Origin of the sequence: Herminiimonas sp. Marseille-P9896, assembly GCF_903993245.1 — a bacterium.
Classification (GTDB): domain Bacteria; phylum Pseudomonadota; class Gammaproteobacteria; order Burkholderiales; family Burkholderiaceae_D; genus Oxalicibacterium; species Oxalicibacterium contaminans.
On sequence record NZ_CAJEVT010000003.1, the window covers coordinates 344454 to 401976 of the forward strand.

Consider the following 57523-nt stretch of genomic DNA (forward strand, 5'->3'; position numbering starts at 1 on the left):
GCGGGTGGCGAACGCGCCCTTGATGCCGGTCAGTTTTTCATAGACGTCGTCAGCTACTTTGTGTGCCGAGACGCGCAGGAATTGTGGTTGCGAGGCCAGCGCCAGTGATGACAGCTGTGTACCTTTGACGGTGTCGAACAGACGATAACGCACTTCAAAGCGACCATCGGCCAGGCGCGATACGCTGCCGACTACGATCGCATCCGCGCCACGGGATTTCCAGTCGGCAAGGTTGAGCTGCGAGTTTTCGGTCAGGACGCCACCGGTATCGATGATTTTGAAGAAGCCGCTGCGTTGCAGGTCAGCCTTGATGATGGCGCTGATTTGCTGCGGAGCAAGCGTTTCGTCACCGAAGGCTGCAATCGCGACCGGAATCTGGTTGGCGCCGACACCTGCAATTTCCACCCGTAATTGTGCATGGGCGAGGGTGGTAATGAAGAGGGCAATTACCGCGAATGAGCGTAAGAAAGTCGTCTTTATCATGGCTTACTGATCTTTCGGTTTGTGAACGACGATAAAGCGGCTCGGAACGGTGCCGGATTTATCGGGTGGGAAAGGTTGCGAACGTTCGATCGCGCGTTTGACGGCTTCATCGAAACCGCCGACGCCGGATGACTTGCGCAGACGCGGTTCACCGCGCAGCGAGCCGTCAGGCAGCAGTTCGACATCGAATTCGACAGCAGGATTCCCGCTTAAGTTGTCAGGTACGATAAATGTCGTGTTTTGACGGATCTTGGCACGAATTTTATCGGCATAGCCACTATCCGCACGGCCGCTGCCTTGCGATTTGGCTGCTTCGCCGGTACCGCCACTGCCGACGGCGCCAGTCAGGCGACGCATTTCGTCGGCACGTATCTTGTCGCGCACGGCGGCATCGGCTGCTTCCTGTTTGCGTTTTTTCTCAAGGTCAGCTTTTTGCTGTTGCTCGGCGGCTTTTTTATCGGCGGCCTGCTTATCCAGCTTTTGCTGTTTGTCCTGTTCAGCCTGTTGCTTGAGCTTTTTCTCTTTTTCTTCCTGCGCCAGTTTGTCCTTGCGCTCCTGCTCTTTGCGTTTCTTTTCGCGTTCGAGCGCGATGTCTACTTTCGGTGCAGGCGGTTCTATCGGCTCCGCTTTAGGCGTTTCCTTGATGATGGGCTTGGGTTCAGGTTTGGGTTGTGGCGTAGGCTCCGGTTCCGGCGGCAACGGTGCCGCTTCCTTTGCTTGCATGTCCCAGATCTCGGCTTGTACTGCGACCGGGGTTTCGCTTTGCCAGTCTATCCCTATCCAGAAAAACACCAGCAGCGCAGCATGCACCGCTGCCGCCAGCGTAATGGCGCGCCAGCGACCTGGTTCTTTCGGTACGGTGTACGGGGTGGTATCTGTCATAAAACTGCGGTTATAAAACTGGCTTCACTTGGTTGCCAGCCCAACTCGCTCTATCCCAAGTTTTTTGGCTTCCGAGATGGCTTGTATCACCTCGTCGTATTTGATGTTTTTATCGGCCGAAATCATGACTGGCAATTCCGGACGATCAGCGTGTATGGCTTGCAGTTTTTGCGCCAGTGCAGCGCGATTGGCGGCAGTCTCGGTTGCTGCCTTGCCGCTTTTGCTGCCCGCGATAGTCAGCGTGGCTGAGGTGTCCGGACGCAAGTCTATGCGTATGTATTCGGTCGGCGGCAAGGTCGATTTAGCTGCGTTCGGCAGATTGATGACGCCAGGATTGGTGAGCGGTGCCGCCACCATGAAGATCACCAGCAATACCAGCATGACGTCGATATACGGCACGACGTTGATTTCGGATTTGAACTTGCGGGAACGGCCGCCGCGCATGCTACCGGATGAGAATGACATCGCTGGCGTCCTTATCGGGTCTGGCGTTGCAGGATGTTCGAGAATTCTTCAACGAAGCTCTCGAAACGTATCGCCAGGCGATCGATATCGTGCGAGTAACGGTTGTAAGCAACCACGGCCGGGATCGCAGCGAACAGGCCGATTGCGGTTGCGATCAGTGCTTCGGCAATACCTGGTGCAACTGCAGCTAGGGTAGCTTGCTGTACGTTGGCGAGGCCACGGAACGCATTCATGATGCCCCATACAGTACCGAACAAACCGACGTAAGGTGACACCGAACCGACCGAGGCCAGGAAGGCGAGGTGAGATTCCAGTGCATCCATTTCACGCTGGTAAGCAGCACGCATGGCACGACGTGCACCGTCGAGGCGGGCATTGATGTGGAAAGCGTCGTTAGCACCCTTGGCTTTGTTGAATTCGCTCATGCCGGCTTCAAAGATGCGTTCCAGTGCTCCGGTCGAACCATTGTTTTTGCGACGGTTGGACGTGGCTTCGAGGTAGAGGGTGTTGAGGTCGCCACCGGACCAGAAGGCGCGTTCGAATTCTTCTGTTTGCAAACGCGCGTTTTTGATCGCGAACATTTTGCGGAAGATATAGGTCCAGCTCATGACCGACACGGCCAGCAAAAGCGCCATGACGAGCTGTACAAGAACCGAAGCGTTGGTGATGAGGTGGACGAAGGAAAGGTCTTGGGTGACGGTCATGGAAGTGTGATTTAGTCGAATTTGGTCAATTGTATGCGTATCTTGCTTGAGGCGGTGCGGTTTTGCCCTGCATTTGCCTTATGTATTTATGTCTGGAGCGCCTTGCGGGCAAATGTTTTACCGCTTAATCTGCTGCGCGTGGTTCCAGGGTTTTAATGCTATCCATTACCTGGCTGGGAATCTGGCTGGGTTTGAAGTTCTGTGTATCGACGCAACCGACTTTGATGCGTCCGGTCGCCAGCAATTCTTTATGCTCTCCGTTGATACGCCACGCTTCCTGTATGAACTGCACCGAAGCGCGGCCCATCCTTTCGACTACGACCGTTAATTTCAGTTCATTATCGAGTTTGGCTGGTGCGTGATAGTCCACTGCGGTGCTTTTGACGACGAACATGACGCCATGCGTTTCGGTCATCAATTGCTGGTTGATACCGGCGCTGCGCAGCCATTCGGTGCGCGCGCGCTCAAAGAATTTCAGGTAGTTGGCGTAGAAGACGACGCCACCGGCATCGGTATCTTCATAGTAGACGCGTACGGTCCACGTAAAATTTGACAACATCTTGGATATTTACCCTGGCTGGACAGTGCTGCAGCAGTGTCCTGTAGTGTGCTGATGAATACTGCAAATCAATGTTCGATTATCGATGATATTTAATCAGCATTACAAGCTTGTTACCTGAATTTACAGTTTTGGCTGCAGATAGCGCCTGCTTGCAGCCAAAATCCGGTGCTTTTAGGGGCCGCTTCAGGTATTGCGCTTGATGAACAGCGGTCCGAAACCCTGGCAAGTCGGCATCAATTCGATGTGGTTGATGTTGACGTGGGCGGGCAGGGTCGCGATCCAGTATGCAGTTTCGGCAATATCGGCCGGGCTCAGTGGCACCGTACCTTCATATACCTTGGCCGCAGCGGCATCATCTTTCAGCCTTACATTCGAGAATTCAGTGCCGCCAGCCAGACCCGGTGCGATATTCGACGCCCGGACGCCGGTTCCGACCAGGTCGGCACGCAGGTTGCGGGTGAATTGGTCGACGAAGGCTTTGCTGGCACCATAGACGTTGGCACCCGGATAGGCATAAGCGCCAGCGCTGGAACTGATGTTGATGATGGTGCCGCGATTGCGCTTGAGCATTTCCGGCAGCAACAGGCGGGTGACGGTGACCAGGCCCTTGCAGTTGGTCTCTATCATGGTTTCCCATTGTTCCAGCGAGGCGGATTGTGCCGGAGCGACGCCGAGTGCGAGACCGGCGTTATTGATCAGGACATCAATTTCCTGCCATTCCGGCGGCAGGCTGGCCAATGCTGCGGCGATGGATGCCTTGTCGGTGACGTCCATGGGAACGGTCAGTACCGACGCGCCGATTTCTGCGGCGAGCTCATCCAGGCGATCCTGGCGGCGCCCGGTAGCGATTACTTTGTGACCATGTTGTGCAAATTTGCGTGCCATTTCAGCGCCGAAGCCTGAAGTTGCACCGGTGACCAGAACGATCATGGGATTTCCTTTATGGAAAGAGTGCGTGCTTATGATGGGATAAGCAGTAGTACCGGATGCTGAATAAAACTGCGCATCCAGCCTTGCGGCCAGATGCGCATGGTTCTGCCTGGGACTACCTTATTTGGCGGCTTGCGCGCGGTTAATCAGGAAAGTGGTCAGCAGGGGTACCGGACGTCCGGTCGAACCTTTGGCTGCGCCGCTCTTCCATGCGGTACCGGCGATGTCCAGATGTGCCCAGGTGTATTTCTTGGTGTAGCGCTCGAGGAAGCAGGCTGCGGTGACTGAGCCAGCTGCCGGGCCGCCGATATTCGCCATGTCGGCAAAATTCGACTTCAGTTGTTCCTGATAGCTGTCTTCGATAGGCAAGCGCCATGCGGTGTCGCCTGCAACTTTACCGGCTGTGAGCAATTCGTTGGCCAGCGCGTCGTGCGCATCGTCATTGCGGGTGAACAAGCCGGAGTTGTGATGACCGAGTGCGACGATACAGGCACCGGTCAGGGTTGCCACGTCGACTACAGCTGCCGGTTTGAAGCGTTCGACATAGGTCAGCGCGTCGCACAATACCAGGCGGCCTTCGGCATCCGTGTTCAGGATTTCGATGGTCTGGCCGGACATGGAGGTGACGATGTCACCTGGTTTGGTCGCGCTGCCGGACGGCATGTTTTCGCAGGTCGGGATGACGACGATGACGTTGAGCTTGAGTTTGAGCTCGGCAATCGCGCGCATGGTACCGAGCACGGAAGCCGCGCCACCCATGTCGTATTTCATTTCATCCATGGCTGCGCCCGGTTTCAGCGAGATGCCGCCGGAATCGAAGGTGATGCCTTTGCCGACCAGTACGACAGGCGCATCCTTGGCTTTGCCGCCATTGTGTTTGAGGACGATGAATTTAGGCGGTTCGACGCTGCCGTTGGTAACGGACAGGAAGCTGCCCATTTTGAGTGCCTGCAGTTGCTTGCGATCCAGCACTTCAACGTCCAGCTTGTATTCTTTCGCCATTTTCTTGGCGGTATTGGCCAGGTAGGTCGGGGTGCAGACGTTGGCCGGGGAGTTGCCCAGGGCCTTGGTCAGCTCCATGCCGTTGGCCACGGCTACCGCCTGGGTAATCGCTTCCTTGGCGCTGTTGACTACTGCCGACGGCACGGCAAAGGCGATTTTCTTGACGCCGTTGGGCGCCGGGTCTTTTTTGCTTTTCAGGCTGTCGAAACGGTAAGCCGCTTCACGTGCGCTGAGGATGGTGCTGCGGATAGACCATGCGCTGTCGCGGCCGGTGACGGCGTCAAATGGCAGGGCGATGACGGCTTCGTTGTTGCCGAGGGTAGTAAATGCACGCACCACGGCCTGAGCCGCAGCGTTGAAATCCTTTTCAGACACTGCATCCTGCTTGCCGAGGCCGACCAGCAATACGCGTTCAGCAGCGCCGCCGTTCAGGCCGCGCAGCAGCAGGCTGGAGCCAGCTTTGCCGGTAATGTCGCCGGACTTGAGCGCAGCGCTGATTTCGCCCTTGCGATCCAGTGCCTGTGCTGCCGATGACAGTTTCTTATCTTCAAATACGGCAACTGCGATACAGCCCGTCTTGATAGCGCCGATAGTGCTTTTTGCGTCTAATGGTTTTATGCTAAAGTCCATGCGTTACTCTCCTTGTCGATTCACGATTATAGCCTCCCAATGATTTTTCAGCGCGCGCTCCGACGCGATTTGCTAAGTACCGCTGGCGCCGTCTTCACTACCCTTTTCACTATTACGATCACGGTCACCTTGATTCGTATTCTGGGGCAGGCTGCGGGTGGCAAGATCGCGTCCGCTGATGTGGTCGCGTTGCTCGGTTTTTCCGCACTCAATTACCTGCCCATACTGTTGAACCTGACCGGCTTTGTCGCCGTGTTGCTGGTGGTAACGCGTAGTTACCAGGATTCCGAGATGGTGGTCTGGTTCGCATCCGGCCTCAGCTTGGCCAAATGGATACGACCGGTCCTGATGTTTGGCTTGCCTATCGTGACGTTGACAGCTGTACTCAGCTTTTTCCTGACGCCGTGGTCCAACCAGCAAAGCGCTGTATATAAAGAGCGCTATGCGAACCGCGAAGATATCGCCCGCGTCTCACCCGGCAAATTCCAGGAGTCTTCGTCGTCCGACCGTGTGTTCTTCGTTGAAGGCGTGTCCGGCGATTCGACCAAGGTGAAGAATATTTTTGTCAGCAGCATGCGCAACGGCAAGACCAGCGTGGTGGTGGCGAAAGAGGGTACGGTAGAGATAGATCCGGCTGGCGACAAATTCCTCGTCATGCATCAGGGTCGCCGCTATGACGGTGTACCGACCCAATCCGATTTTGAATTGATGGAGTTTGATCGTTACGGTGTGTTGGTTGCCAGCCAGTCGAAAGCGCTGGTTGGCGATACCTCGGCGCGCGCAACGTCGACCCGTGAGCTCTTGAGCAACCGCAGTAATTTCAATGATGGCGAATTGTTGTGGCGTATCTCGCTGCCTTTGATGGGCATTTTGCTGATGTTGCTGGCGATCCCACTGGGCTTCGTCAATCCGCGTGGCGGCCGTTCGGCCAACTTGCTGATTGCGCTGTTCCTGTTCGTTTTCTATAGCAATATGCTGAGTTACGCGCAGGCGACCGTGGTGCAAAACCGTTCGACCCTGTTGCTGGCCTGGTGGCCGGTGCATCTGGTGGCGCTGATTGTGCTCGCAGTGTTCTTTGCGTGGCGCCTGAAAGTGAATAGCCGTTATCACCCATTGGTGGCCTGGTCTGCGCTCAAGCGCACTTGCCTGGGACGGAAGGCGGCATGAAGATCCTGCAAAAATATTTTTCACTGGAAATCGGCCGCTCAGTCCTGTTCGTGCTGATCGCCTTCCTCGCCTTGTTTGCCTTCTTCGATATGGTCGGCGAGCTGAAGTCGGTCGGTCATGGCGGCTACAAGATCCAGCATGCTTTCCTGTACGTCGTGATGGAAATGCCAGGCTATGTGTATGAGCTGATGCCGATTGCTGCCCTGATCGGTACGATCTGGGCGCTGTCGCAATTCGCGGCACGTTCGGAATTCACCATCATGCGTGCATCCAGCATGTCGACTGTGATGGTGGGCATGATTCTGTTCAAGATCGGTGTGGTATTCGCACTGATTACCTTTGTATTCGGTGAATTTGTCGTGCCTATCACGTCGAATATGGCGGAGAAGATACGCGTCACCAGCCAGGGCGGTGCGCTGGCGCAGGAATTCCGTTCCGGCCTGTGGACCAAGGATGTGATTCGCACCAATGGCCAGGAAGGCGAAGTCGTAGGCTCGCGTTTCGTCAACGTGCGTGAACTGAAGTCCGATGGCAAACTGGTGAACCTGAAGATTTACGAGTTCAATCGCAATTTCCACCTGACCGCATTGATCACGGCAGGCTCGGCAGATTACGCCGGTGGCAATACCTGGACTTTGCATGACGGTACCGAAGCAGCATTCGGCGAAACCAAATTACAGGGTGCGGTCACCGCAACCGATATCACCACCGCGATTTCGACCAGCAAGTTTGCTAGCAAATCGCTGGTGTCCGAAATGACACCGGAGATCCTGTCGGTAGGCTTTACTGATCCGGCCACCATGTCCGCCATCGCACTGGTGAATTACACGCAATACCTGTCGGAAAACAATCGCGATACCGTGCGTTATGAAATCGCGCTGTGGAAGAAAATCGTTTATCCATTCGCCGTGTTCGTCATGATGGCGCTGGCCTTGCCGTTTGCTTACCTGCATTTCCGCTCCGGCGGCGTCAGCCTGAAGATTTTTACCGGCATCATGATAGGTGTCAGCTTCCAGTTGATTAACAGCCTGTTCTCGCATCTGGGTTTGCTCAATACCTGGCCACCATTTGCGACGGCCATCCTGCCGAGTTTGTTATTCCTGACGGTGGCAGTGGGTGCCTTGCTGTGGGTTGAGCGTCACTGATGAAGACGCGTGCGCTGATCCTGTTTGCGCATGGTGCGCGCGATCCGCGCTGGGCGGAGCCGTTCCAGCGCTTGCAGGCACTGGTACAGGCGCAGTCATCCGAGTCAGTGGTGAAGTTGGCTTTCCTGGAATTGATGACGCCGCGTTTACCTGAGCTGACTGCTGAGTTGGTACAGGCTGGCGTGACAGATGTGACGGTCGTCCCGGTCTTCCTCGGGCAGGGCGGTCATGTACGGGCAGACTTGCCGCGTATCGTAGACGAACTGCAGCAACAACATCCTGCCGTCAGTTTCAAGATCGTTGAAGCAGTCGGGGAAAATGAACAGGTACTGAAGGCGATGGCCAGTTATTGCGTGGCCACGTTGGGTTGACGCTACTCAATCACGTGCGGCGAGCGCTGCACCTATCATCACCAGCACCGGTCCCTGCGTATCCTGCAAACCGCGTTCCAGCTCGCGCAAGTTCATGCGCACTATCTTTTGATTCGCCAGACTGCAGTTTTCCACGATGACGACGGGCAGGTCGGGGGATCGACCTTGTTCCAATAGTTTTTGTGCGGTGACCATGGCTTCACGGCCGCCCATGTACTGGATCAGCGTGTCGCAATCCGGCAGTGTGAGCTGGTCCGGTTGATTCGGTGCAGTGGCGGAAGTAAAGAAGGCAATGCTGCGTGCTATGCCGCGTTTGGTCAGCGGTAGCTGGGCCGCTGCGGCAGCAGCGAAAGCGGTGGTGATGCCCGGTACGATTTCGATTTCTATGCCGTGCGCTTCGAGCGCATGCAGTTCTTCATCGGCGCGTCCGAACAACATCGGATCGCCGCCTTTCAGACGTACCACCAGTTTGTATTTGGCGGCGCAATCGACCAGCAGTTGATTGATCGCGAGTTGCGCGGTAGAGCGCTGGCCGCTGCGTTTGCCGACAGAGATTTTCTCTGCCTGCGGACACAGCTCCAGCATTTCTGGTGTGACCAGTGCGTCGTGCAGCACGACATCGGCTTGCGCCAGGATGCGCGCACCGCGTACGGTGATCAGATCGACGGCACCGGGCCCGGCACCGATCAGATAGACTTTGCCGTACGTTTTTTTCGTTTCAGTCATGCTGCAGTGTTTCTGGCTAGCGCCTCTTAAGCCAGACGGATCATGCCGGCAGCCACGGTTTGATGCGTGACTTCGTCAATCAGGATGAAGGAACCGGTGGAACGGATTTCATCATAGGCATCTGCAGCCAGTGGTTGCGCAACATTCAGCGTGACGCGTGCGATACCGTTGAGTTTGACTTCATCAGCAGGACGTTTTTCCTGGGTGTTGATGTCGAGCAGGGTATCAATCTTGGTTACACGTGCAGCCACTTGACGGGTGGTGTGCTTGAGCCAGTATTTGCGACGGGTATCCAGCGCTTCTTCCGACAGCCAGCACAGGTCTGCAGTCACGGTCTTGATCAATTCAGCCGGACGGTCAGCAGCGGACAGCATGTCGCCACGCGAAATGTCGACATACTCTTCCAGCAGCAGGGTGATCGATTGACCGACCACTGCCTGTTCCAGCGAACCATCGAGGGTCTGGATATCTTTGACGGTGGCAGTCTGGCCGCTAGGCTGGATCACCAGCTTGTCACCCTTGCTGACTTTACCGGCTTCGATACGGCCCATATAACCACGGAAGTCATCGGCTTCATGGCCGTTGTGACGCGCGACCAGTTGTACCGGGAAGCGGAATGGTTCGTCGTGCGATTCATCGTAGACACTAAGCGATTCCAGCAATTCGATCAGGGTAGGACCCTGATACCACGGCATATTGCCTGCGCTTTCAACCACGTTGTCACCAGTGAGAGCGGACAGCGGGATAGGGCGGATGTCTTTCAGGCCCAGTGTTTTGGCGAATTCCGAGTAGGCTGCCACGATGCGGTCGTAGACGGTCTGGTCATAGTTGACCAGATCCATTTTGTTGACAGCCACAATGACGTGTTCGATTTGCAGCAAGTGTGCGATGGTCGAATGGCGTTTGGTCTGGATCAGCAATTCCACGCTGCCGTCGTCGCCCAGTTTGACCTTGGAGACATCGATCAGGATGATGACGGCGTCTGCAGTCGACGCACCAGTCACCATGTTGCGGGTGTATTGCTCGTGGCCCGGGGTGTCGGCGATGATGAATTTGCGTTTAGGCGTAGCGAAGTAGCGATATGCTACGTCGATGGTGATACCTTGTTCACGTTCTGCTTCCAGGCCATCGGTCAGCAAGGACAAGTCGATGGTGTCGCCGACGGTGCGTTTGTGCTTGGCACGCGACATCGCATCCAGCTGATCAGCGAAGATGCCTTTGCTGTCGAACAGCAGGCGACCGATCAGTGTGCTTTTGCCGTCGTCGACGGAACCAGCGGTAATGAAGCGCAGCAGGCCGCGTTCAGCCGATGGGTTAGCGGCATTCTTGCCCGACAATTGATCTGCAACTACAGCGTTCATTAGAAATATCCTTCTTTTTTACGTTTTTCCATCGATGCTTCGGACGTCTGATCGTCCATGCGGGTCGCGCCGCGCTCGGTGATTTGGGTGACAGCTGTTTCTGCAATGATCGCTTCAACGCTATCGGCATCCGACGAGACCGGGCAGGTGCAGGAGATGTCGCCGACGGTACGGAAACGTACGGTCTGGGTTTCGACAGTTTCGCCTTCCTTGGCCGGGGTCAATGGTGTCAGTGGTACCAGCAAGCCATTGCGTGGGATCACTTCACGCTGATGCGCAAAGTAGATCGACGGCAGTTCGAGTTTTTCGCGGGCGATGTATTGCCAGACGTCGAGTTCGGTCCAGTTCGAAATCGGGAACACGCGCATGTTTTCGCCCGGGTGGACGCGGGTGTTGTACAGGTCCCAGAGTTCAGGACGTTGTGCCTTGGGATTCCATTGGCCGAATTCATCGCGGAAGGAAAAGATACGTTCCTTGGCGCGTGCTTTTTCTTCATCACGGCGGGCACCGCCTATGCAGGCGTCGAATTTGTGTTCAGCGATGGTTTCCAGCAAGGTCACAGCCTGCGCTGCATTGCGCGAGTCGGTCAAAGGATTGCGCAGGCGCACGGTGCCGCGTTTGATCGAGTCTTCGACCGAACCAACGATCAGGCGTTCGCCCAGTTCAGCCGCGCGCTTGTCGCGGAAGGAGATCACTTCGTCGAAGTTGTGACCGGTGTCGATGTGCACCAGCGGGAATGGGAATTTGCCAGGACGGAACGCTTTTTCCGCCAGGCGCAACATCACGACCGAGTCCTTGCCGCCGGAAAACAGCAATGCCGGGTTGGCGCATTCAGCTGCCACTTCACGCATGATGTGGATGGCTTCCGATTCCAGCCAGTCCAGGTGCTTGTTGCTGGCGCTATCGAGGAATAATTTGTCGACTACTGTGTTCATAGGATCTCAGGCGTTAGTTGCTACGGGTTTGATTCTGATCAGCTTGCCGTCTACGACGTGCAGGCCGCATTCCTTGGATTCCGGGTTTTCCCACCACCAGCGTCCGGCGCGTACGTCTTCGCCTGGCTGGATGGCACGGGTGCAGGGTTCGCAACCGATGGATGGATAACCTTTGTCGTGCAGCGGGTTGTATGGCACATGGTTGCTGCGTATGTAGTGCCAGACATCCTCTTCCGACCAATCCGCGAGCGGATTGAATTTGGTCATTGCATGCGCATCGTCCTGTTCCTGCACATCGAGTGCGGCGCGGGTGGTCGATTGCGCACGACGCTGGCCGGTCACCCACGAGTGCTTGCCTGCCAGCGCGCGGTTCAGAGGTTCCACCTTGCGGATACGGCAGCATTCTTTACGCATGTCGACGCTTTCATAGAAAGCGTTGAGGCCGTTTTGCTGGACGTACGCTTCCACCGCTTCCGGTTGCGGGCGATACAGCTCGACGTCGTAACCGTAGGTTTCCTTGATGCGGTCCAGCACGCTCAGCGTTTCTGCATGCAGGCGGCCGGTTTCCAGCGTAAAAATGCTGATAGGCAGTTTGTCGCGCAGGATCATGTCGGTCAGCACCATATCTTCCGCCGCCAGGCTGGAAGCGAAGACTGCAGGTGCGAATTGATCCGCTACGCGCTGCAGTGTTTCCTTGGTGGCCGCTACCAGCGCGGCGAAATCTGCATCATTCATTTTGGTGCCGCAGCCTGACGATCTACACGACGGAACAAAGGTGTCTTTTTGTCCCACGATTGCTGATAGCTTTCGGAGAAGTCACTCAAGCCTTTCAATGCATCGTTGACGTCACGGTCAGCGCGCACTGCAAACGAGTTGAAGCCGACGCGCTGCATGTAGAACAATTGATCGCGCAAGACGTCGCCGACTGCACGCAGTTCGCCGGTGTAGTCGAAGCGCATGCGCAGGTTGTAAGCGATCGAGTAACCACGACCGTCACCAAATTTAGGGAAGTCGACTGCGATCATTTGCAGGGTGGCGGTGTCGTCTTTCAATGCTTCCGGACGTTCGTCGCTGGCGAGCCAGACGCCGACATCGTTGCGTGCTTTCAGGGTAGCAGCCTGTGCCTGCCAGACGGTCAGCGGGACGATGACTTTACCGGCTGGAACCACAACGGTTTCAGCAGTTTCACCTTCTGCCAGGCGCAGCAGGTTCCAGTCGTCGGTGCCGACTACGGCTTTGTCTTTGATGATGTTAAGCATATGCATCTTCTCCTGCGGCGTGCGCTACCTTGATCGGTGTTGCGTACACATGTTCCTTGAATGGCGTGACGCCGATACGGCGTGTGGTATCGATGAAGCGTTCATCTTCGATACGGTCGCGGACATAGACTTCGAGCAGGCGTTCGATCACGGTCGGCATTTGATGTGCCGAGAACGATGGACCGATGATTTTGCCGATCGAGCTGGTATTGCCTTGTGCACCGCCGATAGATACCTGGTACCACTCAGCGCCGTCTTTATCGACACCCAGAATGCCGATGTTGCCGACGTGATGGTGACCGCAGGCATTGATACAGCCGGAGATGTTGAGTTCGATATCGCCGATGTCATGCTGGAAGTCGAGGCTGTCGAAACGCTCAGCTATCGCTTCCGCGATAGGAATCGATTTGGCATTGGCCAGCGAGCAAAAATCGCCGCCAGGGCAGCAGATGATGTCGGTCAGCAAGCCGATGTTAGGTGTAGCGAGGCCGTGCGATTTAGCCGCTTCCCATACTGCGTAGAGATCGGCAATCTTGACGTCGGACAATACGACGTTCTGTTCATGCGTAACGCGCAGTTCGCCAAAGCTGTAGCGATCAGCCAGCTCCGCCATGAAGTCCAGTTGTTCGGCAGTTGCGTCGCCCGGCGGTACGCCGGTTTTCTTCAACGACAGCACGACTGCGGCATAGCCACTTACTTTGTGTGCCTTGACGTTGCGGCTGAGCCAGCTGTTGAAGGCTTTGTTTTCTGCCTTGTGCTGTTCAAACGCTGCATCTGTTGCTGGCAGGGTGTCGTAAGCAGGCATGGTGAAGAATGCGGAAACGCGTTGCAGCTCTTCTTCAGTCAGGGTGCCCGGACCGTCCTTGATGTCTTGCCATTCTGCTTCGACCTGGCGACGATATTCATCGATACCGATTGCCTTAACCAGGATCTTGATACGCGCTTTATAAATATTGTCGCGACGACCGTATTGGTTGTAGACGCGCAGGATTGCTTCCAGATAGGTCATGACGTGACGCCATGGCAGGAATTCGCAGATCACGCTGCCGAGGATAGGAGTACGGCCCATGCCGCCGCCTACCATAACGCGGAAGCCGACTTCGCCTTGTTCGTTCTTGATCACGTGCAGGCCGATGTCATGCACGGCAGTTGCCGCACGGTCTTCGACTGCGCCATTGATGGCGATCTTGAATTTACGTGGCAGGTAAGCGAATTCCGGATGGAAGGTGCTCCATTCGCGGATGATTTCAGCATACGGACGCGGATCGACGATTTCGTCGGCGGCGACGCCAGCCAGTTCGTCCGAAGTGGTGTTGCGGATGCAGTTACCGGAAGTCTGGATCGCGTGCATCTCGACCGAAGCCAGTTCAGTCAGGATGTCTGGAGTCTGTTCCAGGTTGATCCAGTTGAACTGGATGTTTTGACGGGTCGTGAAGTGACCATAGCCGCGGTCGTACTTGCGGGCGATATGGCCGAACATGCGCATCTGCGCCGATGACAGCAGGCCGTACGGTACGGCGATGCGCAGCATGTAGGCGTGGCGTTGCAGGTAGAGGCCGTTTTGCAGGCGCAGGATACGGAATTCATCCTCTGCCAGTTCGTCGGACAAGCGACGACGGACCTGATCGCGGTATTGCGCGATGCGTTCTTTAACGATTTGATGGTCGTATTGATCGTAGCGATACATCTCAATTCCTTAGTAAACTAACTTGAAGGCAACGGTCGTCAGCGTGGTAGCCAACAGAACGCGCAATACTTTTTCCGGTATGGCTCGTGACGCCAGCGATCCGAGGGTGATGCCCGGCACGGAGCCCAGCAACAGCATGGCCAGTAATTCCCAATGGATCGATCCGAGCCACCAGTGGCCGAGCGCCGCAATTGCGGTCAAAGGCACTGCATAGGCTATGTCGGTACCGGCAATTTCGGCCGGTGTCAGGCGTGGATAAAGCAGAACCAGTATGGTGGCGCCGATTGCTCCTGCACCAATAGACGAGATTGTAACCAATGTACCGAGAATTGCACCCGAAACTATGGTCGCTATGACCAGTTTTTTGCCGTGAAATTGACGGTTGGGATGAGCGCTCATCCAGTTTTGCAGGCGAGTACGGAAAATCAGCGCGATCACGGTCAGCATGACGGAACCTGCGATCGAGTAGCGTATGACCTGGCCGATTTCCTTGTCTAGGCCGCCGAGGTACTTCAATACGAGGGTAGTCAGCACCGCTGCAGGCAGTGCGCCCAGGCAGAGTTGCTTGACGATATCCCAGTGCACATTGCCCTTGTAACGATGGGCAAAAGTGCCTGCGATCTTGGTGGTCGAAGCGAAGGCGAGGTCGGTCCCGACCGCTACCGTTGGCGAGACGCCAAACAGCAGGGTAAGTAGCGGTGTCATCAGGGAGCCGCCGCCGACACCGGTCAGACCGACCAGTAAACCGACAGCAAAACCTGAAACAATATAAGTAACCGACATAAGACCTCGCGCAAAGTAGGGCGAATAGTAATAAACTTGAGCCTTATTCCAAACTACTTACTAATTATTTGCTTATATGCTTTTTTGGCATAAGCAATAATGAAAAATGACTGGAACGCGCAAATGCGTGTATTCAGTTGAAAACATGAGGGGAAGACATGAATCTTCATCAACTTCGCTTCGTCCGGGAAGCGGTGCGGCAGAACTTTAATTTGACCGAGGCTGCCAAGGCACTGTTTACCTCTCAACCAGGTGTCTCCAAGGCAATTATTGAGTTGGAAGAAGAGCTGGGCGTCGATATTTTCTCGCGCCACGGCAAGCGTATCCGCGGCCTGACCGAGCCGGGACGGGCGGTTTTGAAGTCGGTTGAGCTGATCATGCAGGAAATTGACGGCCTCAAACGCATAGGTAATGAATTCGCCGCACATGACAGCGGCAGCTTTACGATCGCCACCACGCACACCCAGGCGCGCTATTCGCTGCCTAAGGTAGTACAGGCGTTTACGCAGAAATTCCCCAAGGTGCGCTTGTCATTGCTGCAAGGCAATCCGAAGCAGGTCGCCGATATGGTGCTGATGGACCAGGCGGACCTGGCAATCGCTACCGAATCGATCGCCAGCATAGATGGCCTGATTTCCTTGCCGTGCTATCAATGGGAGCATCAGGTGGTGGTGCCGGTCGACCATCCCTTGCTCAAGTCCAAGTCGATCACGCTGGAAGAATTAACCGCTTACCCGCTGATTACTTATGACAGTGCGTTTGCCGGGCGCAACAAGATAGACCATGCGTTCAGCCTGCGTAACCTGAAGCCGGATGTGTTGCTGGAAGCGATCGATGCGGATGTGATTAAAACCTATGTCGAACTGGGCATGGGTATAGGCATCATCGCCGGTATGGCTTTCGATCCGGAGCGCGACAAAAACCTGCGTGCGATTCCGGCCGGACATTTGTTCGGTACCAATGTGTCGCGCGTGGCGCTGAAGCAGGGCGCATACTTGCGCAGCTATGTATTTACGTTCATCGAGTTGCTGACGCCTACCCTCAACCGCAAGCTGGTCGAGCAGGTCTTGAACGGCGAAAAAGACATGTATGAACTTTGAATGAGTATTCACTATTTTGAACTGGAAGCAGAAGCAGCATGATTAAACCGGTAAACACCGATATGGCCGAGTACTACGCGGTCCGCGATAACTTCGATGAAGAGGATATCGAAAACCCGGACGGCGCAGATGCGCTGGACGACATCATGGACAATCTGCGCAACCTGATGACAGACCAGCACGTGCTGGAGCTGGCGTGCGGCGATGGCTACTGGACGGATGAGCTGGCGGAATACGCGGCATCGGTGCTGGCAACCGACATCAATCCGGGTTTGCTGGAGCAAGCCAAAACCCGTGAGTTGCCGGAAGATATCGTGCAGTTTGCAGTTGCTGACGCGCTCGATCCCAAGGTTGAAGGCGAGTTCACTGCCTGCTTCGCCGGTTTCTGGTGGTCGCATGTGCGCCGTCAGGATCAGGTGGAAGTGATAGGTCGTATCCGCAAGATCATAGGTGCGGACGGTTTGCTGGTGCTGGTCGACAATTCGCAGGTGGATACCGAGAAAACCGTGATCGCGCGTACCGACCTGGAAGGCAATACCTACCAGATCCATGCAGCACCAAATGGTGAGCGTTACGAAGTCCTGAAGAATTACTACACCAGCAGCACCTTGCGCAAACGCCTGGGCCCTTTGCTGAAAGATATGCGTGTTCATTATTTTGAACATTACTGGATGCTGACCGCGCGCTTGCGCTAAGTCGCCTGTACCCTAAGCCGAGGAAAGTATGAGATCAACCAAAGCCACCGCCGCCGTTGAGCGACTGAAAGAACGTAGCGGGAATGAACACTATGCAATGGTGCGTACTTCCGAGGAGTTGTTTTATCTGGTCGATAACGCCGGTGATAAGCCGGTCATCGTCAGCGAACGTTTGCCGCTGGATGAATTCGTCATCTTCGTCAAAGCCTATGGTCCGCAAAAGCCGCGCCGCCAGACCAAGTCCGACATCGCTTTCGAAAAGCAGCTGATCAAGCGCTAAGCCTATAGTGCCCGCCGGACTGCGCGCATGACCGTAGAACAAACCGAACTGATAGATAGCGTCAGCCTGGACCAGGCGGGCGCTGTCTGCACTTTGGCTATCATCGACGACCTGGTTTGGGATGAGCTGCATTTACAGCTGTTACAAACCAAGCTGAATACCTATCTGCGCTATATAGAAAGTGGCGAAATTTTTGTCGCGTATCCGGCGTTGCAGGAACTGGTTGAGCAGGGGCTGGATTTTGCAATTGAGCTGCGCTGCATCTACGCACCCGGCAGCCACGCGAATTTGTTTCTCGAGAGTGCAGGAAATATCATCCGCGACGCAGGCTACATTCTGCGGGTAGGGCCGCTCGGCTCGGACTATGCAGATGAGGCCTTGTAAGCCTGTAGTAAGGATTTGCAGCGATAAACGTCGGCATGTCAGTTGCATATGCGCTGCGTAAAAATCGTTATGAGGATACCGAATGAGGTATCCTTCCCCACCTAGGCGTAATATCCGTCGCCTTTGCCCTTAGCGATTCTGGTTTTGTGTTCTTTTTGGCATGCCTTGAGGCCGCAATCCCTGGAGCGTGATTTACTTTTTATAAGGATTGAATGATGAGACAACTATCCCGCGGCAGCAAATTACTCCTGTGCGCATTCGCAGCAGCAGCGAGTTTTTCTGCTAACGCCCTGGCCCAAAGCTGGCCAAATTCAACGGTAACGGTCGTGGTGCCTTGGCCACCAGGCGGTCCATCTGATATCGCAGCGCGTCCAGTCGCTAAACGTTTGACCGAAGACCTCGGCCATCCATTCGTGATCGATAACCGCGGCGGTGGCGGCGGTAACATCGGTAGTGCAGCAGTGGCACGTGCACCAGCAGACGGTAACACCCTGCTGATCACCTCCAGCGCGCCTATCGTGATCAATCCTAGCCTGTACAAAAAAATGACCTTCGATCCTAGCAAGGATCTGGTACCTATCACCAACCTGCTGCGCGTGCCGCTGGTCCTGGTTGCCAACCCTGCTGTACCTGCCAACAATTTGAAAGAATTGATGGCTTACATCAAGGCGCAAAAAGGTCAGTTCTCCTACGCATCCGCTGGTTCGGGCACACCACAGCACATGACTGGTGAATTGTTCAAAAGCGTAACCAAACTGGAAATGACGCACGTTCCTTACAAAGGTTCGGCACCTGCAATTTCCGATCTGTTGGGCGGTCACATTCCTGTGATGTTCGACAGTATGATCGCGATCATGCCGCACATTAAGAGTGGCAAGGTAAAAGCAATTGCAGTGTCCGGTGCACACCGTTCGCCACAATTGCCTGACGTACCTACTTTCGCTGAATCCGGCGTGCCGGCAGTGGTTTCCTACGCTTGGTACGGTTTCTTCGCGCCAGCAGGTACACCAAAAGCGATCGTGAACAAGATCAATGCTGAAACACAAAAAATCATGAAAGAGCCAGCATTCCAAAAAATCCTGGCAGATACCGGCTCTGACTATGTCGGCGACACCCCGGAAAACTTCGCTGCCTTCGTAAAAGAAGAGTCAGTGAAATGGGCGAAAGTCGTGAAAGAAAGCGGCGCGACCGTAGACTGATCATGACTTGCTATCCTGCATGGATAGCTAGCCAGTTAGCTCCCAAAGCCCTGTCCGAGACAGGGCTTTTTTTATTGTGTATTCAGTTTGCAGTGCTGATTTCGGTACACTACAGCTATCCCATTTTTCTGAACCTTCATCATGTCTGAAGCCCTACGTCCGGCGACGCGCAACGATGCTGCGGCCATCTGCGAGATCTACAATCATTACGTGCTCAACACCGTCATCAGCTTTGAAACGGAAGCAGTGAGTGTGGATGAAATGCGGGCGCGCATAGACGACACGCTGCAGCAGTTTCCGTGGCTGGTGTACGAAGTTGACGGGCGCATACTCGGCTATGCCTACGCCAGCAAGTGGAAAGTCAGGAAGGCTTACCAGCATTCCGTCGAAGGCTCGGTCTATCTGTCGCAGGATAGTGGCGGACGCGGGGTTGGTACGCGCTTGTATCAGGCGCTGATCGGTGAACTGGCACAACTATCCGTACATGCAGTACTGGGCGGAATAGTCCTGCCGAATCCGGGCAGCGTGGCGCTGCATGAAAAACTGGGCTTTGTGAAAGTTGCGCACTTGCCGCAGATAGGGCGCAAGTTCGAGCAGTGGCTGGATGTCGGCTACTGGCAACTTATTCTGGACGAGAAAAACTGACCAGCTGCTGAGCTGCAACTGGTCGCTCGCGTTTTAATCCAGGGTTGCAATCACTGGTGTGTGATCTGAAGGTTGTTCCCATTTGCGCGGTACCTTGTCGATCACGCAGGCGGTGCAGCGTTTGGCCAGCGCGGGCGACAGCAGGATGTGATCGATACGCAAGCCACGGTTCAGGCGGAAGCCCATCTGGCGGTAATCCCACCAGCTATACAGTTTCTCCGGTTGCTCAAACATGCGGAAAGCATCGGTGAAGCCCATTTCCTGCATGCGTACAAACGCAGCGCGTTCCGGTTCCGAAACCAGTACCTGGCCTTGCCAAGCGACCGGATCGTGTACATCGCGGTCTTCCGGTGCGATGTTGTAGTCGCCGAGCAGTGCGACGTTTTCATGCTGCTTCAACTCCTGCGCCAGCAATGCATGCAAGCCTGCGAGCCAGCGCAATTTGTATTGATACTTGTCCGATTCCAGTGACTGACCATTCGGGATGTAGGCGCAGATGATGCGCACGCCTTGTATGGTGCCGATGATGATGCGCTGGTGTTCATCTTCAAACAGCGGATTGTTTTTGACTACATCTGTAATCGGATGGCGCGACAGGATGGCCACGCCGTTATAGGTTTTCTGACCGGTGTAGACGACGTGGTAACCGGCGGCCTCTATCTCCGCGACCGGAAATTTTTCATCGACAGTTTTGGTTTCCTGCAGGCAGAGCACATCCACCGGATTGTCGGTCAGCCATTGCAGGACTTGCGGCAGGCGGACTTTGAGGGAGTTGACGTTCCAGGTGGCGATTTTCATATGTGCAGCTATCCATTCGTGATGCGGGTGGGGCGTGCAGGCGGGGCAAAAGTTTGCACTTGTGCATGACGGCTGCGCGACAGATGCAGAATTGTATCAGTGCTGCCGTGGTCGGCGTGACTGGCCGAATATTGTCATTTATTCATGCCATCTGCGCCGGCTGCCGCTTGCCGAAAACAGGCGCTTGTCGTAGAATCCTTGCACCATTTCGTCTCACGTGACTGGCGAATCCGGCTGATTTTCCTGCTGTTCTGGGTCAATTACGTCGTAAGGTGGGCTTACCCACCGTGAAGCGTGAGATTTCATTGCCGTGCGCCTGGGTAGCCCGAATGGAGAGTACGACTGAGGCTGCCTGCAAATTCCGTTTCCGGCCTCCTCATTCGATCCCAGGTAGTGTTGATTTAGCATGTTGTGATTCGTCACGGCCTGCGCGATTTAGCTTCCTGCCCATTTTTTGAACGATTGGAGTGATTCATGTTTTCAAAAGACCAGACCTTAGCAAAAACAGACGCAGAACTGTGGTCGGCCATCCAGAAGGAAAATACACGTCAGCAAGAACACATCGAGCTGATCGCATCCGAGAACTACACTTCGCCTGCGGTGATGGAAGCGCAAGGTACACAACTGACCAATAAATACGCCGAAGGTTATCCGGGCAAGCGTTACTACGGTGGTTGTGAATACGTCGATATCGTTGAGCAACTCGCGATCGACCGCCTGAAACAACTGTACGGCGCTGATGCTGCCAACGTACAACCGAACTCCGGCTCGCAAGCCAACCAGGGCGTGTTCCTGGCAGTCCTGAAACCAGGTGACACCATCATGGGCATGTCGCTGGCTGAAGGCGGTCACCTGACACACGGCATGGCATTGAACATGTCGGGCAAATGGTTCAACGTTATTTCCTACGGCCTGAACGACAAGGAAGAAATCGATTACGAAGCCATGGAACGCCTGGCACGTGAGCATAAGCCTAAGCTGATCATTGCCGGTGCTTCTGCTTATGCATTGCGTATCGACTTCGAACGCTTCGCCAAAATCGCCAAGGAAATCGGTGCTTACTTCATGGTCGACATGGCGCACTACGCCGGTCTGATCGCAGCAGGCGAGTACCCGAACCCGGTTCCTTATGCCGACTTCGTCACTTCGACCACGCACAAATCGTTGCGTGGTCCACGCGGCGGTTTCATCCTGATGAAGGCAGAGCACGAGAAGATCATCAACTCGGCCATCTTCCCAGGCTTGCAAGGTGGCCCGCTGATGCACGTCATCGCTGGTAAAGCGGTAGCGTTCAAGGAAGCATTGGCACCAGAATTCAAAACCTATCAGCAACAAGTCGTGAAAAATGCAGACGCGCTGGCGAAGGCATTGATCGCACGTGGCTTGCGCATTGTTTCGCATCGCACCGAATCGCATGTGATGCTGGTCGACCTGCGCGCGAAGAAGATCACCGGTAAGGATGCAGAAAGCCTGCTCGGTTCCGCGCACATCACCTGCAACAAGAACGCGATCCCTAACGATCCGGAAAAACCATTTGTCACTTCGGGTATTCGCCTCGGCAGCCCTGCGATGACGACCCGTGGTTTCAAGGAAGCGGAAGCGACCAAAGTAGGTAACCTGATCGCCGACGTGCTGGAAAATCCAAATGATGCGGCGACCATCGAACGCGTCAAAGCGGAAGTGAAAAAACTGACGGACGCTTTCCCGGTCTACGGTTGAGTTTGATTTAAAGTCTGTAGCATTACTAAAGCGTACTTCGGAAGAATGAAGCACGCTGCAGAATGGCCTTGTCGGGATGAGTGATCCAGGCAGGGCCATTTTGGGATGTAGACGGAAGCAGTCCCAGTATTTTCCCGGTAGTTATCGGTTAAGAATAATTAAATTCGATTGTTAAATTTTTGCTGATGTAACGATCCATAAGGCCAGGCACCGCGATGAAATGTCCTTTTTGCCAGCACGACGATACCCAAGTCCTCGACACCCGTGTCTCTGAGGAGGGCGACAGCATACGTCGTCGCCGCCGTTGTACCAGCTGTGATAAACGCTTCACTACCTACGAACGCATCGAATTGACGATGCCGGTCGTGGTCAAGAAAAATGGCAGTCGTACAGACTTCGATCCCAAGAAATTGCAGGGCAGTTTGCAACTGGCCTTGCGCAAGCGTCCTGTTTCTGCTGAAGCGGTCGATGCTGCCATCCATCGTATAGAACAAAAGTTGCTCTCCAGCGGCGCACGCGAAGTCGTCTCCGGCCAGATCGGCGAACTGGTCATGCGCGAATTGCAGCGCCTCGACAAAATCGCCTACATCCGCTTTGCATCTGTTTACAAGAGCTTTGAGGACGTGGCGGAGTTCCAGGATGCGATTGCGGAAATCGGTAAGCCTTCCGGGAAATAAGCGCGATGCAGTTTGCTTACACCATCATCTACGTGCCGGACGTAGCGGCGTCGCTAGACTTTTTTGAGCGAGCGTTCGGTTTTAACCGTAAATTCCTGCACGAGTCGGGTACCTATGGCGAACTGGAAACCGGTGCCACCACCCTGGCCTTTGCCGCGCATGAACTGGCGGATATGAATTACAGCGGCGGACACATCGCTGCCCATACTTCACCGAAGCCGCTCGGCATGGAGATCGCCTTCACCACGGACGACGTGGCGGCAGCACATGCCCGAGCCCTGGCTGCGGGTGCGACTGAATTATCCGCACCGATAGCCAAACCGTGGGGCCAGGTGGTTTCTTATGTGCGCTGCCCGGATGGTTCGCTGGTAGAACTCTGCACACCTATCGCGGCCTGATTGCTTATGTCAGATGCTCGCGTCGAACAACTGCTGAACGATATCAATCTGGTCAACCCGGAGCGCCATGAGTTGGTAATGGCAGCGCGGCGCGTCATTTATAAGGGAGTGAAGCAGGCGACGGAGCGTGTGATGTATGGCGGCTTCATGTTTGCCGCACCGAACGACTTCTGCGGCGTATTTGCCTACGCTGAACACATCTCCATCGAATTTGGCCATGGCTGCGACTTGCAGGATGAGTGGCAGGTGCTGGAAGGCAAAGGCAAGCTACGTCGTCATATCAAGATCCATAGCCTGGATGAAATCAAAAGCAAGCATCTGGCGGATTATTTCAGGCAGGCGTTTGCAAACGCTAATGGCTGAGCACTAGTCCTGCTGACCCGCCACATTTCTTCATGTCTTTTTCTGCACTCGCTTTACTGATCACCGCTGGCTTTATCCATGCCGGCTGGAATATCGTAGCCAAGCGTGCGGGCGGTGATGCGCGTTTCGCCTTATTCACCAGTCTCTTCCTTGCCCTGGTCTGGACGCCGCTCGGTTTGTGGCTGGCGTGGGATGTGGTGCCGGGCTGGGCCTGGAAAGAATGGGCCATCATCCTGGTCAGCGGTATCCTGCACGTCATTTACTACGTCGTCCTATTGCGTGGTTATCGCAAGGCTGACTTAACGGTTGTTTATCCACTGGCACGTGGCTCCGGACCTTTGCTGTCATCAATGGCGGCGCTGTTATTCCTCGGTGAACAAATATCGGCGCTGGGTGTGGGCGGGATAGCAGGCGTCGTACTGGGCGTGTTCCTGATTGCCGGTGGCCCTAAGCTCTTCCTCGCCGCCAAGGATGCGGAACAGCGCAGGCGCGTGCACATTGGCATCTTCTACGGTTTGCTAACGGGTGCTTTCATCGCCTGTTACACGGTGGTGGATGGTTATGCGGTCAAGTTCATGCTGATGTCGCCTATCCTGATCGATTACATCGGCAACTTCATACGCATCGCGGTGCTGGCTCCGACTTACTTCCATGATCGCGCCACTGCGGCACAGTTGTGGCAGAAACAGTGGAAGTACGCGTTGATCGTCGGTACGATCAGTCCCATTTCCTATGTGCTGGTGCTGTATGCCGTGAAGCTGGCTCCTTTGTCACATGTGGCTCCGGCGCGTGAAGTGTCGATGCTGTTTGCCGCCATCATCGGTGGCCATTTGCTGAAAGAGGGCGATCGTACTGAACGCCTCATAGGTGCCCTCTTTATTGCGCTGGGCGTGATTGCGCTGGCGGTAGCCTAGTCCTTGCTATCTTTCTTCAGCAATAATTTCCATACATAAATCTTCCCTATCCTTTCGGGAGAATTCCGCGCGTCGCTAATCGTCATTTCCCATGTTGATGGGATGCGATTCGAGCTGCAACTTCACAAAATGTCTGTTCATTTTCGACATGTTGTTTGTGTCACGGAGAACAGAAATGACGAATTCTGCGGCAGATGGCTTTTCACTGATCGAAGTGTTGATCTCGATACTCGTGCTGACGGTTGGTGTAATCGGTGCTGCCGGCATGCAGCTCACCGTCTTGCAAACATCCCGCTGGTCTGCTTTTCAAACGACAGCCTTGCACCTTGCGCTTGAGATGGCTGACCACATACGCAGCCATAGTCAGCATGTGCAATCGCGCGGTGTGAGCAATCCTTATCTGGCTATCGATTATCAGATTCCTTACCATCAGCCGGCGATCAATTGCTATGGAAGGGACGCCAATTGCAATGCAGAGGAGCTCGCGGAGTTTGAGATAGCGCTCTGGTTAAGGCGTGTCAGCAAAGAGTTGCCCACTGCACGCGTGCGGGTTTGCCGCGATACGCAACCATGGGATACGAGCAGGCAGCGATATACATGGCGCTGCACCGAAAGCAGTGGCGCGCATTCCTATCCACTCATCTATATCAAGATAGGCTGGCCTGACCGGAGCGCAACAGGCTCGGATTTTCCTCCCGTGCTGGTACTGCCTGTTGCGGCTCACTAGCCATGAAAGCGTTCTCCCACCAGCGTGGCATAAGCATCACGGAGCTGATGGTTGCCATGACTATCGGTTTGTTCATCACATTGCTTGCGACTGGATTATTGGCGTCAAACCAGGCTGCGTATCTGGCGCAGGATCAACATGTACAAGTGCAGGAAACAGGGCGTTACGCGATGGAGATGCTGGCGCGTGCGATACGACAGGCCGGATACAAAAACCTGGCTGCAGCCAGCAGCAACGCAGATATTCATCCGCATGTGATCGGTATGGATGCGAGCAGTCTCAAGCGAACGACGGCAGGTATGGATGCTGCGGCTGCGTCTACGGTCGTAAATGGCAGCGACGTGCTGGCCTTGTCTTATTCCGGTGATGAGGCAATGTTTAATTGCGCCGGGTTGGCAGTGATACCTGGTGGCAAGGATGAAGAAGCCTGGAGCATATTCTTTGTGGCACGGGACAGGGTGGGTGAGCCTGAGCTGCGTTGCAAATATCGCTCGAGGCGCGGCTGGAATGCGGACGCGATTGCGCGTGGCATAGAGTCGTTCCAGGTTTTGTATGGCATCGATGTGGATGGCAATGGCGTCGCGGATCGCTATCTCAATGCGAGCGACATCGTAGCCTTGGATGATGCAATGACCCTGAATGGAGAGAATGCGATAGCACGTCTGGCGGACAGGCAAAGCCGGACACACTGGAAGAAGGTGCGCGCTGTCAAAGTTTCGATATTGGTCAGGAGCGCGCATGCAGCGCGTGACGGAGATGCGCAAACGACGCATCACTTATTTGACACCTCCTATCAGAACGCGGGTGACATCGGAGTAATGATAGCCGAGCAGGATATGCCGCTTACCGAGCGCAAGCGGATACGCAAGGTATTTACGCAAACCATACAGTTGCGCAATGCCGGCGCGTCAAATGGTATCTAGGCGGCCCATGTGGCAAAGCAAATTCTCACAGGCCGGTGCGACATTGCTCACTGTGCTGGTGATGCTGTTGCTGATACTCATGTTGGGACTCGCAGCAGCGCGGATAGCCTTGCAGGGTGAGAAGGCAGCACGTAATGACAGGGACAGGCATATCGCTTTCCAGGCCGCAGAAGCTGGCTTGCTGGATGCAGAGATCGACATCGCACATTCTTTCGATGCCGCAATATCCCGTAGCCATATTTTTACTCAACACAGTGAGTCGGGCTTTCCCTTGTTACATGAGGAGGGCTGTAACAGGGGACTAGGCAATGCCCACCTGGGTTTGTGTCGCCCGGCTCCAGATGGCAGCGCAGCTGCGAGGGAAGGCATCAATTTTTTTGACGATACGGCCGACGGCGCCCATACGGTGCCTTATGGCCGCTTTACCGGGAATCAGTTTCTGGCCGGTATCGCTGCTTTGCCTGCAAGGGAGCCACGCTATGTCGTTGAATTGATGGTGGATCACAAGGTAAGTCAATTGACTGGCAAGCCTGCGTACTTTTACCGAATCACTGCCATAGGGTACGGCGCAAGTGTCGGCACGCAGGTGGTATTGCAAAGCGTTTACCGGAAGCGGCAGGCAGAGGCTTTAACTAAGGAGCCGCCATCCATTGCTACCGGACGTCTGAGCTGGCGCGAGATTATTAACTGGCATGAACTGCATGCTGCAGGAAATTAAAACCGGAGGTGGAGATGCGTTGGCATAACGGGCTTACGCTGATAGAGGTATTGATCGCCTTGTTCATTATGGTGCTGCTCGCGGGTTGGGCTGTGCAGTCTTACCAACATGCTGTGGTGAAGGGCAAGCGGACGGAAGGCCGTGCTGCGCTGATGACGGTGATGCAGCAACAGGAACGCTATTACTCCGTGCATACGAGCTACAGGGCTTTCTCTTCGCACACAAATGATGAACATGTACACGGCATGAAATGGTTTTCAGGTGCAAGCAGTACCAGCAGCTCCTATGAAATCAGCGCGCAGCCATGCGGCGATGATGGCGTTCGACATTGCATACGCCTGATTGCACGCCCCGGGACCGAGCGCGTCAATTCTTCCTATCGCGATCCGCTATGCGGTACCTTGAGCCTGAATAGTCGCGGCGAAAAGACCGCACATGCAGATGGCTGCTGGTAAGACGATGGGAAGTGGCGCGTATCGCAGCGGATATTCCATAGTTGAAATGCTGGTGGTGCTGGCGATAGTTAGCATCGTCCTGGCGAGCGGGGTGCCGGTATTTCAAAAAATCATACAAGCCCAGCGTCTGGCCACGGCATCCAATGCCTTGTTTATGGCTGTCAATCTGGCACGTTCTGAGGCCATCCATCGCGGGCGCCGGGGCGACCTTGTACCGCTGGACAGCATGCAATGGCGACACGGATGGTTGGTGTTTATCGATGAAAACAATAATCAGCGATCGGACAGCCACGAAACCGTGTTGCACACCCATGCCGTGAAAGTAGTCGATTTGCAGATCACGCCACGCTTTAGTGATTCAAAAGTACAATATGTCGCATACAGCGGTACTGGCCGTAGCCATAGCAACGCTGGCAGGCAGGTCGCGCAGTCCGGGCACTGGCTGCTGGAGCTGGGACCATACAAGCGCAAGGTCGTGATCAATTTCCTGGGACGACCGCGCATATGTGACCCGCTGAAAGACAAGATCAGTTGCTGACAGGCGTATAGCGATATAGCGCACTGCAGCCGATATAACGACATCAACAGTAAAGATACACGTGGAAATTCATAGCGACGTACAAGGCATACGCCTGGCACTGGAACTGGCCGCCAAAGGCATGTTCACCACCACGCCCAATCCGCGCGTGGGTTGCGTCATCGTCAAGGAAAACAAAGTCATAGGCAGCGGCTATACGCAGCCGGTCGGTCATGCGCATGCCGAAGTGCAGGCGCTGAATGATGCGGCAGATCGCGGCTTTGATGTCAGCGGCTCTACTGTCTATGTCACGCTGGAACCATGCAGCCATCACGGCCGCACACCACCATGCGCCGATGCATTGATACGCGCGCGGGTCGGGCGGGTAGTGGCTGCCATCGCCGATCCAAATCCGCTGGTTGCAGGGCAGGGGCTGGCGCGGCTGGAAGCGGCGGGCATACAAGTAACGTGCGGCGTGCTGGAAGAAGAAGCACGCGAGATGAATATCGGCTTCCTGTCGCGCATGCAGCGCGGCAAGCCATGGGTACGTATGAAGAGTGCGGCTAGCCTGGACGGCATGACCGCCTTGCATAACGGGATTAGCCAATGGATCACCGGTGACGAAGCGCGCGCCGATGGCCACTACTGGCGTGCGCGTGCCTGCGCCATCCTGACCGGTATCGGCACCGTGATGGAAGACGATCCGCAATTGAATGTGCGCGCCATCGACACCCCACGCCAGCCACAACGCATCGTGATCGATAGCCAGTTGCAGATCAGCCAGCACGCGCGTGTCTTGAGTGGTGGCGGCTCCCTGATCGTGGCTGCACAATCTAATCCGGAAAAAGAAAAGCCCTTGCGTGACCTCGGTCATGAAGTCATCGTGCTGCCGAATGCCAGCGGCAAGGTGGATCTGGCTGCGCTGATGCAGGAATTGGGACGACGCCAGATCAATGAATTGCATGTGGAAGCAGGCTTTAAATTAAATGGCTCACTGATACGTGAAGGCTGTGTCGATGAGTTGCTGGTGTATCTGGCACCGACGCTGCTGGGCGACGCGCAGCGCATGTTCAACCTGCCGCCGCTGGAATCGCTGGAGCATAAGAAAAACTTAACTTTCCATGAGGTCAAGCAGATCGGTGCCGATTTGCGTATCCTTGCTCGTTTCATCTAACTAATTTTCACGCCATCATGTTTACTGGAATCGTCGCTGCCATCGGCAAAATTACCCACATCACCCCGCTCGGCGATGCCGATGCCGGACACCGCCTGACCGTCGATGCCGGCGGCCTGCCGCTGGCTGACGTCGCGCTCGGCGATTCAATCACGCTCAACGGTGCGTGCATGACAGTGGTGGCTAAAACCGACAAACAGTTTGACGTCGATGTCTCGCGCGAAAGCTTGAATTGCACGGCAGGGCTGGATGCAATCGGCGAAGTGAACCTGGAAAAAGCAGTAACCCTGTCCGAGCGCCTCGGCGGTCACCTGGTTTCCGGCCACGTTGACGGACTGGGTTCCGTGAGCAAATTCGAACCAGTCGGTGAGTCATGGCTGCTGGCAGTCGATGCACCCAAGGAACTGGGCAAGTTCATCGCGGTTAAAGGATCTATCGTCATCAATGGCGTATCGCTGACGGTGAATACCGTGGCTGATAGTGCAGCCGCATGTACTTTTTCGGTCAACCTGATTCCGCATACGGTACAGGTCACGACGCTCAAGCATCTTAAGGTAGGCAGCAAGGTGAATCTGGAGATTGATTTGATCGCGCGTTATGTTGAGCGCATGTTGTCGCAATCTAAATAAGTCACTGCATAAATTGCATCCATCTGGCTATGCTATTTCCAGCCTCGCTGGAATAGCTGGCTTGCCAGTAATTATCCTTTTTACGCTTTACTTCCCTCCATCGTACTGAATGCACTTTAGGGCATTTAGCTACACCCCAAAGTACGATTGCCTGCCTTACCTGCATAGCAGAGCATGAATCCCCGTGCCCGGGCTTTTCATGGGCTTCATGTATGTGCACCAGGATATCGGAAGGTAAATCGCATGCAAGCCCACTTTGCTTTGCCATTCCGTACGCTTACAGCTGTTATTCTCGGTTTGCTGCTCGCTTTTGCCGGTGCTCCGCAAGGACATGCGAACGACAAGCCGATACAGTTTTTTGATCCGGAAGACGGCAAGCTGGACCTGAGCGATTTTCTGCTTAACCACAAAGGTGCGCTGGTCGTGCCGACCATCATTACGGAACCGGCGATAGGCTATGGCCTGGGTGTGGGCATGGCTTTTTTTTCACAGTCAATTTCTGAAGCTGCCGCTGAAGCAAAGAAAAGCGGCAAGGGTATGGCGCCACCGAATATCACCGTGTTGGGTGGCGCAAAAACTGACAACGGAACCTGGGGCGCTGGCCTCGCGCATTTTCATACCTGGGACGCCGATCGTTATCGTTATCTTGGAGCAATCGCCAAGATGCATGCCAACCTCGACTACTATGGCCAGTCCAGTCGGCCCCGCGGCTATGAACTCGACGGTGTGTTTTTCATGCAGCAATTGCTGGCGCGCGTGGGAGACTCCCATTGGTATGTCGGTCCGCGCTATGTTTACTTTGATTCGAATACACGCTTTACCGGCGAAGTCGCGAATGAACTCAATCTCCCGGGCAGGGATCTGACGATTGGTAAGCTGGGGCTGGTGGTTGATTACGATACACGCGACAACATGTTCTATCCGAGTCGCGGTACCTACGCTGAGTTTGAAGCCCAATTCGCCCGTGGTGCTTTCGGTGGCAAGCAGGATTTCAATCAATACAATGCGCGTGGCTATACCTGGCTGCCGCTTTCCCAGAAATGGATACTGGGCCTGCGTGCGGATGGACGTTTTTCCAGCGGCGATATTCCGTTCTATGCGCAACCTTATGTCGATCTGCGCGGGGTATCCAAAGGACGCTATCAGGATCAAAACGCCATAGTTACGGAGCTCGAGTTACGCTGGGATGTCACACCACGCTGGTCGGTATTGGGATTTACAGGTGCGGGCAAGGCTTATGGCAAATGGAATGATTTCTCGAGTGCATCAACCGCTACCAGTGTAGGCGCAGGCTTCCGCTATTTGATCGCGCGCAAGCTGGGACTTTCACTGGGTATCGATGTGGCTCGCAGCAAGGACGACAATGCGTTTTATATACAGATAGGAAGCGCCTGGCGCTGAGCTCAACGCGCTACTTTACCAGTCCATGCGCATACCTATTTTGGCATCCCATGCATAGGCGGCCTTGTCGAAGGTTTGTTGATAACCGATGTTGCCGTAGAGGTAGGTGCGCTTGCTGCGCTTGGATGTCATGCCCGCCTTGATTTCCCACCAGCTGCCGCCCATGTCGGCACGAAACGGCAAATAGCCGCTGGCAGTCGATATCGATGTGACCGGATTGCCCCTGAATTCACGCCACACACTAAAGCGTACGCCGCCACCGGTGGCTTCTTCCTTGCCCTTGGTATCTTTGGCGATGCGCACACCCAGGCGCCCTTGCAGCGAATCCATATTGCTGAATTGCAGGGTAGAGCCAGCGTCTATCGCATCGTCCAGATGTAATGATTGATACACCAGTTGTCCTTGCGGTTCGACGATCCAGTCCTTTTCCATGCGTATCGGTTTGCCTATCTCTCCTGATACCGCCCAGCCCAGGCCATTTGTTTTCATATCAGGCAGGCCGCGTTGTGAGCTGGCCTTGACGTCGTATTTGGTCACTTGCCCGATCAGATCTACATAAGCATCTTCTGCACTCATGTGTGTCCAGTAGCCGCCTATGCTGTAGCCGGTGAAGCGATTGTTGCCGGCCTGGGTTTGGTCATAGTGGATGACATTGGTTTTGGCGTAGCCTATCGCACCATAAATACCTGCCTGGTCCCTATGGCCATCTTCACGCGGCTTGCGATACAGATCGGTACCTACCTGTATGCCCTGGAAGCTGTAGTCGTAGCTGGGGCCATAGCCGTAGATGCCGCGCACGTCACCGTTGCGTGAACCGCGCATGCCGAGCAGGCGTCCCCACACATTGCGATCCTTTTTGTCGGCATCACCTGCAGCCAGGCCTGTTTGCGGGGACGGGCCTTCGCTGCGTCCTATGCGTTCATCCAGGGTATCGAGCAAGGTACTGCTGTATAGCAGCGCGCTAGGTGCGATCGCAGTGTAGACCGAGATTTCCGGACGGATGTATGGTGCAGGGCAGGGGGCACCCGGCATCGCACAGTCATTCTGCCGGGTGCGTAAATACCAGCCATCAGGATCACTGCCATCGAGTGCGCCGCGATGCAGTTCATATTCATACGGACCTGCCACCGCGGCGCGTCCCAGATGAAAAGCGCTGGTCGCCGTGGTACCACCAGCCAGGTTCTTGATTACCTGTATCCCGTTGCCGGTGGTGACTGCGCCGGGTCCGGTATTGTTGATAAGCAGGCTGGAGGTGCCGGATGCAGTACCACCGTTGATTACCAGTAAATCGGAAGGTGAGCCATCTGTAGCCAGGTAGGTGTTGAGGCCCAGCGAACCACCCTGGCCTATGTAGTTGTTAGTCGTCAGGGTGCGGTATGCACCGGCATACGGTGTGAAAGCAACCGTACCTGCATTCGTCAACGCCTGTGTAATCAGGGAGTTCGCGGTGACGTTCCAGGTCGCATTGTTGACGGTCACATTGGTGGCACCCAAGGAGGCACCGGTCCATGTTGTACCGGAAAGCAGTGTGAGGTCGGCGGTCGGTGCACCGGCAGCGGGTGCGGCGTATACGGCGCAGGGGCCGCCTACGAGTGGACCGGCGCTCTCTTCGAAGCAGTCACCTATACGTGTGCCTAGGTTGACTGCCACGCCGCTGACCCGTACATCGCCCGTTAGCACGCTATTGCCAGACGCCGTCAATTGCGCTTGTGCGCCGTTCGCCACATACAGCAGGTTGGCCGGACTGCTGACGCGCGCGCCATCGCCTATCGTCGCCACTAATAAGCCACCATAAGCTTCAATTGCATCACCCGCGGCACTGCTAAGTTCGCCGCCCGACATGTTGAAACGATTGGTATTGGCAGCCGAGTTATTGCTCGATACCAGGCCGCTGGTACTCGCGCCCGTTGCCCGCACTATTGAATTGTTCAGTGTGATGGACGCTTCGCCGGCAAAGGATTCGATGATCATGGCACCACCACCACCGGAACTTTGTATTTGCGTATTGTTGGCTGTAATTTGCGCTACATTGGCACCGGCTGCATTGGTCGTCGCTTTCAAACCATAGGAGGCATTACCTGTGGTCGTGATGGCATTGTTATCCAGTGTGACGGTGGCCGAGCCGGATGCAGTGGCGTTGGCCCATACGCCGTAACCGTTGCTAGGACTGACTTCTATTGTGGTGCCGCTACTGTAGATCGTACCGCCGCTGGTCGCCAGGCCGGCACGTGTGCTTGTCGCAGTCGATGTAAAACCGGTATACATCGCACCTGAAGCAGTCACGAGGTAGCCTGAGGATGAGGTGTACCAGCCCGCATTTTGGGACTGGCTGATGCGTATCAGATTGGTGCCGGTCAAACTAAGATTGCTACCTGCATTCACCATGACACCAAGTGTGGCATTGGCTCCCTGTATCGTCAGATTCTGTGCGCCAAGACTAGCACCACGTGTGACCACAACACCGGTACTGCCATTACCGGCACCGGCTCCGTTCAGATTGATCGTTATGCCGCTGCCCAGTGTGCTGCTCGTGTTATCAACCATCATGCCAACCGCGCCTATGCCTTGCATATTGATGACAGAGCCGGAGCGTAATCCAACCTGCCCACCATTGAGCATATAAATGCCGGTTGATCTTGCTCCGCCTGTGATGGTCGCGGCCGACGTCACATCCAGCAGGCTGCCACTGGCGGACGCGCCGAGTACGATGGAACTGGTGCCTGTGGTAGCTATATTGGTCGTGCCATGCAAGCGGATGCTGCTGCCGCTTTCTGCGACTGCACCGTAACCGGATGATGCACCGGTATTGTTGATGCTTACATTCGTCGCATCTATCTGGCCACCACTTAATCCGATCAAACCGCTGCCGGTACCGATAGTGCCGATGTTCACACCGCCATTGAGCGTGATGTTGCTGCCAGCGCCGCTCGCCAGTACCGCATGGCCGCCTGCAGACTGCAGCACCAGTTGTCCGCTTGATTGGATGTTGCCGCCTGTCGAGTTGAGGCCAATGCCGCTTCCGCCCGTGGTGATGTTGATCTGTCCCGGTGTCGGCCCGGCGGTGCTATCGAGTAGCAGCGTACCGCCGCTGTTGACGTTGATGGCGTTGGCCGCTGGCACTGTGATGTTGGTATTGCCGACCACAGTAGTAGTGGTGCCCGCAGCTACCGATGTTGTGGTCGTGACATTACCGGGACCTATGGTGATTTGTGCCTGGCTTTCATCTACCAGAAACAGGAGAAGTACGGCGGCACATGTCGGCGTACTTCTGCGGCATCGGGCTATGGCTGCGCTCATCTTTTTTTTCATGAGAAATCCTGACTAGATTCAGCGTGGTGGCTGTTTTTCTCAAATCATCCGGAGGTACAACTGAATGGCTATGGCGCGGGCATTCAAGGTGTCGTTTGAAGCTTGGTGCAAGCACGCAGAAATGGCACTTGTCTCTTGGTGATGGCGGGATTGTCCTTTAGGGCAAAAAACACGCTTAAGTCCCCGCGTATGAAGCGGGCTAAATTTCACGGAAAATTAACATTCGTAATTATTCCGGAGTGTCTGCCTGACCCCTGCACATTCGAAACAATTTGTTCCCCTTGTAACGTAACGGCGGAACACCATTTCCTCGCTCGCCATGCTTGACGCATCAGCCGGATCCGAGTGGCGCTCCTAAGTTTCTATTTTTAAAGGATATTTTTCTTCCTGGTGGCGGGTGCTTAGTCGCGGATATGGAATTTTTAGCTGGCATGCAATGTGCAATTCATTACATGCCGCATCGTGCCTGAGGTGCCAAATGAGCCCAGGTGCAGACCGTGGCTTGAAAAAGTACAGCAGATTCAGACGGTCGCGTATTGAACCGATTGAAGAGAACTGTTCAACGAGGGGAAGAAATGGGATTTATTTCCAAATTGCGCGCTGCATGGGGCAGCAGCCAGTCCGCGAGCATGAGCAAACGCAATGTCGTGTTGCAGGAACGCTGGCTGCATATTGCCCAGCCTGCTTTTTATGGCCGGGCTTACTGTTCTCCGAATATGCGTTGGCTTGTCGGCTGCAAGGGAGCGGATAACAATGATAGTGGCAGCGGCCAGGTCATATTGGTGAGCTATGTGGAAGACCTGGTAATGCACGAATTAAATTCCTTCGCCCATCCCAGGGGAGCGGCGGTTTCCAATGTCGGAATTTATATTGTGGCCAGTGCGGGAGACGGTTCGGAACTGGAGGGGGAGATAAGTGCGATTGACCAGAGCGGCAATCAGTTCTACCGCAAACCTTATCATGCGAATGTTTTCAATATCGGTATCTCGGACTGCGGACGATATGCGGCCGTACAAACGGCGAATGCCTTGAATGCGGATGCAGACCTGTTTGAAGTCATCGATATTAAACACGGCAGTCTGGTATTTTCGCGCCAGCCCGTGACCGGATGGCCGGACGATTATATTTTTGATGTGGATGAGCAAGGCGAATTGCAGGCGGTCGGCGTCGGACACAAATCCCTGGGAAAATTCTTTTATGCGCGCGATGGTGAGTTCCGCGATCAACAGCTGTTTCAGGATGCGCGGTTGCGGATAGGGCACTATGTCGCGAAGATATCCGCTGCGCGCGAGCTGCTGCAAAATACACCGACGCCGGATAACGCCATTCTTGCCTTGTATGCCGCAGACGAAGCGTTGCAAGAAGGTGCAGAGGACCGGGCGGATTGGGGCGGATTGGCGCATCGCATACGCGGGCAATCATATGAATTGCTGGGACAGTTTTCGGAGGCGAATGAGGCATTTGAGCAGGCATTGCGCCTGAATCCGAAACTGGATACCCAGCCCACTTTGCGCAAAAAGCAGAGCAGCGACAAGCTGGTTTAAGTGCGTGCGCAGTTCTTCGCAATCGGCAAGGTAATGATGAAGGTTGCGCCACCCTTTGCTTCATTGATGACTTCAATCCGGCCGCAATGAACGTCAACGATGGTCTGCACGATGGCGAGCCCCATACCCATGCCTTCCGCTTTGGTGGTGTAAAAGGATTCAAAAATATTCGGCATGATGTTGGTCGGAATGCCGGGGCCCTGGTCGGTCACGATCAGGCATATGTGGCTGGCATTGCTTTGCTCGGTTTTGATCGAGAGTGTGCGCTCTGCAGGAGGGACGGCTTCCATGGCTTCCATCGCATTAGAGGCGAGGTTGATTAACACTTGTTGCAAATGGGTGCTGTCGCCCATGATCTGCGGCAAGTCGGGTGCCAGCTCTATGACCAGCGTGACATGATGTTTGATAGCCAGGTTGCCGAGCAGGCTGCGGGAAGTATTGATTACTTCATTCAATGAAACCGGCTTGGATTCCAGCGAGCGCTTGCTTAACAGCACGCGCAGTTTTTGGATAATCTGACTGGCGCGCAAATTGTCATCGCGGATGTCGGTCAGGATGGCGCGTAGTTCGTGATCCGGGTATGACTGCTGGTTGAGCATCATGGTTGCGGCATCGGCATTGGCCATGATCGCGCCCAGCGGCTGGTTGATTTCATGCACGATGGAGGCGGTGAGTTCACCGACACTTCCCAGTCGTGCAACGTGGGCGAGGGCGGTGCGCTGGCGATTCGCCTCTTCATCGGCTTTTAATCGCTTCCGGCGTTGCCATTGATAACCGAATACCAGCAGAAGAATGACAGCCGTCATCAACACAAAGGCTATGATCTGCGGCGCATTGCGTTCCCAAAATGTGGGGATATGGAAAGGACGGTCGCAGTCAGCGGGGATGTCTTTGAAATTCAAGCCCCAGCGCTGGATCTGGCGATCGTCGATGACACAACGGGTTTTCTGGCTGATCTGCGTGTACGGTCCGCCATGCGGATTATTTAATAGCTGCAGCGCGAGCAATCCCGCTTCACGTCCATGTTCACTCAGATTCATGACGTGACCACCGACGACGCCATTACCGATATAGCTGCTACGCATGCCATATACAGGAACGCTGGCCTGTGTCGAAATGCTGCGCAGGATTTCGTCGCTGGAGTAACGCACGCCGTCCCGGTCCCCGGCGATGGTCATGGCCAGCAAGACAGTATCTGCAGGTAAGGATGAGACCAGCTTCAACATATCCGGCAAAGGTTTCTGTCCGACGGTCTCGACTTTTAAGTCGGGGCGCCTGGCCGTAGCAATTGCATTGAGTTTTGTGTGGAGCGTCTGAACCTCGTCATTGTGTGACGATTGGACTAATTGAATGATGCGCTTAATGTCGGGTTGCAGCTGCAGTATCAATGCAAGGTTGGCTGCGTAGTCATGATCGACGAAGACGCCGCTGATGTGAGCCGAGTTGGGGCGCCAGTAAATGGCCGGACTGGATATCGAGTAATACATGGCCGGCGTGCCTGGCCAGATAGTTGCGCCGTTACGTTCGATAAAATTCAGCGCGCGTTCGCCACGGGCAACGATCAAATCGATACTGCGGTCATGGTATTTTTTTGCAATCAGCTCAATTGCATCAAGTTCCAGGTCACTGGGCGGGTCGGTATGCTTGACCAGGTACTCTGAGAGTATTTCGACTTTCTGTGAGGACTCGGAGAATACCTCGTACATCGCATGATCTATCAGTTGCGCATTGGGTGACAGCACTTCTGCAGGATTGATCACCAATATTGTTTTGACGTGATGCGCGCTTGCCGCGCAGGAGCAAGCCTGCAAAGCAATGAAGGCCATACATATCCGCAAGCGCTTGCTCGTCAGTATGCGATTCCATTGTGTATGCGTGTACCGGATTAAATGCGTCGCTGTGCCTGTCACGAAAACCGCGCTGAATTAAACGAGGTTTGGTATACCGAGTCGGATTCGATGTGCAGTTTTTCGATGACATGGACCAATTCGGCCAGCGTTTTGACTTCCATTTTTTCCATTACTTTGGCGCGATGTGCTTTCACAGTGCGTTCGGCTACGTCGAGCTTGGCACTGATCTGCTTGTTCAGCGCACCTCGGGTCACCATGGCCAGCACTTCTTTCTCGCGTGGGGTCAATGTTGCATAGCGTGCTTCCAGTTCGCACAGTTCTTGGCTTTTCTGTCGCTTGCACGCGGCGTCTTTGAGTGTCTTGTCCAGTGTGCTGAGCAGGGCAGCGCTATCCAGCGGCTTGCAGAAGAAATCCACTGCACCCGCTTTCATCGCCCGTATGGAATCGACCACGGTCGCTTCACCGGTGACAAAGATGATGGGGAGTGGATGTGCATCGGCAACCAGCATTTCCTGCAGGTCGAGACCGCTGGGGCCAGGCATATGGATATCAAGGATGATGCAGCCGGATTCGTTGCCTATGCCGGATAAGAGCATGTCACCAACCGAGCCGTAGTCGAGTACGCGATAACCGGTGGTCTGGAGCAAGCGCTGCAATGCGCGTCGGAAGGATGGATCGTCATCGACGATGCGGATGACTGCAGGTTCAGCTTGGTTCTGTAGTTCTATTACGTTCATGCGACATCTCCCAAAAGTCGACGCGACAAAATACGTGGAACAAAACGCTACTGATTTAACAAATTATGACTTTATTCCTTTATTTTCCTTGCGGCAACTTTTCCTTTGCTTTCATTTAACTATCGAAAGTCTAAGAGAGGGGATAGCATCATGCGCCTGATCCTATAGGCAAGAATATTGACCTAAAGGGCAGAGGGTACTGCACTAAAGTGCATGTTATTTTTGTTATTTCTTGCTGGAATGTTAAATGTGAAGCGCTCACTCCGCAAGCAAAATTGTTATCAATTGTCATCTTTTTTTAAAGATGATTGCCGGCGAGTGAGCACAACGATATTTACTTGGTCTTGGCGATGCTGCCAGGTGGGAAGCCGGCAAACATTTTGTTCAGTGAGGCGTCCAGCAGGGTGGTGGCTTGGTCTGGTTTGTCCGGGATGGTTGCTTCTGCCGTGCCACGCCAGATGGCTTTCTTGCTCGCTGTATCGAACAGATCGACGACCAGCGTGCCAGTCTGATAAGTATCGACTACCGTGGTTGCACTACCCATGCCCGGTGCAGGCATCGCACGCCAGCCCCAGCCAGCATACGGGCCGGAATCATAGAAAGTGCTGATCGATTGTTTTTGCGCGGTTGCGACATGCGCTACGACGGTGACTTCACCTGCATCACTTTTGCGCCAGCCAGCAGCCTGTAGTTGCTCGTCAACACCATTCATGATGCGTTGCTGAAACAAAGGATTGCTGACTTGTGGTCGGGCCAGCCAGGTATAGCTGCGGTATTTCGCGAAGTTGACGGCAGGATCGCTGTCGACGTTGACAGTAGGGCTGCTGGCACATGCCCCCAATAATGTAGTCAGGGCCAGCAGCATGATGGCGCGCAGTTTCATGTGTTTCTCCTTTTTAGAGTAGATCAGTCTGCTTCAGGCAATCCCTTACCTTCATGGCCAGCGACTGGCCGGTAAAAGGTTTGGGTAAGTACAGCTTTCCTACACCCTGGACGCGCAAGCGTATTTTTTCATCGTCCTGGGCTGTAATAAAAATGATGGGGATATCCTTGCCTGTGCTCCGTATCTGTTCGAGCAATTCAAAGCCCGACATGCCCGGCAGATAGAGATCGAGCACCAGGCAATCGATGTCTTCGCCCGGTGCTGACTCCAGATAGCCTTCCGCAGATGCGTAACCTATGGGTTTCCAGCCGCACGCAGTGAGCATGCGCAGGATGGCGGCGCGCAGGCCGTTGTCGTCCTCCACCACCGCGATATTCCATGGTGTGTAAGCAAGACTCATGGGTCAGCCTCCAAACGAAATTGCGATCCGAGTATTCATATCAGTGACACGCGCCTTAGTGATCGTTGCCATTCGTTTGTAGGTGATCGTTTGTTTGATGTCCTGCCTCACGCCGTCGGAAATACAGCCAGCATCCGGCTTCGTGTGATGAAAGCGTGAAGCACCAGGGCTTTTTTTAATATTGGCGATTGAGGCAGGTGTCTATGCACGTTGGTGCATATGGCACTGCAAAATTTTTTTGTGTTGATGGATCTGCACCAAGGGGCATGTATCCGGTCACCAAGATACAAGTGCAAACAAAACACGTTTTATCCATGCTGTGTGCACATCGCCACCTTCATGGAGAGCAAACATGTTGCGCAAATACCTGATGATTGCCGGTTCCCTGACTGTCCTGCTGCCTTGCGCAGTACATGCAACGGAAGGCACGATGGGGCGGCCTATCACGGCGCAACAGATTTCCTCGAATGCCGGCATCGTGCCGCCGGAACCGGGGTGGGCGATTTCAGTCCAGAGTATTTACTTTGATGGTGATATAGGTGCATCCAAACAAGTGCCGGTCGCGGGTGAAGTCGCAGCGGGTATCAATAGCAAGGCTTCTTATACGATAGCGAACGTCACCCGCATCTGGGATACCGGCCCAGGCAACTGGAACTTTGCATCTGCCATCGGCATACCCTTGCAATACGTCAAAGTCAGGACCTCCTTGCAGGCGGGTTCCATGGCCAGCGGCAGTTCCGACTCCACGACCGGTATCGCTGACATCCTGGTCACACCTATCATCGCGGGTTTTCATTTCAGTAAAACCGAACATATGTCGCTGTCCTTGCCCATCTACGCGCCGAGTGCAAGTTATGACTCCAAGAAACTGGCCAATGACGGACAAAATACCTGGACCTTCATGCCCAGCATTGCTTACACCCGTTTAGGTACGGACGGCAGCGAGTTCACCACCATGGGTATGCTGCAGTTCTATACGAAGAATAAGGACACCAATTATCGCAATGCGCCCTTGCTGATATCGGAAGCCTTGTGGACGGCACGCGTTGCCAAGGATACCAATCTGGGTGTGGTGGGCGGCCTGATTTATCAATTGGGTGACGACAAGGGACCTACTGCTGATCGTTTGAATGGGTTCCGCGGTCATGCTGTTGGTCTCGGACCTATCATGAACTGGAGCGGCAAGATAGGTGGTCATCCTGGTTCTTTCAGTGCACGTGCGGTGTGGGATGTAGAGACCAAGAACCGGCCCAAGGGTTATTCCATCGGTGTCAGCCTGAATATGCTCTTCATGTAATCACCGTCCCATGATCGCACCTAGGCCGACGACACGATCAGCGCTGCTCTTCATGGCGCTGTCCGTCGTTGCGATCAGTGCAGGCGTATGCCATGCACAGAGCGATGCGCTGAGCGCAACGCATGAAATGACGGTGAATGTGAATGAGGCTGGAAAATTTTCTGAAGAAAAGAAAGGCGAACAAGGCGGCGCCCCGGAAAAGAAAACCAACTTTGTCGTCCTGCCGATTCCGCAATCCAATCCGGCCCTGGGATCGGGCCTGACCCTGGTCGGTCTGGCCCTGTACAACCCGAATGCGAGTGAACGCCCATGGGTGAGCGGCGTCGCCGTCATGAAGGCAGGTTCCAGTACGATGGTCGGTCTGGTGCAGTCGGCGACCTTTATGCAAAATCGTTTGCGGGTGACAGCGGGCATAGGGCATGCAGATCTGGATCTGAAGTTTTACGGCATAGGTACTGCGGCGGGTGAGCGAGGTGTCTCGATTCCATTGAATCAGGTTGGTACTGGCGGTATGGTGCAGGCGCTGTATCAGGTGGGTGATCACTGGTTCCTGGGTTTGCGTTACCAGAATGTCCATCTCAAGAGTGCGATGGATTTATCGCAATTGCCGGGCATAGGCGCAGTGATACCCGAGGCCGATCTCAGGCGCACCACCGCTTCACTGGGGCCTGCCGTCGAATACGATACGCGCGACGATAGTTTCTATCCGACCACCGGTACCTATGCCAAAGCCAATCTCAATTTCTTCACATCCGCTTTCGGCAGTGATGTCAGCTTCCGTCAATTCTCCGCATCATGGAATCGCTATTGGCCCTACAGCGCCGGGACTGTCATCGCCGCGCGCGTAGCGACTTGCGTGGTGGGCGGGAATGTCCCGTTCAGCGATCTGTGCATGTATGGCCGTAGCAATGATTTGCGCGGCTACACCACCGGTCAGTATCGCGATAAAGCCATGCTGGCCGCGCAGGCTGAAGTGCGCTGGAGCCTGGCGCATCGTTGGGGCGCAGTGGCCTTTGGCGGTATCGGCACTATTGGTCCTTCGTTTGCTGAATTGCCGCAACAAAAAATGTTGCCCTCACTGGGTGCCGGTTTGCGCTGGCAAGCCAGCAAGGACTACAAGGTCAACGTCAGCCTGGATGTTGCCTTCACCAAAGATGATCGCGCAGTCTATTTATATGTCGGCGAAGCGTTTTGATCGGTATGCATCAAAGGGCATGTCCATTCGCACCATAGATCAATTTTATTCAGCGTGATGAGTCTGCATGATCAATGCTCTTCCCGTATTTCAAGTAGTCCCGGATTTTTACACCACACAGGAGAAACGCCATGCTTATCCAAGCTACCAGCCTCACATTACTCGCCCTGGCTTTATCAATTAACCCGGCCCATGCACAGGATGCCAAAGCACCTGCGGCTGCACCCGCCGGTGGTGAAGTACTGGTCGTCGGACGCGGCAAGGGCGTGGTCGCCGCTGCTGGCAAACGTGTGGTGCGCGGCACGATTACAAATGTGAACGCAGAACGCCGCGAATTTACCGTCAAGCGCAGCACTGGTGAAGAAGTGGTGGTGCCGACTGGCCCTGAGGTAAAAAATTTCAATCAAATCAAGGTTGGTGACCAGGTCGTATTGCGCGAAGCGGAATCGGTGGTCCTGAGTTTGCAGAAAGCAACGGCCGGCAAGGAATTGCGTCAGCGTTCGGTCGCGGAAACGATGTATGTCGCACAGCCAGGTGACAAGCCTGGTATCGCCGCCACGCGTGAAACACATGTGGTCGCAGACGTCATCGCGGTGAATAAAAAAGAAGGCAGCGTCACGCTCAAGGGAACGAGCCGGACCCGTGTCTTCTATCTGGATGACAAGACCGCACTGGACAATATCAAGAAAGGTGACCAGGTCGAGGCTGTGGTGAAAGAAGGCGAGTCGCTTTCGATAGAAACACCGCGTGCACCTTAAGCCATCAGCGAGTGACTTCAGGTAGCGCAGTCTGCCTGAAGTTGCCTGGCCGGATGCACCAAAGGGCAATGGCTTTGCTCACTAATGAACGATTTTTTTCTTTTTCCCCCTGGGTAATGATGAGCAGCATAAGTGCAAGGCTGTAACGCACATCCGATCCGCCTGAACAATTGATGAGAGACGCATATGTTGAGCATCAGCGCAGGAGTAAAGCAGGGCGAGGCTGAGCACCGGTTGGTATCGGTGATGAAGATCGTGCTTGCGATGCGGATGGATGACAGCGGACATCAACAACAGCTGTCAGCGCAGCCAGGCTCGGGTCAGCACCCGGGTTCGGGCGGGAGTGCTGAATCGGACGTGCGTGTTGGCAGGCCATTCAGTGGCGGTCCCTTATACAAGATCCAGGGTGTGGTCGGCCTGTTGCAAGACGGTAAGCCGAATGTGGGGCGACGCGCTTTGCTGGCGATGGCCTTGTGCTGGTTGCCGCTGGCATTCCTGAGCGCGCTGCCCGGATATGACAACAGCAGCTTCTGGCCGGATTTTGGCACCCATGCACGTTACCTGATCGTCGTGCCCTTGCTCATCCTGGCCGAACGCATCTGCATACCACGCATAGGTGCACTGGCATCGCATTTCCTTGAATCGGGCATCGTCGCGGAGCAGGAGCGTCCGGCCTTCCTGGGCATACTGGCATCTACCCAGCGCCTGCTCAACTTGCTGTGGGTAGAGATAGCGGTCGTGGTCCTGGCCTACCTCGCCATCGCAACAATGTATGAAGCGCGACCTTTTGCAGGGATTCCGGCCTGGCTCATTGTCAGTACGCCTGTGGGCAAAGTGCTTTCTCCTGCCGGTTGGTGGGGCTTGCTGGTCAGCTTGCCGCTCATGCTGTGCTTGCTGCTGAGCTGGGTATGGCGGTTATGCCTGTGGGGGCGTTTCCTGTACCTGGTGTCCAGGCTGGAGTTGCGTTTGACTCCGGCGCATCCGGATGGCGCGGCCGGGCTTGGTTTTATCGGTTATTCATCACAGGCGTTTGCAGTACTGGCCATCGCGCTGGGTGCGCTGGTCGCCGGTGCCATTGCCAATAGCATTTATGCCGGGGCATCACTGACGTCCTATCACTATCTGATTCTCTTTTTTGTCCTGGGCGTCGTCCTGTTTTTCAATTTCCCCTTGCTGGTATTCCTCGGTCAGATGCTGCGGGCCTGGCGTCGCGGCACGCTGGAATACGGTGGCCTGGCCGATCGCTTCGGTCTTGAGTTTGAGCGTAAATGGTTGCGCGATCCGCAGATGGCCAGGGAATCCATGATGGACCGCCCGGATTTCTCATCGGCCACCGATTTATATCAAGTGGTCGATCGCGTGTATGCGATGTGGCTGCTTCCTGTACATCCCAAGAGTGTGCTGCTGTTGGCAGTGTCTGCTTTCCTGCCGTTTATTCCGGTCGCGCTGATGGCACTGCCGTTTGACGCCATCGTCGACAAACTCACAGGCCTGCTGTTTTAGCGTGGCTCCCCAGATGCATAGCAGAGGATAGAAATGGAAAAGGACGAAGCGGGTAGCAATGTGGTCGAAGATGAGCGCGGCTGGTTTGCGCGTCTGCATGATCGCTTCCTCGGCGTTAAACGTCACGAAGGACGGTTTGATGTCCAGCCCACAGCGGAGAGTCATTTCTCATGGTTGCGCACGCGCATGAGCCTGGAGCGCACCCTGATGTCGTGGGTGCGCACATCGACTGCGCTGATCGGCTTCGGTTTCACCATTGTGCAGTTCTTTCACAGCAATCTCATCAGTACCAGTGCGGTGCCATTCCGTCATCCGGAGATGCCGCGCTATATGGGGCTGGCCCTGATCGCAGCAGGAGTGCTCGCGCTGCTGGTGGCTTTGTGGCAGTACCGCGCTTTTGCCAATTACTTGTGGAGCCATGATTTCGCCTCAGTGGCGGGACCTGCGCGCGCACCTGTGGAGACGCCGATTTTTGCGGTCGCCATCTGCCTTTTACTGATTGGCTGCTATGCATTCCTGGCAGTGCTGATACGTGCGATTTGAAAGTAGTGTGCAGTAGACGTTCGAAGGTTTTGGTCCGGCTTGGATGCTTAAGGCTGCAGGTCGTTATTTTAACTATCGTAAAGGAATGGACATGGCAAAGAAGAGCGGTGGTAAACAAAATATCCTCGTCATCTGGGGTGACGATATCGGCATCTCGAACCTGAGCTGTTATTCCAAAGGCTTGATGGGCTACCAGACCCCGAACATCGATCGCCTTGCGAAGGAAGGCATGATGTTCACCGATTCCTATGGTGAACAAAGCTGTACAGCCGGGCGTTCTTCCTTCATTACGGGACAAAGCGTGTATCGCACTGGCCTGTCCAAGGTTGGTATTCCGGGTGCGGCGATAGGCCTGAGTGATAAGACCGTCACCATCGCGGCCTTGCTGAAAAACCAGGGCTACGCTACCGGCCAGTTCGGCAAGAATCACCTTGGCGACCTGAATCATATGCTGCCTACCAATCATGGCTTCGATGAATTCTTCGGCAATCTGTACCACTTGAATGCAGAAGAAGAACCCGAGATGTATGACTACTATCCGGAAAAGGACTTTCCGAATTTGCGCAAAACCGTTGGCCCGCGTGGGGTCATCCACAGCTGGGCTACCGACAAGGATGACGCGACCGAGCAGCCGCGTTGGGGCAAGGTCGGCAAGCAAAAAATCACCGATACCGGCCCGCTGACCACCGAGCGTATGGAAACCTGTGACGATGAATTCGTCGCCGCGGCCAAGGATTTCATCAAGCGTCAACACGACGACGATAAGCCTTTCTTTGTGTGGCTCAATACCACACACATGCATATGTTCACGCATACGAAGAAGTCCAGTCTCGGACAGGCTGGTCGCTGGCAGTCGCCGTATCACGACACCATGATCGATCACGATAAAAATGTCGGTGAGATGCTCGACTACCTGGATGAACTGGGTATCACGGAAGATACCTTCGTCATGTATTCAACCGATAACGGTCCGCATATGAATTCCTGGCCGGATGGTGGCATGACGCCATTCCGCAGCGAAAAAAATTCCAACTGGGAAGGCGCTTTCCGTGTCCCTCTGATCGTGCGCTGGCCTGGCAAGATCGAAGCCGGCAAGGTTTCCAACGAAATCGTCCAGCATCATGACTGGTTACCTACCTTCCTCGATATTGCCGGTGAGCCGGATATCGTCGAGAAAGTAAAGAAAGGTGTGACCGCAGGCGGGCGCAAATACAAAAATCATCTGGATGGCATGAATTTGCTGCCTTACCTGACCGGCAAGGAGAAGGAAAGCCCGCGTAAGCTGTTTGTTTACTTCAGTGATGATGGCGATGTGCTGGGCATACGCTATGACCACTGGAAGATCGTGTTCATGGAGCAGCGTTGCAAGGGGACCATGCAGATCTGGGCCGAACCGTTCACACCTTTACGCTTGCCCAAGCTGTTCAACCTGCGTACCGACCCGTATGAACGGGCGGATATTACTTCCAATAGTTATTACGAGTGGTTCCTGTATCACGCTTATATCCTGTACGGTGCTTACGCGATTGCGGATAAATTCGCTGCCACCTTCAAGGATTTTCCGCCGATACAAAAACCGAACTCCTTCACTATCGATGATGCACTGGAAAAAATGGCGAGTGCTACAGCTGGCGGTTAAGGCGGGGCAGGGCATAGCACTCCGGCTCGGAGTGCTATGCCCATTAATGGATATGTACCTGCCTGGGCGGGTGCGTCGGGAGCATTGCTAGCGCGAAGGAGCGGTCATGAGTCAGACAGTAGCAGTGGCTGGATGGAATCGTTTGCATATGATTAGCAAGGATGTGGCATGAACGCCGTACCGCAAGTGCCGGTACAGAGCAGTTCCTGGTTCACGCGCTGTTTGCCGATACTGTCCTGGGCACCGCATTATCAAGGCAAATGGCTGGGCGCTGATGTACTTGCAGGTGTAACAGTAGCGGCGTTTTGCATACCGGAGAGCATGGCGTATGCCGGCCTGGCGGGATTGCCGCCACAGGCCGGTTTGTATGCCAGCTTGCTGGCGGTATTTGCCTACGTCTTGTTTGGTACTTCCAGGCAGGCGGCGATAGGCCCGACCTCTGCTTTGGCGATACTGGTTGCTACCGGACTGGCCGGTGTGGTCAGCCATGATGTTGCGCGTTATGGCGAGATGGCTGCACTACTGGCTATCCTGGTGGGTTTGATTGCAATCGTGGCGCGCGTGTTGCGACTCGGTTTTCTCGTTAATTTCATTTCCGAATCGGTACTGACCGGATTCTCTGCAGGCGCGGCTATTTATATAGCGACGACGCAACTGGGCAAGTTGTTTGGCATAGAGGGCGCGACCGGTGAGTTCACTGATCGCATCTACTTTATCGTCACGCATCTGGGTGAGACCAATCTCTACGCGCTCACCCTCGGCCTATTCGGCATTGTCTTCCTGTTGCTGACCGAGAAGATGGCACCCAAGGTGCCGTGGGCGCTGGTGTTGGTCGCGCTCTCTATCTTGCTGATGATGTACACCACGCTGAATGCGGCAGGGATCAAGATCACCGGCCAGATCCCGAGCGGCTTGCCACCTATGAAGCTGCCCTCATTCTCCTTGGCTGATGTACAGGCTTTGTTGCCGACCGCGTTTGCGGTGTTCCTGCTGTCCTATGTCGAAGGTATGGGCGTGGTGCGCACTTTTGCCGCCAAACACAAGTATCCGGTCGATGCCAACCAGGAATTGCTGGCGGTAGGTGCGGCGAATGTTTTGTGTGGCCTGGGTGCGGCGCAACCTGTGGGTTGCAGCATGTCACGCTCTGCAGTCAATGACGAATCAGGTGCGAAGACGCCGTTGGCTGGCGCCATCTGCGGCATCCTGCTTGGCGTAATCGTCTTGTTCTTTACCGGCGTATTTACGAATCTGCCGGAACCGGTACTGGCAGCGGTCGTGATTATCGCGGTCAAGGGATTGATCGATATTCCGGCGCTGCTGCGTTTGTATCGCGTCAGCCCTAAAGAGTTCTGGATTGCCCTGGCGGCGATGCTGGGTGTACTGGTGTTCGGCATGCTGGAAGGTGTGATGATAGGTACGGTGCTGTCTCTGCTGATGCTGGTCTGGCGCGCCAGCAATCCGAGCACGGTGCTGCTGGGACGCATCCCGGGCAGCGAGCTCTATAGCGACCTGGCGCGTCATCCGGAAAACGAAACCGTACCGGGCGTGATGGTTTTTCGTGCGAATGCCGGTTTGTTCTACGCCAATGTTTCCAAGATTAAGGACGACTTGCTGGACGCCATAGAGCGGCAGACTGCGCCGGTCAAGCTGGTGGTGTTTGACCTTTCCTCTTCGCCTTACTCGGATATCGCCGCTGCGGAAATGCTGCTCGACCTGCAGGGTGAGTTGCAGGAGCGCGGCATCACGCTGAAGTTATCCAACCTCACTGGTGAAGTGCGGGATCTGTTGCGGCGTGATGGCCTGGATCTGAAGTTTGATATCGGGCCGCGTGCCGGGGTGGAATCCATCGTGCGTGAATGGAGTGCCAATGGTGGCAAGCCGGTCACCGGACGTCTGAGTAATCTGCCGCAAGGCTGATGGTATGACTCAATTTTTTTGGGGGAAGTAATGACGGAATTCACCGACATACTGACACGTATCTGGACCGACCTGATGTCACGCCCCAGCGGGCCGATGGCGTTCCGCTTCATGCTGCAGCCGACGATGGGCATCATTATCGCTTTGCTGGATGGCATTAAGGATGCACGTACCGGTCGTTCACCATACTTCTGGACCCTGGTACACCGCCCGGAAGCACGTGTCGGCCGCATCAAGGAAGGGCTGAAGGCGACCAGCCGCATCATTTTGCTATCGCTGGGCATGGAAGCGATCTACCAATACAAAGTACTGCATACCTTCTACGTAGCCGAAGCGCTGATCATTACTTTCTGCCTTGCGGTACTGCCTTACCTCTTGTTGCGCGGGCCATTCGCACGCATTGCACGCTACTGGATCGCCAAAAAAAATAACCAGCAATAAGGTCTAACCATTAGTTCAATTTCAACCAGGGGATAGCACATGCATATGGATACGCAGCTGCAAGCATTCGCCGATACGGCCAAGCATACGTCCACACCAGACTTGCGGAATATGGCGTGGATCCCGGGCGGGAAATTCCTGATGGGGTCCAACGATCACTACCCGGAAGAGGCGCCGGCACACAAGGTCGTGGTCGATAGCTTCTGGATGGACAAGTATGTGGTGACGAATAGCGACTTCAAACGCTTCGTGGACGAGACCGCTTACGTCACGATGGTCGAGCGTGAAGTGAATCCGGCTGACTATCCCGGCGCCTTGCCGGAATTGCTGGTGCCGTCATCCGTGGTATTTCAAAAAACTGCGACGCGTGTGGTGCTGGATGATCCGCATCAGTGGTGGAAGTATGTGGCCGGTGCCGACTGGAAGCATCCACGTGGCCCGCAATCTTCGCTGCAAGGTTTGTGGAAGCACCCGGTCGTGCATATCGGTTACGACGATGCGCTGGCGTATGCCGAGTGGGCCGGTAAATCATTGCCGACCGAAGCCGAGTGGGAGTTCGCTGCACGCGGCGGCCTTGATGGTGCCGAGTATGTGTGGGGTGATGAGTTCATGCCCGGCGGACGTTATATGACGAATAACTGGCAGGGTGATTTCCCGCATCAGAATGCCTTGCTGGATCGCTATGAGTGGACGTCGCCGGTCGGCGCTTTTCCTGCGAATGGCTATGGCTTGTATGACATGGCGGGCAATGTGTGGGAGTGGACGGTCGACTGGTACCAGGAGCACAACAAAATCCAACACGCCTGCTGCACCATCAACAATCCACGCGGCGGTGAGCCGGACGGCAGCTTTGATCAGCGTCTGAAGAATGTACAGATTCCGCGCAAGGTCATGAAGGGCGGTTCACACCTGTGTGCACCTAATTATTGTCGTCGTTATCGGCCCGCAGCAAGGATGGCACAACCGATAGATACCGCGACCTGTCATCTGGGTTTCCGTTGCATCGTCCGCGCCAGTGCTGCGCCAGGGAGTGCCACATGAAAAATGATTCCGGATACGCATTGCTGCAGCGTGCTTTCCTGCAAGGACTGCTAGCCCTCTCGTTGCTGGCGGCATGGCCTGCCAGCTGGGCGGCTGATGCCCTGCCTTCCTGGCGCGACGGCCCGGCCAAGCAAGCCATCATCAAGTTCGTCACCTCGGTGACGGATACCAATGCCAAAACCTATGTCAGACCGGATGACCGTATCGCCGTGTTTGATAACGACGGCACTTTGTGGAGTGAGCAGCCGTTTTACTTCCAGATTTATTTCATGGCAGACCAGGTGCGCGCGGCTGCGCCCAAGCATCCGGAATGGCAGGAACTGCCTGAGTTCAAGGCACTGATGGCGCGTGACATGCCTGCCCTCATGAAGATAGGTCCCAAGCCGGTACTGGAGTTACTGGCGCAAGCCAACTCGGGCATGACGACCGACGAGTACGACAAGGCGATAGATGACTGGCTGTTTTTTTCACGGCATCCGCGTTTCAACCGGCCGTATACCGATCTGGTGTATCAGCCTATGAAGGAATTGCTGCGCTATCTCGAAATGAACTTCTTTAAAAATTTCATCGTGTCCGGCGGTGGCATCGAGTTCATGCGGGTGTGGAGCAAGAAGGCCTATGGCATTCCGCCGGAACGGGTGATAGGCAGCATCGGTGAAGTCAAGTTTGAAGAGAAGGATGGCAAGCCGGTACTGACCAAGTTGCCCAAGCTGGGTTTCCTGGATGACGGTCCCGGCAAGCCGGTCGGCATTTATCGCAACATCGGTCGTCAGCCTATCTTTGCCTTTGGTAACTCGGATGGCGATTTACAGATGTTGCAGTGGACTGCTGCCGGGAAGGGGCCGCGCTTCATGGGACTGGTGCATCACACTGATGACAAGCGTGAATGGGCGTATGACCGCACATCGCATATCGGCAAGCTGGACAAGGCACTGGATGAAGCACAGGCCAAAGGCTGGGTCGTCGTCGATATGAAGAAGGAGTGGGCCAAGGTCTATGCATTTGACTAGGCCGGACAGGTACATCAGGGCAAATGATGCGTCACCAAGATTCAATGTTGCGAATCGGATCATTTGCCCACAATGAGACGGCGCAGTTTTGTTCGGAATGCTGACATGGTGAGGAGTGGTCATGAATGCTGCAGGCTATCGCTTGGGTTTGATGTTGCTGGTTCTGGCGTGCTGCGTTACCGGTGGTGCTCACCGCACGGTATTTGCGGCGGATACCAAGACGTATGAACGTACCGGTGCGATCGGCAAGGAGTCATCCTGGCCGCTGGCCATCACCTCCTCTTCTACCAAATTGACGGTGTACCAGCCGCAGCTGGATGCGTGGGATGGTTTTCACCTGACTGCACGCATGGCAGTGCGCGCCAGTACCGGCAGTAAAGCAGCGCAGGTGACTTACGGCATCGTCACGATGCAGGCCCAGACGCTGACGGATAAGGGAACGCGGGTCGTCACTATCAATAACGCGGTGATTGTGAAGAGCGATTTCAGTTCCGCCACTGCTGCGCAAACACAAGCCTGGACCAAGGCTATAGAACAGGACTTCGCCGGCAAGTCACACACGATAGCGCTGGATCGTTTGCAACAGCAGCTGGCGATCAATGCGGCAAAGAAAAATGACGGCAACGTACCGCTGCGCAATATACCGCCGGAGTTCATCTTCTCCAGTGTCCCGGCCATCCTGATCTATGTAGATGGCAAGCCGGTCTATCGGACGTTGCCAGGTTTGCCGTTTGAGCGGATTATCAATACCCGTCCTTTGGTACTGCGTGACAGCACCAGTACGTATTACCTGAAAATATTCGATGGCTGGATGACCGCACCTGCGCTAACCGGTCCATGGCGTTTGCTGCATGCGACATCCGCGTATCTGGATGAAGCCTACAAACTAACTTCAAATGCACACCTGATCGATGCCCTGAGTGGACAGTCGGCACCGGACAAGCCGGGGCCGTCGCTGAAAAGCATAGTGCCGAATGTGCTGGTGGCGACCAGGCCGACTGAGTTGATCGTCACCGATGGCGCTCCCAGGTATACCGCGATCAGCGGCACCAATCTGTCGTATGTGAGCAATACCACTGGCCATGTCTTGCGCCATGCGCCGGATAATAAAACCTATGTCCTTGTATCGGGGCGCTGGTTTCGTGCTTCCGGAGAACTGGGACCATGGGAGTTTGTCGCGGCCAATGACCTGCCTGCCGATTTCGCCCGTATTCCGGATGACAGTCCCGTGGAGAATATTAAAGCCTCGGTCGCCGGTACTGCGCAGGCAGCCGATGCTGTGATCGCGGCGACGGTGCCGCAGACAGCGGCAGTCAATATCGTTGGCACGCAACTGGCACAGCCGCAGTTCGATGGCGCGCCGCTTTTCAAAACCATAGAGGGCACCACGCTGGAGTATGTGGCGAACTCGGCAACGCCGATAGTGCGGGTTGCAGGCTCGGGTGTTTATGCGGTGCAGGATGGCGTCTGGTTCCGGGCTTCGTCGGTGAGCGGCCCGTGGTCGGTGGCGACCATGGTACCGCTGGTGATTTACAGCATCCCACCCAGTTCACCTTTGTATTACCTGACATACGTCAAGATCTATGCGGTCAGCGGTAACACGGTGTATGTCGGGTATACGCCGGGTTATCAGGGCGCATATATCGATCCGTTGACAGGTGTGGTGGTGTACGGCACCGGTTATGCGTACGAGCCATGGGTCAGCAGTTATTGGTATGGCGATCCGGTGACTTATGGTTATGCCGCCTCAATAAGCTATACGCCGTGGACAGGTTGGGCTTATGGTTTTGGCTTTGGCTGGTTCTGGGGTGCGGCGACGGTTGCATATGGCTGGGGCTGGGGCCCTTATCCGTATTGGGGACCATGGGCTTATCCAGCCTGGGGTCGTGCCTGGGGTGCAGCGGGGGGCTCGGTCGCCTGGGGGCCGGGTGGCTGGGCCGGATACAGCGGCAATATTTACCAGCAGTGGGGCAACCGTGCCAGCGTGTCGCGTGAGTATGGTGGCTTCGATGCGTGGACCGGCAATGAGTGGGCAGGTCGTGTCGGCGCTTCCTACAATTCGCGTACCGGCATTGCCTCGGCCGGACAGCGCGGTGCGATTGGCAATGTTTACACCGGTAACTATGCAGCTGGTGCACGCGGTGTCGCTACCGGACCGCAGGGCAATGTGGTGGTCGGTGCACGCGGTACGGCTGGCAATGCTTATAGCGGCAATGAAGTGCACGGTAATCGCGGCGCGTATTACGACAAGAGCAGCGGACAGTGGACTACCTTTGGCGGTGCCAGTGGACAGGACGGTGGCCACGTTGCCCATGTCGGTGATGACGTATACGCAGGCAAGGACGGCAAGGTCTATCGCAATACCGGTGACGGCTGGCAGCAGCATACGAGCAATGGCTGGCAATCGGTACCTGGCAGCAGCCAGGGGCAGGCGACCCGTGATGCCCGCGGTGGTCTGGGTGCGTCACACAACATGCAGCCATCCGCGACAAATATGCAGCAGGCCCATCCGGAAGAACTGGAACGCGAGCGCAATGCGCGCATGGCGGGTGGACAGCAGACCCATCAACTACGTCAATCTTCGATGGGCATGCACAGGGGCGGCTTCCGTCGTCGCTAGCGCTGGCACAACTTTTTTCCGGGCAGGACAGGACGGGCAGCCATTGCACCAAAGGGCACATGGTTCTGCCTGTATGCCCGATATTCTCCGGCTTTCATTTTGACTATGGTGAGCAATGCAGCGGATTCCTCAGGAAATGCCGTGCCAGTTTTCATGACAGGCCACGCTCAAGCTATTTGCAGCGCCGCAATGGACGATGGCGCATGAGAGCAGTGGCATGCCGAAGTTTCAGGTATTCATGGGCCTGAACTTGCAGTTCACTTTGTAGACAGTCGTCATTTGAACCACAGGGCCGAGTTGATTCGGGTAATGCACGCAAGGATTTGACAAGGAGGAGTAATGAGTAAGCTCATACCCGGATTGCTACGCGCACTGGCGCTGGTCTTATGTTTGCATCCCGTGCTGGCAGCGGCACAGGCCGCACCGCCACCGCTATCGAAAGAACAGCTGGATCAACTGGTCGCCCCGGTGGCTTTGTATCCTGACACCCTGTTGTCGCAAGTGCTGATGGCGGCGACTTATCCGGCTGATGTGGCCGATGCGGCCAAATGGTCGGCCGCCCATGCAAATATGAAAGGTGACGATGCGGTCAAGGCAGTAGACGCGCAGCAGTGGGATCCCAGCGTCAAGGCACTGGTGGGCTTTCCTCAGGTATTGCAGATGATGGGGCAGAAACCTGACTGGGTACAAAAACTGGGTGATGCCTTCCTCGCTTCATCGAAAGATGTGCTGGACTCGGCGCAGCGCTTGCGCGCACGTGCGCAAAAAGCCGGTAACCTGAAATCAAATGAACAGCAAAAAGTGGTGGTCGATACCTCGCAAACCACGCAGGTGATCCAGATCCAGCCTGCCAATCCGCAAGTCGTCTATGTGCCTGCGTATAACCCGACTGTGGTGTACGGCACCTGGCCTTATCCATCGTATCCGCCTTATTACATGCCGCCACCGCCGGCCTACTATCCGGGTGCAGCGCTGGCTTCCGGTATCGCTTTCGGTGTGGGTGTCGGCATTACCGCTGCCTTGTGGAGCGATTGCGACTGGCATCACGGCGACGTCAACATCAATGTCAACAAGTACAACAATGTGAACGTCAATCACAAGATCAATGCGAACCAGACCACCTTCCAGCATAACGGTGCGAACCGGCGCGGTGTTCCATATCGCGATGCGGCCAGCCAGCAACGCTACGGCAAGAGCATCCCTGGTGCGGCTGATCGCCAGGACTTCCGCGGTCATGATCAGGCACGTGATGCACAACGCAAGCAGGCACAGGGCACATTGCAACAACGTGGCATGGACCCGGCTGCAGAACGCAATCGCTTGCGTAGCGATCCGCAGGCCCGTGATCGCGCGCAGAATGCAGCGCGTGATAACAACCGTAACCAGCTCGGTGGTGCTACCCGTAATCAGCCTGCGCGCGGCGATAGTGCGTTGCGCGGAGCAGGGAATGGCCAGCAGGTGCGGCAACAGGCTGATCGTGGCAATGCCAGTCGCCAGTCCATGGCGCGGCACACTAATGCAGCACCCGCGCGCGCCGGTGGTGGTCGGGCCGCAGGTGGCGGCGGTGGTCTTGGACGTCATCACTAGGAGCGAGTGACATGAACAATAAATTGAACCCTTCCTCCTTCGTCGCCAGTGGCTGGCGCCAGGTGCGCATGCTTGTGATGGCCTTGCTGACGATGCTGGTGATGTCGCCTGCCTGGGCGCAGCAAGCGTATCCGTCTGCGGATGACGCAGCGAACGCCTTCGTTGATGCATTGAGCAAGCAGGATGCCGAACAATTAAATAAGGTCCTGGGCAAGGACTGGAAAACCCTGATCCCGACGCATGACGTCGCACAGCAGGACGTACAGGACTTCCTGAATGCATGGAAGCAGGGCCATCGTATCGTCAGCCAGACACCGGAGCGTGCCATCGTGGAAGTTGGCACACAGGGTTGGACTTTGCCTATGCCGGTGGTGAAACGTGCGGCGGGCTGGCAATTCGATATACAGGCCGGTTCGGAAGAAGTGCGCACGCGTCGTATCGGACGCAACGAGCTGAACACTATGCAAACCATGCTGGCCTACTACGATGCACAGAAAGAATATGCGAGTGTCGACCGGAGCAAGGATGGCGTGCTGCAGTATGCGCAGCAATTCAAAAGCAGCCCGGGCAAGCATGATGGCTTGTACTGGCCTGCCTCGGATAGTGAAGCGGCAAGTCCGTTTGGCTCCTTAATCGCCGACCTGAAACCGGGTGAGGGTTACCATGGCTATCACTATCGCATCCTGACCGCGCAAGGCGAGAATGCGCCGGGCGGTGCATACAGCTACGTCATCAAGGGACGCATGGTGAGCGGCTTTGCACTGGTGGCCTGGCCCATCAACTACGGACAGACCGGCATCAAGAGTTTCATCATCAGCCACGACGGCAAGGTATATGAAAAAGACCTGGGCCCGAATACATCCGTCCTCGTCAAACGCATCAAGATTTTTGATCCGGACAAGAGCTGGCAAAAAGTGGCATTGCCGGAACCGGTTTCCCATACGGCCAGCAATGCGAATAATCCTGTTCGGTGACGCGGACCGGATATGCGTCGGCTACCGGGCTGGCTCTGTGCGACAGCGCTATCAGCCTTGTGCATCTGCGCTTACGGCAAGGAAGTACTTGAGCGTCCGCGCATAGGCCTGGCATTGTCTGGTGGCGGCGCGCGTGGTGCCGCGCATGTCGGTGTGCTGAAAGTATTGGAAGAGTTACGTGTGCCGGTAGATTGCGTGGTCGGCACCAGCATGGGTTCCATCGTCGGTGGCGGTTTTGCGATAGGCATAGCGCCGAAGGAAATGGAACGCATCATTTCGACGACTAACTGGAATGAAGTCTTCACCGATCATCCTCCACGCAATGAAATCCCTATGCGGCGCAAGGATGATGATTACAAAAACCTCTTCGCACCGGAATTTGGCGTACGCGGCACGCAAATCCTCGCACCCAAGGGAGTGATTGCAGGTATCTCCATCGAAAGCTTTTTGCGCGACTTCACCGCTGCCGGCACGCAGAACAGCGATTTTCAAAAACTCCCGATTCCCTATCGCGCGATTGCGGCCGACCTTGAAACCGGCAAGCCAGTGATACTGGAGCGCGGTAGTTTGCCTGCTGCGATGCGTGCCAGCATGTCCTTGCCGGGCATAGTGCCGCCCGTAGAAAGCAACGGCCGCCTGCTGGTTGATGGCGGCATCGCCAACAACCTGCCTATCGACGTCGCGCGCGACTTGTGTGGCGACGTCGTCATCGCCGTCAACATCGGTACGCCACCGTTAAAACGCAAAGAGATAGGTTCCATCATCTCCATCGTCGGCCAGCTGGTCAATTTGCTCGGCAATGATTCCGTCGAGCGCCAGCTCGCCACGCTGGGCGAGAAAGACATCCTCATCAAACCGGAACTGGGTGATATTTCGGCCGCCAGCTTTGATCGTGCCAGTGAAGCGATCATAATCGGCGAGCAGGCAGCACGCGCGATGAGTGCTTCCTTGCAGCGCTATAGCCTGACGCCGGATGCATATGCACGCTTGCGCAAAACCCAGGCCGCCAAACCAGCCAGCTTGCGCGTCATCGATGAAATCCGCTTTGAGGGTTTGCAGAAGACCAATGCAGCGGTCCTGCGCAACCTGATCAATACCCGCACTGGTGAGCCATTATCCGAACAAAAGATAGGCGAAGACCTGCGGCGCATATACGGCCGTGGTGATTTTGAAGGCGTGAACTATCACATCGATGATGAAGAAGGTCGTCGTGTATTGGTCATAGATGCCCATGAAAAATCATGGGGGCCGGATTACCTGCGCTTTGGCGTCTCCCTGCAAACCGACTTCCGGGGTGAAAACGATTTCAATGCAGGCGTCAGTTACAAGCGCACCTGGCTGAGCAACCTCGGAGCAGAGTGGAGCGTGGATGCACAGGTCGGTCGCGATACTTTTATCTCCAGCGAGTTCTATCAACCATTTGACGAAGCGGAGCGCTTCTTTATCGCACCCTACGGCAAGATCAGC

At 55.2% G+C, this 57523-nt stretch carries 57 protein-coding genes and 1 riboswitch (2 of these 58 only partly in view); of the genes, 37 read left to right on the forward strand and 20 right to left on the reverse strand.

Annotation, left to right across the window (positions count from 1 at the left end; translation table 11 throughout):
• The 7 genes from tolB to H7U06_RS12025 form a co-directional block, all read right to left on the reverse strand.
• Positions 1–483 carry the beginning of a Tol-Pal system beta propeller repeat protein TolB gene (gene tolB, locus H7U06_RS11995; protein WP_175626388.1) on the reverse strand. 789 nt of this gene lie to the left of the window's left edge, so the window shows 483 of its 1272 coding nt (coding positions 1–483); it begins with the start codon at positions 481–483; its stop codon lies beyond the left edge, outside the window.
• Between the two features lie 3 nt (positions 484–486).
• Entirely contained in the window at positions 487–1365 is an 879-nt protein-coding gene (gene tolA / locus H7U06_RS12000; protein WP_175626389.1) for a cell envelope integrity protein TolA, read from the reverse strand.
• Between the two features lie 24 nt (positions 1366–1389).
• A complete protein-coding gene (locus tag H7U06_RS12005) occupies positions 1390–1830 on the reverse strand; it encodes an ExbD/TolR family protein (protein ID WP_175626390.1) in 441 nt (146 codons plus the stop codon).
• An 11-nt stretch (positions 1831–1841) separates the two neighbouring features.
• The gene (gene tolQ / locus H7U06_RS12010; RefSeq protein ID WP_175626391.1) at positions 1842–2534 is read right to left on the reverse strand and encodes a protein TolQ; all 693 of its coding nucleotides are present in this window, start codon (positions 2532–2534) and stop codon (positions 1842–1844) included.
• 124 nt (positions 2535–2658) lie between these two features.
• A complete protein-coding gene (gene ybgC, locus H7U06_RS12015; RefSeq protein ID WP_175626392.1) occupies positions 2659–3093 on the reverse strand; it encodes a tol-pal system-associated acyl-CoA thioesterase in 435 nt (144 codons plus the stop codon).
• A 186-nt stretch (positions 3094–3279) separates the two neighbouring features.
• The gene (locus H7U06_RS12020) at positions 3280–4026 is read right to left on the reverse strand and encodes an SDR family NAD(P)-dependent oxidoreductase (protein WP_175626393.1); all 747 of its coding nucleotides are present in this window, start codon (positions 4024–4026) and stop codon (positions 3280–3282) included.
• Positions 4027–4146: 120 nt separating this feature from the next.
• Entirely contained in the window at positions 4147–5658 is a 1512-nt protein-coding gene (locus H7U06_RS12025) for a leucyl aminopeptidase (protein WP_175626394.1), read from the reverse strand.
• A 39-nt stretch (positions 5659–5697) separates the two neighbouring features.
• Here H7U06_RS12025 and lptF point away from each other — a divergent pair, with 39 nt between their 5' ends.
• From lptF to H7U06_RS12040, 3 genes are read left to right on the forward strand one after another with little or no spacing between them, the layout of a single operon-like run.
• Positions 5698–6825: an LPS export ABC transporter permease LptF gene (gene lptF / locus H7U06_RS12030; protein WP_175626395.1), complete on the forward strand. Its 1128-nt coding sequence runs from the start codon at positions 5698–5700 to the stop codon at positions 6823–6825.
• Positions 6822–7970, forward strand: coding sequence for an LPS export ABC transporter permease LptG (gene lptG / locus H7U06_RS12035; protein WP_175626396.1), 1149 nt, complete (start codon positions 6822–6824; stop codon positions 7968–7970). The genes lptF and lptG overlap by 4 nt, the downstream gene beginning before the upstream one ends.
• On the forward strand, positions 7970–8341 hold the full coding sequence (locus H7U06_RS12040; RefSeq protein ID WP_175626397.1) for a sirohydrochlorin chelatase: 372 nt from the start codon (positions 7970–7972) through the stop codon (positions 8339–8341). Before lptG ends, H7U06_RS12040 begins: the two co-directional genes overlap by 1 nt.
• A 6-nt stretch (positions 8342–8347) precedes the next feature.
• Here H7U06_RS12040 and cobA read toward each other — a convergent pair whose 3' ends face one another.
• From cobA to H7U06_RS12075, 7 genes are read right to left on the reverse strand one after another with little or no spacing between them, the layout of a single operon-like run.
• Complete coding sequence (gene cobA / locus H7U06_RS12045) at positions 8348–9067, reverse strand: uroporphyrinogen-III C-methyltransferase (protein WP_175626398.1); 720 nt, start codon at positions 9065–9067, stop codon at positions 8348–8350.
• 26 nt (positions 9068–9093) lie between these two features.
• Positions 9094–10428, reverse strand: coding sequence for a sulfate adenylyltransferase subunit 1 (locus H7U06_RS12050; RefSeq protein WP_175626399.1), 1335 nt, complete (start codon positions 10426–10428; stop codon positions 9094–9096).
• Positions 10428–11363, reverse strand: a complete 936-nt coding sequence (gene cysD / locus H7U06_RS12055) for a sulfate adenylyltransferase subunit CysD (protein WP_124575326.1) — start codon at positions 11361–11363, stop codon at positions 10428–10430. The genes H7U06_RS12050 and cysD overlap by 1 nt, the downstream gene beginning before the upstream one ends.
• A gap of 6 nt (positions 11364–11369) precedes the next feature.
• On the reverse strand, positions 11370–12098 hold the full coding sequence (locus H7U06_RS12060; protein ID WP_175626400.1) for a phosphoadenylyl-sulfate reductase: 729 nt from the start codon (positions 12096–12098) through the stop codon (positions 11370–11372).
• The gene (locus H7U06_RS12065; protein ID WP_175626401.1) at positions 12095–12622 is read right to left on the reverse strand and encodes a DUF934 domain-containing protein; all 528 of its coding nucleotides are present in this window, start codon (positions 12620–12622) and stop codon (positions 12095–12097) included. The genes H7U06_RS12060 and H7U06_RS12065 overlap by 4 nt, the downstream gene beginning before the upstream one ends.
• Positions 12615–14309, reverse strand: coding sequence for a nitrite/sulfite reductase (locus tag H7U06_RS12070; RefSeq protein WP_175626402.1), 1695 nt, complete (start codon positions 14307–14309; stop codon positions 12615–12617). The genes H7U06_RS12065 and H7U06_RS12070 overlap by 8 nt, the downstream gene beginning before the upstream one ends.
• 9 nt (positions 14310–14318) lie before the next feature.
• The gene (locus H7U06_RS12075; protein ID WP_124575322.1) at positions 14319–15092 is read right to left on the reverse strand and encodes a sulfite exporter TauE/SafE family protein; all 774 of its coding nucleotides are present in this window, start codon (positions 15090–15092) and stop codon (positions 14319–14321) included.
• Positions 15093–15250: 158 nt separating this feature from the next.
• Between H7U06_RS12075 and H7U06_RS12080 the strand changes: the two genes are divergently transcribed.
• The 6 genes from H7U06_RS12080 to H7U06_RS12105 all read left to right on the forward strand — a co-directional run bounded on the left by H7U06_RS12080 (position 15251) and on the right by H7U06_RS12105 (position 19395).
• Entirely contained in the window at positions 15251–16192 is a 942-nt protein-coding gene (locus H7U06_RS12080; protein WP_175626403.1) for a CysB family HTH-type transcriptional regulator, read from the forward strand.
• 38 nt (positions 16193–16230) lie between these two features.
• The gene (locus H7U06_RS12085) at positions 16231–16887 is read left to right on the forward strand and encodes a class I SAM-dependent methyltransferase (RefSeq protein ID WP_175626404.1); all 657 of its coding nucleotides are present in this window, start codon (positions 16231–16233) and stop codon (positions 16885–16887) included.
• 28 nt (positions 16888–16915) lie between these two features.
• The gene (locus H7U06_RS12090) at positions 16916–17167 is read left to right on the forward strand and encodes a hypothetical protein (protein WP_175626405.1); all 252 of its coding nucleotides are present in this window, start codon (positions 16916–16918) and stop codon (positions 17165–17167) included.
• 27 nt (positions 17168–17194) lie between these two features.
• Positions 17195–17551 (forward strand): DUF6572 domain-containing protein, encoded by a 357-nt coding sequence (locus H7U06_RS12095; protein WP_175626406.1) that lies wholly within the window; start codon positions 17195–17197, stop codon positions 17549–17551.
• 215 nt (positions 17552–17766) lie between these two features.
• Positions 17767–18750, forward strand: a complete 984-nt coding sequence (locus tag H7U06_RS12100; RefSeq protein WP_124575318.1) for a tripartite tricarboxylate transporter substrate binding protein — start codon at positions 17767–17769, stop codon at positions 18748–18750.
• 141 nt (positions 18751–18891) lie between these two features.
• On the forward strand, positions 18892–19395 hold the full coding sequence (locus tag H7U06_RS12105; RefSeq protein WP_175626407.1) for an arsinothricin resistance N-acetyltransferase ArsN1 family B: 504 nt from the start codon (positions 18892–18894) through the stop codon (positions 19393–19395).
• Between the two features lie 33 nt (positions 19396–19428).
• Here H7U06_RS12105 and xth read toward each other — a convergent pair whose 3' ends face one another.
• A complete protein-coding gene (gene xth, locus H7U06_RS12110) occupies positions 19429–20193 on the reverse strand; it encodes an exodeoxyribonuclease III (protein ID WP_175626408.1) in 765 nt (254 codons plus the stop codon).
• 207 nt (positions 20194–20400) lie between these two features.
• Positions 20401–20522, forward strand: a riboswitch (ZMP/ZTP riboswitch).
• Between the two features lie 145 nt (positions 20523–20667).
• Here xth and glyA point away from each other — a divergent pair.
• The 13 genes from glyA (at position 20668) to H7U06_RS12175 (ending at position 30808) form a co-directional block, all read left to right on the forward strand.
• Positions 20668–21912 (forward strand): serine hydroxymethyltransferase, encoded by a 1245-nt coding sequence (gene glyA / locus H7U06_RS12115; RefSeq protein ID WP_175626409.1) that lies wholly within the window; start codon positions 20668–20670, stop codon positions 21910–21912.
• A 215-nt stretch (positions 21913–22127) separates the two neighbouring features.
• Complete coding sequence (nrdR, locus tag H7U06_RS12120; protein ID WP_175626410.1) at positions 22128–22589, forward strand: transcriptional regulator NrdR; 462 nt, start codon at positions 22128–22130, stop codon at positions 22587–22589.
• 5 nt (positions 22590–22594) lie between these two features.
• A complete protein-coding gene (locus H7U06_RS12125; protein ID WP_175626411.1) occupies positions 22595–22987 on the forward strand; it encodes a VOC family protein in 393 nt (130 codons plus the stop codon).
• A 6-nt stretch (positions 22988–22993) separates the two neighbouring features.
• Entirely contained in the window at positions 22994–23350 is a 357-nt protein-coding gene (locus tag H7U06_RS12130) for a DUF1801 domain-containing protein (RefSeq protein ID WP_175626412.1), read from the forward strand.
• A gap of 32 nt (positions 23351–23382) precedes the next feature.
• Positions 23383–24264, forward strand: coding sequence for an EamA family transporter (locus tag H7U06_RS12135; protein ID WP_175626413.1), 882 nt, complete (start codon positions 23383–23385; stop codon positions 24262–24264).
• A 175-nt stretch (positions 24265–24439) separates the two neighbouring features.
• The gene (gene pilV, locus H7U06_RS12140; RefSeq protein WP_175626414.1) at positions 24440–24991 is read left to right on the forward strand and encodes a type IV pilus modification protein PilV; all 552 of its coding nucleotides are present in this window, start codon (positions 24440–24442) and stop codon (positions 24989–24991) included.
• Between the two features lie 47 nt (positions 24992–25038).
• Positions 25039–25914, forward strand: coding sequence for a PilW family protein (locus H7U06_RS12145; RefSeq protein WP_254873232.1), 876 nt, complete (start codon positions 25039–25041; stop codon positions 25912–25914).
• Positions 25915–25921: 7 nt separating this feature from the next.
• The gene (locus H7U06_RS12150; RefSeq protein WP_175626415.1) at positions 25922–26632 is read left to right on the forward strand and encodes a PilX N-terminal domain-containing pilus assembly protein; all 711 of its coding nucleotides are present in this window, start codon (positions 25922–25924) and stop codon (positions 26630–26632) included.
• 14 nt (positions 26633–26646) lie between these two features.
• Positions 26647–27087, forward strand: coding sequence for a type IV pilin protein (locus tag H7U06_RS12155; protein WP_175626416.1), 441 nt, complete (start codon positions 26647–26649; stop codon positions 27085–27087).
• Positions 27074–27625, forward strand: a complete 552-nt coding sequence (locus H7U06_RS12160; RefSeq protein ID WP_175626417.1) for a GspH/FimT family pseudopilin — start codon at positions 27074–27076, stop codon at positions 27623–27625. The genes H7U06_RS12155 and H7U06_RS12160 overlap by 14 nt, the downstream gene beginning before the upstream one ends.
• Positions 27626–27686: 61 nt before the next feature.
• The gene (gene ribD, locus H7U06_RS12165; protein WP_175626418.1) at positions 27687–28778 is read left to right on the forward strand and encodes a bifunctional diaminohydroxyphosphoribosylaminopyrimidine deaminase/5-amino-6-(5-phosphoribosylamino)uracil reductase RibD; all 1092 of its coding nucleotides are present in this window, start codon (positions 27687–27689) and stop codon (positions 28776–28778) included.
• A gap of 17 nt (positions 28779–28795) precedes the next feature.
• Positions 28796–29407 carry a riboflavin synthase gene (locus H7U06_RS12170; protein WP_175626419.1) on the forward strand — a complete coding sequence of 204 codons (612 nt, stop codon included), beginning with the start codon at positions 28796–28798 and terminating at the stop codon, positions 29405–29407.
• Positions 29408–29650: 243 nt separating this feature from the next.
• Complete coding sequence (locus tag H7U06_RS12175; RefSeq protein WP_254873233.1) at positions 29651–30808, forward strand: BamA/TamA family outer membrane protein; 1158 nt, start codon at positions 29651–29653, stop codon at positions 30806–30808.
• Between the two features lie 15 nt (positions 30809–30823).
• On the opposite strand, the gene H7U06_RS12180 is transcribed toward H7U06_RS12175, so the two are convergent.
• Complete coding sequence (locus H7U06_RS12180; RefSeq protein ID WP_175626420.1) at positions 30824–34117, reverse strand: autotransporter outer membrane beta-barrel domain-containing protein; 3294 nt, start codon at positions 34115–34117, stop codon at positions 30824–30826.
• A gap of 629 nt (positions 34118–34746) precedes the next feature.
• Between H7U06_RS12180 and H7U06_RS12185 the strand changes: the two genes are divergently transcribed.
• Positions 34747–35661, forward strand: a complete 915-nt coding sequence (locus tag H7U06_RS12185; RefSeq protein ID WP_175626421.1) for a tetratricopeptide repeat protein — start codon at positions 34747–34749, stop codon at positions 35659–35661.
• Here the strand turns inward: H7U06_RS12185 and H7U06_RS12190 are convergent.
• The 4 genes from H7U06_RS12190 to H7U06_RS12205 all read right to left on the reverse strand — a co-directional run bounded on the left by H7U06_RS12190 (position 35658) and on the right by H7U06_RS12205 (position 39531).
• The gene (locus H7U06_RS12190) at positions 35658–37487 is read right to left on the reverse strand and encodes an ABC transporter substrate binding protein (protein WP_175626422.1); all 1830 of its coding nucleotides are present in this window, start codon (positions 37485–37487) and stop codon (positions 35658–35660) included. The genes H7U06_RS12185 and H7U06_RS12190 overlap by 4 nt on opposite strands.
• A gap of 80 nt (positions 37488–37567) precedes the next feature.
• Positions 37568–38248: a response regulator transcription factor gene (locus tag H7U06_RS12195; RefSeq protein WP_175626423.1), complete on the reverse strand. Its 681-nt coding sequence runs from the start codon at positions 38246–38248 to the stop codon at positions 37568–37570.
• 334 nt (positions 38249–38582) lie between these two features.
• A complete protein-coding gene (locus H7U06_RS12200) occupies positions 38583–39131 on the reverse strand; it encodes a DUF4136 domain-containing protein (protein WP_175626424.1) in 549 nt (182 codons plus the stop codon).
• Between the two features lie 13 nt (positions 39132–39144).
• Positions 39145–39531, reverse strand: coding sequence for a response regulator transcription factor (locus tag H7U06_RS12205; protein ID WP_175626425.1), 387 nt, complete (start codon positions 39529–39531; stop codon positions 39145–39147).
• Positions 39532–39883: 352 nt separating this feature from the next.
• On the opposite strand from H7U06_RS12205, the gene H7U06_RS12210 reads away from it, so the two are divergent.
• The 14 genes from H7U06_RS12210 to H7U06_RS12275 form a co-directional block, all read left to right on the forward strand.
• The gene (locus H7U06_RS12210; protein ID WP_175626426.1) at positions 39884–40828 is read left to right on the forward strand and encodes a transporter; all 945 of its coding nucleotides are present in this window, start codon (positions 39884–39886) and stop codon (positions 40826–40828) included.
• Between the two features lie 52 nt (positions 40829–40880).
• On the forward strand, positions 40881–42023 hold the full coding sequence (locus H7U06_RS12215; RefSeq protein WP_254873234.1) for a BamA/TamA family outer membrane protein: 1143 nt from the start codon (positions 40881–40883) through the stop codon (positions 42021–42023).
• Between the two features lie 131 nt (positions 42024–42154).
• The gene (locus tag H7U06_RS12220; RefSeq protein ID WP_175626428.1) at positions 42155–42781 is read left to right on the forward strand and encodes a hypothetical protein; all 627 of its coding nucleotides are present in this window, start codon (positions 42155–42157) and stop codon (positions 42779–42781) included.
• Positions 42782–42967: 186 nt separating this feature from the next.
• Positions 42968–44284 (forward strand): hypothetical protein, encoded by a 1317-nt coding sequence (locus tag H7U06_RS12225; protein WP_175626429.1) that lies wholly within the window; start codon positions 42968–42970, stop codon positions 44282–44284.
• A gap of 33 nt (positions 44285–44317) precedes the next feature.
• Complete coding sequence (locus tag H7U06_RS12230; RefSeq protein WP_175626430.1) at positions 44318–44827, forward strand: YidH family protein; 510 nt, start codon at positions 44318–44320, stop codon at positions 44825–44827.
• Between the two features lie 91 nt (positions 44828–44918).
• Positions 44919–46466: an arylsulfatase gene (locus H7U06_RS12235; protein WP_175626431.1), complete on the forward strand. Its 1548-nt coding sequence runs from the start codon at positions 44919–44921 to the stop codon at positions 46464–46466.
• A 168-nt stretch (positions 46467–46634) separates the two neighbouring features.
• Positions 46635–48383 carry a SulP family inorganic anion transporter gene (locus H7U06_RS12240; RefSeq protein ID WP_175626432.1) on the forward strand — a complete coding sequence of 583 codons (1749 nt, stop codon included), beginning with the start codon at positions 46635–46637 and terminating at the stop codon, positions 48381–48383.
• Positions 48384–48413: 30 nt separating this feature from the next.
• On the forward strand, positions 48414–48824 hold the full coding sequence (locus tag H7U06_RS12245) for a hypothetical protein (protein ID WP_175626433.1): 411 nt from the start codon (positions 48414–48416) through the stop codon (positions 48822–48824).
• Between the two features lie 45 nt (positions 48825–48869).
• Positions 48870–49865 (forward strand): formylglycine-generating enzyme family protein, encoded by a 996-nt coding sequence (locus H7U06_RS12250; protein WP_217703464.1) that lies wholly within the window; start codon positions 48870–48872, stop codon positions 49863–49865.
• Positions 49862–50875, forward strand: coding sequence for an HAD family phosphatase (locus tag H7U06_RS12255; protein ID WP_175626434.1), 1014 nt, complete (start codon positions 49862–49864; stop codon positions 50873–50875). The genes H7U06_RS12250 and H7U06_RS12255 overlap by 4 nt, the downstream gene beginning before the upstream one ends.
• 121 nt (positions 50876–50996) lie before the next feature.
• A complete protein-coding gene (locus H7U06_RS12260) occupies positions 50997–53495 on the forward strand; it encodes an autotransporter (protein ID WP_175626435.1) in 2499 nt (832 codons plus the stop codon).
• 339 nt (positions 53496–53834) lie between these two features.
• On the forward strand, positions 53835–55082 hold the full coding sequence (locus H7U06_RS12265) for a DUF3300 domain-containing protein (RefSeq protein WP_175626436.1): 1248 nt from the start codon (positions 53835–53837) through the stop codon (positions 55080–55082).
• An 11-nt stretch (positions 55083–55093) separates the two neighbouring features.
• A complete protein-coding gene (locus tag H7U06_RS12270) occupies positions 55094–56056 on the forward strand; it encodes a DUF2950 domain-containing protein (protein WP_175626437.1) in 963 nt (320 codons plus the stop codon).
• 12 nt (positions 56057–56068) lie between these two features.
• A protein-coding gene (locus H7U06_RS12275; RefSeq protein ID WP_175626438.1) for a patatin-like phospholipase family protein crosses the window boundary here: on the forward strand, positions 56069–57523 show its 5' portion. It continues 732 nt past the right edge of the window; the window shows 1455 of its 2187 coding nt (coding positions 1–1455); it begins with the start codon at positions 56069–56071; its stop codon lies off the right edge, out of view.

Excerpts from the sequence above, each read along its gene's own strand:
- H7U06_RS12230 (WP_175626430.1), top strand. The coding sequence starts at position 44,318 with ATGGAAAAGGACGAAGCGGGTAGCAATGTGGTCGAAGATGAGCGCGGC.
- H7U06_RS12085 (WP_175626404.1), top strand. The coding sequence starts at position 16,231 with ATGATTAAACCGGTAAACACCGATATGGCCGAGTACTACGCGGTCCGC.
- H7U06_RS12080 (WP_175626403.1), top strand. The coding sequence starts at position 15,251 with ATGAATCTTCATCAACTTCGCTTCGTCCGGGAAGCGGTGCGGCAGAAC.
- H7U06_RS12200 (WP_175626424.1), bottom strand. The coding sequence starts at position 39,131 with ATGAAACTGCGCGCCATCATGCTGCTGGCCCTGACTACATTATTGGGG.
- H7U06_RS12190 (WP_175626422.1), bottom strand. The coding sequence starts at position 37,487 with ATGGCCTTCATTGCTTTGCAGGCTTGCTCCTGCGCGGCAAGCGCGCAT.
- H7U06_RS12255 (WP_175626434.1), top strand. The coding sequence starts at position 49,862 with ATGAAAAATGATTCCGGATACGCATTGCTGCAGCGTGCTTTCCTGCAA.
- H7U06_RS12075 (WP_124575322.1), bottom strand. The coding sequence starts at position 15,092 with ATGTCGGTTACTTATATTGTTTCAGGTTTTGCTGTCGGTTTACTGGTC.
- H7U06_RS12180 (WP_175626420.1), bottom strand. The coding sequence starts at position 34,117 with ATGAAAAAAAAGATGAGCGCAGCCATAGCCCGATGCCGCAGAAGTACG.
- H7U06_RS12135 (WP_175626413.1), top strand. The coding sequence starts at position 23,383 with ATGTCTTTTTCTGCACTCGCTTTACTGATCACCGCTGGCTTTATCCAT.
- H7U06_RS12070 (WP_175626402.1), bottom strand. The coding sequence starts at position 14,309 with ATGTATCGCTACGATCAATACGACCATCAAATCGTTAAAGAACGCATC.
- H7U06_RS12145 (WP_254873232.1), top strand. The coding sequence starts at position 25,039 with ATGGTTGCCATGACTATCGGTTTGTTCATCACATTGCTTGCGACTGGA.
- H7U06_RS12125 (WP_175626411.1), top strand. The coding sequence starts at position 22,595 with ATGCAGTTTGCTTACACCATCATCTACGTGCCGGACGTAGCGGCGTCG.
- lptF (WP_175626395.1), top strand. The coding sequence starts at position 5,698 with ATGATTTTTCAGCGCGCGCTCCGACGCGATTTGCTAAGTACCGCTGGC.
- H7U06_RS12040 (WP_175626397.1), top strand. The coding sequence starts at position 7,970 with ATGAAGACGCGTGCGCTGATCCTGTTTGCGCATGGTGCGCGCGATCCG.
- H7U06_RS12260 (WP_175626435.1), top strand. The coding sequence starts at position 50,997 with ATGAATGCTGCAGGCTATCGCTTGGGTTTGATGTTGCTGGTTCTGGCG.
- H7U06_RS12020 (WP_175626393.1), bottom strand. The coding sequence starts at position 4,026 with ATGATCGTTCTGGTCACCGGTGCAACTTCAGGCTTCGGCGCTGAAATG.
- H7U06_RS12235 (WP_175626431.1), top strand. The coding sequence starts at position 44,919 with ATGGCAAAGAAGAGCGGTGGTAAACAAAATATCCTCGTCATCTGGGGT.
- pilV (WP_175626414.1), top strand. The coding sequence starts at position 24,440 with ATGACGAATTCTGCGGCAGATGGCTTTTCACTGATCGAAGTGTTGATC.
- H7U06_RS12215 (WP_254873234.1), top strand. The coding sequence starts at position 40,881 with ATGGCGCTGTCCGTCGTTGCGATCAGTGCAGGCGTATGCCATGCACAG.
- H7U06_RS12220 (WP_175626428.1), top strand. The coding sequence starts at position 42,155 with ATGCTTATCCAAGCTACCAGCCTCACATTACTCGCCCTGGCTTTATCA.
- H7U06_RS12175 (WP_254873233.1), top strand. The coding sequence starts at position 29,651 with ATGCAAGCCCACTTTGCTTTGCCATTCCGTACGCTTACAGCTGTTATT.
- H7U06_RS12225 (WP_175626429.1), top strand. The coding sequence starts at position 42,968 with ATGTTGAGCATCAGCGCAGGAGTAAAGCAGGGCGAGGCTGAGCACCGG.
- H7U06_RS12130 (WP_175626412.1), top strand. The coding sequence starts at position 22,994 with ATGTCAGATGCTCGCGTCGAACAACTGCTGAACGATATCAATCTGGTC.
- cysD (WP_124575326.1), bottom strand. The coding sequence starts at position 11,363 with ATGAACACAGTAGTCGACAAATTATTCCTCGATAGCGCCAGCAACAAG.
- tolQ (WP_175626391.1), bottom strand. The coding sequence starts at position 2,534 with ATGACCGTCACCCAAGACCTTTCCTTCGTCCACCTCATCACCAACGCT.
- nrdR (WP_175626410.1), top strand. The coding sequence starts at position 22,128 with ATGAAATGTCCTTTTTGCCAGCACGACGATACCCAAGTCCTCGACACC.
- H7U06_RS12065 (WP_175626401.1), bottom strand. The coding sequence starts at position 12,622 with ATGCTTAACATCATCAAAGACAAAGCCGTAGTCGGCACCGACGACTGG.
- H7U06_RS12100 (WP_124575318.1), top strand. The coding sequence starts at position 17,767 with ATGAGACAACTATCCCGCGGCAGCAAATTACTCCTGTGCGCATTCGCA.
- H7U06_RS12265 (WP_175626436.1), top strand. The coding sequence starts at position 53,835 with ATGAGTAAGCTCATACCCGGATTGCTACGCGCACTGGCGCTGGTCTTA.
- H7U06_RS12210 (WP_175626426.1), top strand. The coding sequence starts at position 39,884 with ATGTTGCGCAAATACCTGATGATTGCCGGTTCCCTGACTGTCCTGCTG.
- H7U06_RS12170 (WP_175626419.1), top strand. The coding sequence starts at position 28,796 with ATGTTTACTGGAATCGTCGCTGCCATCGGCAAAATTACCCACATCACC.
- H7U06_RS12095 (WP_175626406.1), top strand. The coding sequence starts at position 17,195 with ATGACCGTAGAACAAACCGAACTGATAGATAGCGTCAGCCTGGACCAG.
- H7U06_RS12025 (WP_175626394.1), bottom strand. The coding sequence starts at position 5,658 with ATGGACTTTAGCATAAAACCATTAGACGCAAAAAGCACTATCGGCGCT.
- glyA (WP_175626409.1), top strand. The coding sequence starts at position 20,668 with ATGTTTTCAAAAGACCAGACCTTAGCAAAAACAGACGCAGAACTGTGG.
- ybgC (WP_175626392.1), bottom strand. The coding sequence starts at position 3,093 with ATGTTGTCAAATTTTACGTGGACCGTACGCGTCTACTATGAAGATACC.
- H7U06_RS12270 (WP_175626437.1), top strand. The coding sequence starts at position 55,094 with ATGAACAATAAATTGAACCCTTCCTCCTTCGTCGCCAGTGGCTGGCGC.
- lptG (WP_175626396.1), top strand. The coding sequence starts at position 6,822 with ATGAAGATCCTGCAAAAATATTTTTCACTGGAAATCGGCCGCTCAGTC.
- H7U06_RS12205 (WP_175626425.1), bottom strand. The coding sequence starts at position 39,531 with ATGAGTCTTGCTTACACACCATGGAATATCGCGGTGGTGGAGGACGAC.
- H7U06_RS12105 (WP_175626407.1), top strand. The coding sequence starts at position 18,892 with ATGTCTGAAGCCCTACGTCCGGCGACGCGCAACGATGCTGCGGCCATC.
- H7U06_RS12005 (WP_175626390.1), bottom strand. The coding sequence starts at position 1,830 with ATGTCATTCTCATCCGGTAGCATGCGCGGCGGCCGTTCCCGCAAGTTC.
- H7U06_RS12090 (WP_175626405.1), top strand. The coding sequence starts at position 16,916 with ATGAGATCAACCAAAGCCACCGCCGCCGTTGAGCGACTGAAAGAACGT.
- H7U06_RS12050 (WP_175626399.1), bottom strand. The coding sequence starts at position 10,428 with ATGAACGCTGTAGTTGCAGATCAATTGTCGGGCAAGAATGCCGCTAAC.
- H7U06_RS12060 (WP_175626400.1), bottom strand. The coding sequence starts at position 12,098 with ATGAATGATGCAGATTTCGCCGCGCTGGTAGCGGCCACCAAGGAAACA.
- H7U06_RS12240 (WP_175626432.1), top strand. The coding sequence starts at position 46,635 with ATGAACGCCGTACCGCAAGTGCCGGTACAGAGCAGTTCCTGGTTCACG.
- H7U06_RS12245 (WP_175626433.1), top strand. The coding sequence starts at position 48,414 with ATGACGGAATTCACCGACATACTGACACGTATCTGGACCGACCTGATG.
- tolA (WP_175626389.1), bottom strand. The coding sequence starts at position 1,365 with ATGACAGATACCACCCCGTACACCGTACCGAAAGAACCAGGTCGCTGG.
- H7U06_RS12160 (WP_175626417.1), top strand. The coding sequence starts at position 27,074 with ATGGCTGCTGGTAAGACGATGGGAAGTGGCGCGTATCGCAGCGGATAT.
- H7U06_RS12195 (WP_175626423.1), bottom strand. The coding sequence starts at position 38,248 with ATGAACGTAATAGAACTACAGAACCAAGCTGAACCTGCAGTCATCCGC.
- H7U06_RS12155 (WP_175626416.1), top strand. The coding sequence starts at position 26,647 with ATGCGTTGGCATAACGGGCTTACGCTGATAGAGGTATTGATCGCCTTG.
- H7U06_RS12250 (WP_217703464.1), top strand. The coding sequence starts at position 48,870 with ATGGATACGCAGCTGCAAGCATTCGCCGATACGGCCAAGCATACGTCC.
- cobA (WP_175626398.1), bottom strand. The coding sequence starts at position 9,067 with ATGACTGAAACGAAAAAAACGTACGGCAAAGTCTATCTGATCGGTGCC.
- xth (WP_175626408.1), bottom strand. The coding sequence starts at position 20,193 with ATGAAAATCGCCACCTGGAACGTCAACTCCCTCAAAGTCCGCCTGCCG.
- H7U06_RS12185 (WP_175626421.1), top strand. The coding sequence starts at position 34,747 with ATGAGCAAACGCAATGTCGTGTTGCAGGAACGCTGGCTGCATATTGCC.
- H7U06_RS12150 (WP_175626415.1), top strand. The coding sequence starts at position 25,922 with ATGTGGCAAAGCAAATTCTCACAGGCCGGTGCGACATTGCTCACTGTG.